At 49.6% G+C, this 57,671-nt stretch carries 42 protein-coding genes, 1 tRNA gene and 5 pseudogenes (2 of these 48 cut by a window edge); 20 read left to right on the plus strand and 28 right to left on the minus strand.

The features are described 5' to 3' along the window. Together OXH18_RS10700 and OXH18_RS10705 are read right to left on the minus strand one after the other, a co-directional pair. Positions 1-1,017 carry the 5' portion of an efflux RND transporter periplasmic adaptor subunit gene (locus tag OXH18_RS10700; protein ID WP_268612771.1) on the minus strand. Its footprint begins 309 nt before the window's first position, so the window shows 1,017 of its 1,326 coding nt (coding positions 1-1,017); its start codon is at positions 1,015-1,017; its stop codon lies off the left edge, out of view. 121 nt (positions 1,018-1,138) lie between these two features. Continuing rightward, positions 1,139-1,630, minus strand: a complete 492-nt coding sequence (locus tag OXH18_RS10705) for a GbsR/MarR family transcriptional regulator (RefSeq protein ID WP_268612772.1) — start codon at positions 1,628-1,630, stop codon at positions 1,139-1,141. Positions 1,631-1,932: 302 nt separating this feature from the next. Between OXH18_RS10705 and OXH18_RS10710 the strand changes: the two genes are divergently transcribed. Together OXH18_RS10710 and OXH18_RS10715 are read left to right on the plus strand one after the other, a co-directional pair. Further along, positions 1,933-2,685, plus strand: a complete 753-nt coding sequence (locus OXH18_RS10710) for a hypothetical protein (protein WP_268612773.1) — start codon at positions 1,933-1,935, stop codon at positions 2,683-2,685. Between the two features lie 75 nt (positions 2,686-2,760). After that, positions 2,761-3,012: a hypothetical protein gene (locus OXH18_RS10715; RefSeq protein ID WP_268612774.1), complete on the plus strand. Its 252-nt coding sequence runs from the start codon at positions 2,761-2,763 to the stop codon at positions 3,010-3,012. 87 nt (positions 3,013-3,099) lie between these two features. On the opposite strand, the gene OXH18_RS10720 is transcribed toward OXH18_RS10715, so the two are convergent. The 6 genes from OXH18_RS10720 to OXH18_RS10745 all read right to left on the minus strand — a co-directional run bounded on the left by OXH18_RS10720 (position 3,100) and on the right by OXH18_RS10745 (position 9,524). After that, positions 3,100-3,801: a cysteine hydrolase family protein gene (locus tag OXH18_RS10720; RefSeq protein WP_268612775.1), complete on the minus strand. Its 702-nt coding sequence runs from the start codon at positions 3,799-3,801 to the stop codon at positions 3,100-3,102. A gap of 30 nt (positions 3,802-3,831) precedes the next feature. Continuing rightward, on the minus strand, positions 3,832-5,379 hold the full coding sequence (locus tag OXH18_RS10725) for an ABC transporter ATP-binding protein (RefSeq protein ID WP_268612776.1): 1,548 nt from the start codon (positions 5,377-5,379) through the stop codon (positions 3,832-3,834). 102 nt (positions 5,380-5,481) lie between these two features. Then, positions 5,482-6,165 (minus strand): biuret amidohydrolase, encoded by a 684-nt coding sequence (gene biuH, locus OXH18_RS10730; protein ID WP_268612777.1) that lies wholly within the window; start codon positions 6,163-6,165, stop codon positions 5,482-5,484. Positions 6,166-6,275: 110 nt separating this feature from the next. Then, positions 6,276-7,217, minus strand: coding sequence for an ABC transporter permease (locus OXH18_RS10735; RefSeq protein ID WP_268612778.1), 942 nt, complete (start codon positions 7,215-7,217; stop codon positions 6,276-6,278). A 13-nt stretch (positions 7,218-7,230) separates the two neighbouring features. Beyond that, positions 7,231-8,340, minus strand: a complete 1,110-nt coding sequence (locus OXH18_RS10740) for an ABC transporter permease (RefSeq protein ID WP_268612779.1) — start codon at positions 8,338-8,340, stop codon at positions 7,231-7,233. 17 nt (positions 8,341-8,357) lie between these two features. After that, entirely contained in the window at positions 8,358-9,524 is a 1,167-nt protein-coding gene (locus tag OXH18_RS10745) for a BMP family ABC transporter substrate-binding protein (RefSeq protein WP_268612780.1), read from the minus strand. Between the two features lie 339 nt (positions 9,525-9,863). Between OXH18_RS10745 and OXH18_RS10750 the strand changes: the two genes are divergently transcribed. Continuing rightward, a complete protein-coding gene (locus tag OXH18_RS10750) occupies positions 9,864-13,748 on the plus strand; it encodes a WD40 domain-containing protein (protein ID WP_268612781.1) in 3,885 nt (1,294 codons plus the stop codon). A 119-nt stretch (positions 13,749-13,867) separates the two neighbouring features. Here the strand turns inward: OXH18_RS10750 and OXH18_RS10755 are convergent. The 4 genes and pseudogenes from OXH18_RS10755 to OXH18_RS10770 all read right to left on the minus strand — a co-directional run bounded on the left by OXH18_RS10755 (position 13,868) and on the right by OXH18_RS10770 (position 14,808). Then, positions 13,868-14,208, minus strand: a pseudogene (locus OXH18_RS10755) (DUF5615 family PIN-like protein). Next, on the minus strand, positions 14,205-14,429 hold the full coding sequence (locus tag OXH18_RS10760) for a DUF433 domain-containing protein (protein ID WP_268612783.1): 225 nt from the start codon (positions 14,427-14,429) through the stop codon (positions 14,205-14,207). Before OXH18_RS10760 ends, OXH18_RS10755 begins: the two are co-directional and overlap by 4 nt. 27 nt (positions 14,430-14,456) lie before the next feature. Further along, positions 14,457-14,675: a hypothetical protein gene (locus OXH18_RS10765; RefSeq protein WP_268612784.1), complete on the minus strand. Its 219-nt coding sequence runs from the start codon at positions 14,673-14,675 to the stop codon at positions 14,457-14,459. Positions 14,676-14,679: 4 nt separating this feature from the next. Then, a complete protein-coding gene (locus tag OXH18_RS10770; RefSeq protein ID WP_268612785.1) occupies positions 14,680-14,808 on the minus strand; it encodes a hypothetical protein in 129 nt (42 codons plus the stop codon). 349 nt (positions 14,809-15,157) lie between these two features. Here OXH18_RS10770 and OXH18_RS10775 point away from each other — a divergent pair, with 349 nt between their 5' ends. Together OXH18_RS10775 and OXH18_RS10780 are read left to right on the plus strand one after the other, a co-directional pair. Then, a complete protein-coding gene (locus OXH18_RS10775) occupies positions 15,158-16,312 on the plus strand; it encodes an XdhC family protein (RefSeq protein ID WP_268612786.1) in 1,155 nt (384 codons plus the stop codon). 82 nt (positions 16,313-16,394) lie between these two features. Beyond that, on the plus strand, positions 16,395-17,045 hold the full coding sequence (locus tag OXH18_RS10780) for a nucleotidyltransferase family protein (RefSeq protein WP_268612787.1): 651 nt from the start codon (positions 16,395-16,397) through the stop codon (positions 17,043-17,045). Here the strand turns inward: OXH18_RS10780 and OXH18_RS10785 are convergent. From OXH18_RS10785 to OXH18_RS10795, 3 genes are all read right to left on the minus strand, one after another. Continuing rightward, the gene (locus OXH18_RS10785; RefSeq protein ID WP_268612788.1) at positions 17,012-18,058 is read right to left on the minus strand and encodes a DUF3616 domain-containing protein; all 1,047 of its coding nucleotides are present in this window, start codon (positions 18,056-18,058) and stop codon (positions 17,012-17,014) included. The two genes, OXH18_RS10780 and OXH18_RS10785, sit on opposite strands and share 34 nt — an antisense overlap. Before the next feature lie 325 nt (positions 18,059-18,383). Next, positions 18,384-20,858: a phenylalanine--tRNA ligase subunit beta gene (gene pheT / locus OXH18_RS10790; RefSeq protein ID WP_268612789.1), complete on the minus strand. Its 2,475-nt coding sequence runs from the start codon at positions 20,856-20,858 to the stop codon at positions 18,384-18,386. Positions 20,859-21,016: 158 nt separating this feature from the next. Beyond that, the gene (locus tag OXH18_RS10795; protein WP_268612790.1) at positions 21,017-22,729 is read right to left on the minus strand and encodes a peptidase M15A; all 1,713 of its coding nucleotides are present in this window, start codon (positions 22,727-22,729) and stop codon (positions 21,017-21,019) included. 312 nt (positions 22,730-23,041) lie between these two features. Between OXH18_RS10795 and OXH18_RS10800 the strand changes: the two genes are divergently transcribed. Continuing rightward, entirely contained in the window at positions 23,042-23,278 is a 237-nt protein-coding gene (locus OXH18_RS10800; protein WP_268612791.1) for a hypothetical protein, read from the plus strand. 150 nt (positions 23,279-23,428) lie between these two features. Here the strand turns inward: OXH18_RS10800 and OXH18_RS10805 are convergent, their stop codons facing one another. Then, a complete protein-coding gene (locus OXH18_RS10805) occupies positions 23,429-24,319 on the minus strand; it encodes a phytanoyl-CoA dioxygenase family protein (protein ID WP_268612792.1) in 891 nt (296 codons plus the stop codon). A 485-nt stretch (positions 24,320-24,804) separates the two neighbouring features. Between OXH18_RS10805 and OXH18_RS10810 the strand changes: the two genes are divergently transcribed. The 4 genes from OXH18_RS10810 to OXH18_RS10825 all read left to right on the plus strand — a co-directional run bounded on the left by OXH18_RS10810 (position 24,805) and on the right by OXH18_RS10825 (position 28,382). Further along, positions 24,805-25,593, plus strand: coding sequence for an HAD family hydrolase (locus OXH18_RS10810; RefSeq protein WP_268612793.1), 789 nt, complete (start codon positions 24,805-24,807; stop codon positions 25,591-25,593). Positions 25,594-25,766: 173 nt separating this feature from the next. After that, positions 25,767-26,381, plus strand: a complete 615-nt coding sequence (locus tag OXH18_RS10815) for a hypothetical protein (protein ID WP_268612794.1) — start codon at positions 25,767-25,769, stop codon at positions 26,379-26,381. Between the two features lie 244 nt (positions 26,382-26,625). Beyond that, entirely contained in the window at positions 26,626-27,177 is a 552-nt protein-coding gene (locus tag OXH18_RS10820) for a peroxiredoxin family protein (protein ID WP_268612795.1), read from the plus strand. Next, on the plus strand, positions 27,177-28,382 hold the full coding sequence (locus OXH18_RS10825) for a glycosyltransferase family 4 protein (protein ID WP_268612796.1): 1,206 nt from the start codon (positions 27,177-27,179) through the stop codon (positions 28,380-28,382). The genes OXH18_RS10820 and OXH18_RS10825 overlap by 1 nt, the downstream gene beginning before the upstream one ends. 255 nt (positions 28,383-28,637) lie before the next feature. Here OXH18_RS10825 and drmB read toward each other — a convergent pair whose 3' ends face one another. Then, on the minus strand, positions 28,638-30,446 hold the full coding sequence (drmB, locus tag OXH18_RS10830; RefSeq protein WP_268612797.1) for a DUF1998 domain-containing protein: 1,809 nt from the start codon (positions 30,444-30,446) through the stop codon (positions 28,638-28,640). Further along, positions 30,447-33,866 (minus strand): annotated as a pseudogene (drmA, locus tag OXH18_RS10840) (DISARM system helicase DrmA). It abuts the gene before it with no gap. Positions 33,867-34,018: 152 nt separating this feature from the next. On the opposite strand from drmA, the pseudogene OXH18_RS10845 reads away from it, so the two are divergent. Next, a pseudogene (locus OXH18_RS10845) lies at positions 34,019-34,192 on the plus strand (element excision factor XisH family protein); the annotation flags it as partial. An 85-nt stretch (positions 34,193-34,277) separates the two neighbouring features. On the opposite strand, the gene OXH18_RS10850 reads toward OXH18_RS10845, so the two are convergent. The 5 genes from OXH18_RS10850 to drmD all read right to left on the minus strand — a co-directional run bounded on the left by OXH18_RS10850 (position 34,278) and on the right by drmD (position 43,518). Beyond that, entirely contained in the window at positions 34,278-34,865 is a 588-nt protein-coding gene (locus OXH18_RS10850) for a Uma2 family endonuclease (RefSeq protein ID WP_268612801.1), read from the minus strand. A 26-nt stretch (positions 34,866-34,891) separates the two neighbouring features. Beyond that, on the minus strand, positions 34,892-35,194 hold the full coding sequence (locus tag OXH18_RS10855) for a PDDEXK family nuclease (RefSeq protein WP_268612802.1): 303 nt from the start codon (positions 35,192-35,194) through the stop codon (positions 34,892-34,894). A gap of 63 nt (positions 35,195-35,257) precedes the next feature. After that, positions 35,258-39,691, minus strand: coding sequence for an Eco57I restriction-modification methylase domain-containing protein (locus OXH18_RS10860; protein WP_268612803.1), 4,434 nt, complete (start codon positions 39,689-39,691; stop codon positions 35,258-35,260). Between the two features lie 72 nt (positions 39,692-39,763). Next, entirely contained in the window at positions 39,764-40,132 is a 369-nt protein-coding gene (locus OXH18_RS10865) for a four helix bundle protein (RefSeq protein WP_268612804.1), read from the minus strand. A gap of 113 nt (positions 40,133-40,245) precedes the next feature. Continuing rightward, positions 40,246-43,518, minus strand: a complete 3,273-nt coding sequence (gene drmD, locus OXH18_RS10870) for a DISARM system SNF2-like helicase DrmD (protein WP_268612805.1) — start codon at positions 43,516-43,518, stop codon at positions 40,246-40,248. 247 nt (positions 43,519-43,765) lie between these two features. Between drmD and OXH18_RS10875 the strand changes: the two genes are divergently transcribed. Beyond that, positions 43,766-44,122, plus strand: coding sequence for a hypothetical protein (locus OXH18_RS10875; RefSeq protein WP_268612806.1), 357 nt, complete (start codon positions 43,766-43,768; stop codon positions 44,120-44,122). Positions 44,123-44,731: 609 nt separating this feature from the next. Here OXH18_RS10875 and OXH18_RS10880 read toward each other — a convergent pair. Next, positions 44,732-44,866 carry a hypothetical protein gene (locus tag OXH18_RS10880; RefSeq protein ID WP_268612807.1) on the minus strand — a complete coding sequence of 45 codons (135 nt, stop codon included), beginning with the start codon at positions 44,864-44,866 and terminating at the stop codon, positions 44,732-44,734. Between the two features lie 396 nt (positions 44,867-45,262). Beyond that, positions 45,263-45,676 (minus strand): annotated as a pseudogene (locus OXH18_RS10885) (AMP-binding protein); the annotation flags it as partial. Between the two features lie 834 nt (positions 45,677-46,510). On the opposite strand from OXH18_RS10885, the gene OXH18_RS10890 reads away from it, so the two are divergent. The 3 genes from OXH18_RS10890 (at position 46,511) to OXH18_RS10900 (ending at position 51,418) form a co-directional block, all read left to right on the plus strand. Beyond that, positions 46,511-47,530 carry a helix-turn-helix domain-containing protein gene (locus tag OXH18_RS10890; RefSeq protein WP_268612809.1) on the plus strand — a complete coding sequence of 340 codons (1,020 nt, stop codon included), beginning with the start codon at positions 46,511-46,513 and terminating at the stop codon, positions 47,528-47,530. 188 nt (positions 47,531-47,718) lie between these two features. Further along, complete coding sequence (locus tag OXH18_RS10895) at positions 47,719-50,433, plus strand: TonB-dependent receptor (protein WP_268612810.1); 2,715 nt, start codon at positions 47,719-47,721, stop codon at positions 50,431-50,433. 10 nt (positions 50,434-50,443) lie between these two features. Next, positions 50,444-51,418 carry an ABC transporter substrate-binding protein gene (locus OXH18_RS10900; protein ID WP_268612811.1) on the plus strand — a complete coding sequence of 325 codons (975 nt, stop codon included), beginning with the start codon at positions 50,444-50,446 and terminating at the stop codon, positions 51,416-51,418. Between the two features lie 305 nt (positions 51,419-51,723). On the opposite strand, the gene OXH18_RS10905 is transcribed toward OXH18_RS10900, so the two are convergent. Then, positions 51,724-52,185 carry an ABC transporter transmembrane domain-containing protein gene (locus OXH18_RS10905; protein WP_268612812.1) on the minus strand — a complete coding sequence of 154 codons (462 nt, stop codon included), beginning with the start codon at positions 52,183-52,185 and terminating at the stop codon, positions 51,724-51,726. A 920-nt stretch (positions 52,186-53,105) separates the two neighbouring features. Between OXH18_RS10905 and OXH18_RS25490 the strand changes: the two are divergent. Then, positions 53,106-53,615 (plus strand): annotated as a pseudogene (locus OXH18_RS25490) (penicillin acylase family protein); the annotation flags it as partial. Between the two features lie 228 nt (positions 53,616-53,843). Here the strand turns inward: OXH18_RS25490 and OXH18_RS10915 are convergent. Further along, positions 53,844-53,930 (minus strand) — tRNA-Ser (locus tag OXH18_RS10915). Positions 53,931-54,128: 198 nt separating this feature from the next. On the opposite strand from OXH18_RS10915, the gene OXH18_RS10920 reads away from it, so the two are divergent. After that, entirely contained in the window at positions 54,129-54,497 is a 369-nt protein-coding gene (locus OXH18_RS10920) for a 2Fe-2S iron-sulfur cluster-binding protein (RefSeq protein ID WP_268612813.1), read from the plus strand. A 91-nt stretch (positions 54,498-54,588) separates the two neighbouring features. Continuing rightward, positions 54,589-55,134: a thermonuclease family protein gene (locus tag OXH18_RS10925; RefSeq protein WP_268612814.1), complete on the plus strand. Its 546-nt coding sequence runs from the start codon at positions 54,589-54,591 to the stop codon at positions 55,132-55,134. Between the two features lie 7 nt (positions 55,135-55,141). On the opposite strand, the gene OXH18_RS10930 is transcribed toward OXH18_RS10925, so the two are convergent. After that, positions 55,142-55,966: an SDR family oxidoreductase gene (locus tag OXH18_RS10930; protein WP_268612815.1), complete on the minus strand. Its 825-nt coding sequence runs from the start codon at positions 55,964-55,966 to the stop codon at positions 55,142-55,144. A gap of 290 nt (positions 55,967-56,256) precedes the next feature. Between OXH18_RS10930 and OXH18_RS10935 the strand changes: the two genes are divergently transcribed. Beyond that, on the plus strand, positions 56,257-56,748 hold the full coding sequence (locus OXH18_RS10935) for a thiol-disulfide oxidoreductase DCC family protein (protein ID WP_268612816.1): 492 nt from the start codon (positions 56,257-56,259) through the stop codon (positions 56,746-56,748). 489 nt (positions 56,749-57,237) lie between these two features. Next, a protein-coding gene (locus tag OXH18_RS10940; RefSeq protein ID WP_268612817.1) for a cation:proton antiporter domain-containing protein crosses the window boundary here: on the plus strand, positions 57,238-57,671 show its beginning. 1,567 nt of this gene lie beyond the right edge of the window; the window shows 434 of its 2,001 coding nt (coding positions 1-434); the start codon lies at positions 57,238-57,240; its stop codon lies beyond the right edge, outside the window.

Below are 57,671 nucleotides of genomic sequence, written 5' to 3' on the forward strand. Positions count from 1 at the left end.
GACATTTTGATCAACTACGGCTTCTGGAGCAATCAACAACACCTCGCCGCGAAATACCTGACCTGGATAAGCATCGGCCACAATTTCAACGGGTTGCCCCACTCGAAGCTGTTGAATATCGACTTCCGGCACTTCCGCTAGCACTTCTAACCCTTCTGCCAAGGCAACAATCGCCGTAGAAGTAGCAGAGGATGCTTCTGATGCAGAGGTGGTAGGAGTGACAAACGCCCCTTCACTGGCATATTTCTGGGTGATGATGCCATCAAATGGAGCACGAATGAAGGTATCGTCATACTCCACCTGTACCGATCGTAAATCGGCTTGGGCTTCAGCGAGTTGGGCTTGAGCTTCGGCAATGTCTTCCGATCGAGCGCCGCGTTGCACTAATTCCAAACTACGTTGAGACTCTCGCAGGGCCGCTTCCGATTGGGCGAGGTTGGCTCTGGCGGTTTCAGCTTGATTGAGCACATCATCCAAGTCATCGGTAGAAATGGCCCCCTCACTGGCCAGTGATTGATTACGGCGTACCCGTTCATCGGCTCGGTTGACTTGGGCTTGGGCTTCAGCCACCCTAGCTTCGGCTTGGGCCACTTGGGCTTCGGCTCGGGCAATTTCCTCGGGACGATTTCCCGATCGCAAAGCTGACAATCGAGCCTCGGCTTGAGCCACCCGCGCACGGGATTGAGCTAACCGAGCCTCCACCGATTCATATTCCATGCGAGCCACGACCTGCCCCTGAGAAACCCGATCGCCCTGCTCTACAAGTAATTCCACCAAAATTCCTGAGGTTTTAGGACTCAGATTCACCGTTTGAATAGGCTGCACCCGACCACTGGCACCAATCCGCACCTGTAGCGGTTGCGAGTCCACTGTGACTGTCATGGTTGACACATCAGGAACGGCGGATTGATTGCGCACCGTCCAATAGGTTAAGCCGCCAACGCCAAGTAATCCGGCTGTCACCAGCCCTAAGATCCAGGGGTTTGGGTAACGTTTACCAAGAAAAGAAAGTTGCATAGTCGTTCGCATAGAAAGGAGAGTTGAGCAAGGAGGTCGCTCGAAACCGGCACAGAACCAGCACGACCCACGATGAACAGACATCAAAACGAGACATCAAAACAAGTTAACCAACGGCATCTCAAGCTGGAGCATCAGGCTGAATCTGTTGCTGTTCAAGTTCCCAGCGCTGATCTAACAGCGGTAGTTCTCGTTCCCAAAAGGCATGAATGTCTCGCATTTCTTGCAAGCGCTCTTGCAGAGGCGGTGGACTGTCTTCTAGAAGACTCAGCCCCTTTTCAGCAAGCTGCCGAAATGAGGTGATTTGAGCAATACGCTGTTTGGTGAGTTGAGACCAAGCATGGGGTTTGATTTGAAAATAATCTCGTCGTTCTCCAGGAATACTGACTCGTTCAATCAAACCAATCTGAATCAACAACCGGGTCATGGTGCTGATCGACCCCTTGCTTGCTTGCAAGCCCGCGGCCAACTCTCCGGTCGATTGCTGTGGTGGATCAGAGATCAGCAGCCAGCCAAAAATTCGACCTGACATGCGGGGAAACCCCACTAATTCAAACATCAGACCAACTTCTTCAACAAAGTGGGTACGTTCAAACGATTGCTCTTTGTTCAACTGTCCACTGGTCGTTACACTCCTTAACTAAGATTATATCTTTTAAATGTTTAGTAGATACTGAACAAACTAAACAACCGTTATTTACAGCTTACTGACTGTTCCATAGCTAGCCATCCTCCAGGTGGGCAATCTCTTGGGGAAATAACCCGCCCGATCGGTCAAGCTTGGGAAAAGTGTTCGGATGCAGCGATCGAAGGAGTGGAGGAGTAAATGGGTGGAGGAGAAGCATGGTAGAGGTTTTTCAGTTAAGCGCTAGCATAGTAGTCCGATAACCAGTAGTCTGATTACCAGTTGAAGGTATGACACAATTGCTACAACACGCGACTAAACAACATCAACGCTTGCGAAGGCAGGGGTTGATTCTTGCAGGGCTGATTATATTGGCAAGTGGTTGTGGTCGGACAAGCGAGTCATCTTCTCTTGAAACTCCATCTGCTAGCGCGCCCGGTACTCCCTCAGTGGTGGCTGAGGCTGACGCCACTCCCTCGCCTGTGCCGCCCTCTCCGGTGGCTACGGATAGCACGGTGATTTCATCCGAAGGCATTGGTTCTGCACAACTGGGCATGACCTTGGGCGAACTCAAAGGGGTTTTAGGGTCTGAGACGGAGTTTGTGGTAGAGTCGCCGTTTATTGTCGATTTTGACGCGATCGCCGTGCGCCGTAATGGTGAAACGCTATACCACATTCTGTATTTGGCGGGTGAAACCTTTGGCGATGACGATGTGATTCAGGGGTTATACACCGACAACACCCGGTTTCGCACCGCCGAGGGGGTTGGGCCTGGGACACCGTTGACGGAAGCGGAACAAGCCTATGGAGAAGCCACCCTAGCTTATAATACGCAAAATGAATCGAGAGAATATGCTCGGTTTGAGCGCCAGCCCGCCAGTAATGTTTCGTTTGCGACTGGCAACGGCAATGAAAATCCGGCTGGGGTTTACGCTGCCTCGAACGAAGACTATAACGAAACCACCGAGTTTCGCAGCGATGCAACGATTCAGTCAGTATTAGTCATTTGTCTAACAGACGGGTGTGCTCCTGCGGCTAACTAATTTGCCAAAGCTTTGATTCAAGCCTTTGCTCCAACCTCTATTTTGCTATCATCCCCTGCTCCCCAATCTACCATTATGATCAGTATGATCAAGCTGCTTCTATCACTAATTCTGGCTCTTTGGGTTTGCACAATCGCCCTCGTCGCCGCCCAAAACGGTACACGGGTTGCCATCCAGTTTTTGGGAATACAGTCGATTCAAATTCCCTTTGGCATAATGCTGGCTTTTAGTGCAGCTGTGGGAATGGTGGCAATGGCTATATTATTGCCACTGCTGCGATCGACCGGTCGTCCTTCCACTCGATACGATCGTGAAGATTTTGAGTAGAGCCGTTATCTCCGCAATATTGAGTGATGCATCCAATTGGGGTGGGCTGGGTAAAGTAGAAGACGTTTATGAAGGCTGTTTATGCGGTCACAGCTTCCACTGATCTAGAACACTACCCCAGGTTTCTAAAGTGCAAATAATCTGTGCCGAGGTTGTCGTCCAACCGACAATCCCGCCTTGGGCCCGCACCATTTCTAGTGTCGCTTGTTTGAAATCTGGAAAATAGCTTTCGGTACAGTCTTCAACCATCAAGCACTCATAACCGCGATCGTTCGCTTCACGCATTGTGGTTTGCACACAGACTTCGGTAGTGACACCGGTTAGTAGCAAATGGGTGATGCCTCGTTCTTGCAGTTGCAATTGCAAGGGTGTAGCGTAGAACGCACCTTTACCAGGTTTGGTGATAACTATTTCGCCGGGTAGTGGAGCTAGTTCAGGAATGATAGCATTACCGGGTTCACCCAAAATTAAGATTCGTCCCATTGGACCTTCATCACCAATTTTGAGTTTTCCGTTACCACGATCGCGTTTAGACATAGGACAATCTGATAAATCGGGTTGATGACATTCCAGGGTATGCACGATCGGCAATCGCAGCGCTCGAAACAGCGTCAGTAACCGTTTTAATGGTGGTACGATTGCCTGTAATCGTGAGACATCATTGCCTAGTGCATCACCAAACCCACCTGGCTCCAAAAAATCTCGCTGCATGTCAATGATGACGAGAGCAAGTTGATGAAGGTCAGCCGGAAGCGAATAGTCGTAGGGTTGAGCAGAAAAAGAGAGCATGAGAAGGAATGAAGAATGAGAGACGAGGGATTAATGTCCTGCCATACTCTGCCCAATCGCAGCAAAGTCGGCTTCGGTGGTAGGGCTATCATAGACAAACTGACCGCCGCTGATGACCAAAATGCGATCGGAGAGTTTCAGCAACTCGTCGAGATCTTCGCTAACCAGCAGCACCGCTACTCCGCGATTGCGAGCGGCTACGATTTGGGTATGAATAAAATCAACGGCAGCAAAATCCAAACCGAAGCAGGGGTTTGCCGCAATCAGCAGGTTAATTTGATCGGAGGACAATTCGCGAGCAAGAACAGTCCGCTGAACATTGCCGCCAGAAAGGTTGCCAACCGGCGTATCAGGCGAGGGGGTCTTCACCGAGAATTGTTGAATCAGTCCTTGGGCCATCTGTCGGATGGCATTGAGAATCAACATCACTCCTTTCGCTTGGGGAGGACGATCGAAGGTACGCAGAGCCATATTTTCAGCTACGCTCATGTGGGGAACACAGGCATTGCGCAGCGGTTCTTCGGGTAGGGCAAAGACACGATGTCGAGTCATTTCGGCGCGAGTGGCTCGATACGGTTCGCCATTGACATGGATTTCGCCTGCTGTGGCATCTCGCTGTCCGGCTAGCACTTCCACCAATTCTCGCTGTCCGTTGCCCGAAATGCCGGCAATGCCCACAATTTCGCCGCTATGAACCGTGAGGTTGACATCAGAAACCGCTTCGACCCCGTTGTCTTTGTTAGCGTGAAGATGGTGTACTTCCAGGACTGGATACGATTCTGTATGAACCGTTTTGTTGACAGGTGTTGGGTCTTTTTTCTCGCCCATCATCATTTCTGCCATGTCAGAAATTGCCAGATCTTTCACAAAGCCATGGCCCGCAAATCTGCCTTTTCGTAACACAGTGACTTCGTCTACAAATGCGGTAACCTCTCGAAATTTGTGAGAAATCATTAGCACACTTAAGTCGCCTGCCGTCACCTGTTCTCGCAGTAAACCCAGCACCTCATCGGCTTCGGCTGGTGTTAAAACGGATGTTGGCTCATCCAAAATCAGAATACGGCTGTGTAGATACAGTTGCTTAAGAATTTCTAGTTTTTGCTTTTGTCCGGCTGCTAGTTGGGCGATCGGAGTGTCTAGGGGGACTTGAAACGGCGAGCTTGCCATGAACGATCGCAACTGTTCAAGTTCCGATTTCCAATGAATAAGGTTGGTACTGTTATAGCGCGACAAGACTAAATTCTCTGCCACCGTCATAGCGGGAACCGAAGTAAAATGCTGATATACCATACCAATGCCGTACCGATGAGCATCGCGAGGATTGGTAATTTGTACGGGTCGATCGTCAATTCGCACTTCACCCGCCGTAGGGCTATAAAACCCCATAATGCACTTCACCAGCGTACTTTTGCCAGCTCCATTTTCCCCTAACAGGGCATGGAAGGTTCCGGGTTTTAGGTGCAGCGATACGTTCTCAAGTGCTACTAACCGACCAAATTGCTTGGTCATACCCACCACTTGCAAATCGGGCGGACGATTGAGCTTAATTGGAGATTCGATCGATGTTGCAGTGTTCATGGCAAGAAAGGCTATAGGGATGAAGGATGAAGTAAATTTCTTGTTTCTAGCCTCTGGCTAGACATGCGCAACAAAAGGTTCTACCGTCTTTTACTGACTTCTCTATTGACTGATCGCTTCAATGAAGGCTTTAGAATCGGCAACGGCTCCAAAAACACCTCCTTGCATCTTCACCATCTTTAGAGCGGCTAAGTGATTGCCATAATCGGTTGCGCCTGTGCAATCAGAAAGTAGTAAACATTCATACCCCCGATCGTTGGCATCGCGCATTGTAGTATGGACACAAACGTCTGTGGTGATTCCAGTCAGCACAATATTTTGAATACCTTTGCGTTTCAACACCAAATCTAAATCAGTTGCATAAAACGAACCTTTACCAGGTTTGTCAATAATGACTTCTCCTGGTATCGGAGCAAGTTCAGGAATGATCTCCCAACCGGGTTCACCACGTACCAGAATTTTGCCACAAGGTCCCGAATCGCCAATACCGGCGCCAATTTGCTGCGATCGCCATCGTTTGTTTTCAGGTAAATCAGATAGGTCAGGGCGATGGCCTTCCCGCGTGTGCATGACGTGATAGCCTTCTGCCCGGGCCATGGCTAATACGCGCATAATGGATTCGATCGGGGCCCGAGTCAGAGATAGATCGTAGCCCATTTTGTCTACATATCCACCCTTGCCACAGAAGTCAGTTTGCATGTCGATAATCAGCAATACCGTATTCTCTGGACGGAGATCGCCATTGTAGGGATAGGGATAGGGGTCAGCCTCAACAAAACGTCCCATGTTTATACTCCGTGTGATAAAGGCTATACAGGAAGGTTAAAAGCTAAAGGTTTTATCGATCGATTCGGTTGCTCTGACTTCTACCTTTTATGCTTCTCCTTCAGACTTCTCTAGCCTTGGCTATCGGTTCCCAACGCGCCCGGCACGCCAGTTAGTGTACGTTTAGGGGAACAGGTGAAAATCATAATTAACAGCGTTAGCACGTAGGGAGCGGCATTGAACAGGTAGTAACCTTCCCTAATTCCAACAGACTGCAACGCTGGCCCCAGCGCTTGTGCTCCGCCAAATAACAGTGATGCCCACAGGCACAAGATGGGATTCCAACGCGCAAAGATCACCAATGCAACGGCCATCAAACCTTGCCCACTAGAGATGCGTTCTGTCCAAACGCCGGGATAGTAGAGCGAGAGGGCGGCTCCCCCGATGCCTGCCAGAAAACTGCCTGCCATGATGCTAAGCATTCGCACGTTGAAAATCGAGACCCCCATTGCTCTAGCTGCTTCAGGGCTATCGCCTACTGCACGAACAAATAGCCCCCAGCGGGTCGATTGAAAGAACCACTTCATTAACGGAGCGATCGCCAACCCCAACAAGAACAGCGGACTAATTTGTAGGGCCGCTTGCAGAGCGGGAGGCATGGCTGCATTTCCTAAATTTAAAGTCGGTAATTGGGGGGCTGAAGGTTGAATGAATGGCTTGCCCAAGAAAAAAGCAATGCCGCTGCCAAACACAATCATGGCAATACCGACTGCCACATCATTAACGCGATATTGTTGCGACAGCCACCCGTGAATTGCACCCAATGCCAAGCCGGATAAACCGGCGACTAAAACCCCCAACCAAGGCGAGCCAGTCAGATAAGAGATGGCATAGGCGCTCATCGCTCCCATTAAGACTGTACCTTCCAGCCCTAAATTGATCTTGCCGCTTTTCTCGGTCAAGCATTCTCCCAAGCTGACAAACAAGAATGGAGTACCGCCGCGCATAGTTCCGGCCGCGATCGCCAGAAGAACGCCCCACCAACCTAATGCTTGTGATGCTTCTGCTGCCATAGCTTTAAGTCTCCTAAGAAACAACCACTGATTCCTGCCCAGGGCTGGGAGGAGGGGAGGGAGGAGGAACAAGAGTGGGCTTTTCCTTAAAGAAGGGGAATTTGCCGTAGAGGGAATCGCCATAGAGCACCACCAGGAAAACTAACCCCTGAAAGACCAAGACCGTGGCATCGGGGAGACCGTGTGATCGCTGGAGAATTCCACCACTGGCCAGAATGCCGCCCACAAGTAAGGAAAGGAAAATAGCTGCGATCGGATTATGTCGCGCAGCAAAGGCCACCAAAATGCCGCCATAGCCATAGCCAACATTCAGGGATTCGTTGGCGGCTCCCTGCACAGCAGCCACTTCCACCATGCCGGCCAGCCCTGCACATGATCCGGCTAAAAAACAAATGATTACCGTCAGTTTGCCCACCGGTAGCCCAGCAATACGAGCGGCTCGGATATTACCGCCAGCCGTGCGGGCGGCAAAGCCAAAGGTGGTACGCTGCATCAGAAAATAGGCGATGACACAAGCAACCAGCCCATACAGCAAGCCCCAATGCACCCGTGTGCCGGGAATATTGCTAAGCATATTCATATCTGCTAAGGGATACGTGGAAGGCTTGTTCAATGAACTTGGGTCTTTCATCGGCCCACCCACTAAATGGTTGAGTAGGGCGATCGCCACGTAATTCAGCAATAAACTACTGATTGTTTCATTCACGGCTCGGTAGTGTCGGAGTGCACCTGCGAACCCAATCCAGACACCGCCTGCAATCATGCCCGCCAGCGCCATCGCTATCTGTACCACCAACGGCGAGACCGCCGTGCCCAACGTTAGCCCTATGGAAACTGCCGCCAAACCACCGACGACAAGCGCTCCTTCATTACCAATGATCACTAGACCCAATCGCGCTGGTAAGGCAGTACATAATGCACTGAGCATCAACGGAGCCGCCCGAATTAATGTATTTTGGAACGTACTCCATTTGCCAAATGCCGCCTTCCAAATAGACGCATAGACTGCAAAGGGATTAGCTCCAGCGATCGCACAGAACACGCCAAACAACACTAATCCAAACAGAATTGACCCAAAGGGAATCACAATAGATTCCAGGTTTCTACGCCAAGTTTGATTCATTCTGTATTCTTTCCACGCTAGCTTCCAACCGAACCCAACACGCCTTCAACTAAGTAATTCATTTCTTCTAACTTTGGATCTTGCTGTTTCAATTCTTCGTTCCCAGCAATAATCACTTTGCCCTGATTGTCTTTAATCTCTCCTTTGTAAATTGTCATGCTACCGTCCAAGAACTGTGCTTTTGCCGTTTCGGCTGCTTGCTTGGTCTCCTCACTGACAGCCGGGCCATACTCAGACAATTTACAAAACCCTTCTTTTAATCCACCGCGTAAAATGTGGGGAATGCTGCCATCCATGAGAGTTTTGCCCGCTTGTACGTCTTCAATTATTTTGGAGTAGACGTTTGTCCAATCCCACTCTGCCCCTGTGAGATAGCCCTTAGGAGCTAACGCCGCTTGATTGGCATGATAGCCCGAGCAGAAAATACTCCGCTTTTCAGCCGTTTCCATGACAACTTTAGGGCTGTCTACATGACACGTAACAACATCAATCCCCTGATCGACCATGCTATTCGTTGCTTCGGCTTCTTTAATGGGTTCCGCCCAGTTACCTGTGAATACTACTTGAGTCGTAATTTCAGGTTTGACGCTGCGAGCACCTAGGGTGAAGCTGTTGACGTTGCGCAATACTTGGGGAATTGGTTTGGCTGCAATAAACCCTAGCTTGCCCGTTTGAGACGTGAGCGCTGCAACAATTCCGGCAATGTATTGAGCTTCATCAATGTAGCCAAAGTAGCTGCCGACGTTATTAGGTGTTACACCTTCTTGATAAAGTCCACCCGCATGAAAGAATTGCACTTCTGGATATTCTTCAGCCAGTTTGAGAATGTGCGGGTCAAAGTAACCGAATGAAGTAGGAAACAGAACGGTTGCACCGTCAATGTCAATCATGCTGCGCATGGATTCTGCTACGGCGGTGGTTTCAGGAACATTAGCTTCTTCCACCAGCTTCACAGAAGCATGTTTTTGAACCATACCAGCTGCACCTTCTGCATGAGCTTGGTTGTAACCGTAGTCATCTTTGGGACCCACATAGATAAAACCGACGGTGAGATCTTCGCCGCCAGCAGCTTCACCTTGCGATGTACATCCGCTCAGTTTGGTCGTGATTCCAAAGGCGGCCGTCGCTAACAGACCACGAATCACCTGACGACGGGAGAAGTGAGGGAACCGAATAGTGCTCACAGTGGCGACTCCTTATCAAAAGGATGATGGACTACACAGAACTTAGATTGAATTGTTGAGCAAAGCTTATCAGAACCGATCGCCCCATAAGGTTCGAAAAGGTGCGAGAAAGGTGCGCTAACAGGTTCGAGAAACGTAACGTCTGGACTACACGAAATGTTACGTAGATAACAAAGTGGACGAGAGTGAGTTTGTAGGATACACAGTTAGCACCATTTCCCATCCTCCAAAAGCTGGATTTTGCAGGAGTTGCATTCGATCGGTACTTTGATTAATCTTGTTGCTCTTTAATGCTTTGGTTGCTTTTGCCTTACTCAATTCGTTGCAAGCTGTTTCAATATGAATGCCAATGAAGCCTTAGCGCTGCTTGAGGCAATCCTATCCAACAATCGGTTGAGCCAACTGCAAAAGACGGTTTTTTTTCACACCTGGGAAGATCAATCGTATGGAGAAATTGCGCGACGGTCTGGCTATGAGTTGGGCTATATCAAGCAAACGGGATCACAGCTTTGGCAATTGCTATCGCAAGCGTTGAACGAAAAAGTCACCAAGCATAACGTTCAGCAAGTGGTGCAGCGCAAAATGACGGCAACGCATCCGTCCGCGTCCCGTTCTGTGTCTGGGTATGCTCAAACTGCACAAACCCCTGAAACTATCGCTTATAGGACTGCTTCAGGCAAGCAAACACTCGGCGATCGATTCGTTGGCGATCAGCCTTCAGATGCCTTTGTCCAACAGCAAACAACTCATCTGCCTCCGATCATGCCCAAGTGTGATTGGGGTGATGCTGTGGATGTCTCCACCTTTTATGGACGCGCCGACGAACTAGCCACTTTGGAACGATGGATCTTGAACGATCGCTGTCGCTTGGTAGGCATCTTCGGCATGGGCGGCATTGGCAAAACGTCGCTGTCGGTGAAGTTGGCCAGACGGTTGGCTGGCGATCGGGAGTGGGAAGCGGGGAGTGGGGAGTGGGGGACAATCGACCGGTTTGAATTTGTGATCTGGCGATCGTTGCGCAATGCTCCCCCGTTGATGGATCTGCTGGCTGATCTGATTCAATGTATTGCCAATCAACAGCATTCATTACTGCCAGAAACGTTAGATGGACGGCTGCGCTGCTTGTTGAACTATTTGAGGCAACACCGGTGTTTGATCGTTTTGGACAATGGCGAGACGGTCATGGGGCAACCTCAACCTAGCGATCGCTCCACCGATCGCTATCTCTCTGGCTATGAGGGTTATGCTCAACTGTGGCAGTGGATTGGTGATCTGGAGCATCAAAGTACGCTAGTGTTGACCAGTCGCGAGAAGCCGAAGGAGATAGCTGCCAGAGAAGGCAAATTCCTGCCCCTTCGATCGCTGCGATTAACCGGATTGCCAATTGAAGCAGGACAGGCGTTACTGGGCATCAAAGGCGATTTTACGGGTTCAAAGCAAGACTGGCAGATGCTGGTGAATCACTATGCTGGCAATCCCTTAGCGCTGAAAATGGTAGCTCCGGTCATTCAGGATGTGTTTGATGGGCAAATCTCTAGCTTCCTGGAGTGTTTGCAAGAAGGCACGCTGGTGTTTAGCGACATTCAAGATCTGTTAGGACAACAAATTAACCGCCTGTCGCCCCTCGAACAACAGGTTCTGTACTGGCTTGCCATCAATCGTCAACCTATTACTTTGTCGCAGTTGCGATCAAACTTTACTCCGCCGATGCCCTTGGGACAATTACTAGATGCCTTGACTGCCCTAGAACGCCATTACTTGATCGATCGCGCGACCTCAACCTTGCCAGACAAAACTCAGACACGCTTTACTTTGCAGCCCGTCGTGATGGAATACATGACTGAACAGTTGATCGAGCGGGTGTGTGCAGAAATTTGGCGATGGGGAGAAGAGAGAAGAGGGAACGGGAAACAGGAAACGGGGAGCTATTCTGCGTCCTCTGGTTTCTGGACTTCTCTATCTCCTCTCTTCTACTCTCATACGCTGCTGCAAGCTCAAGCCAAAGATTATATTCGCGAAACGCAAACTCGATTAATTGTGAAACCGATCGCCGATCGGCTGTTGCATTGCTGTTCGCTCGCCGAGCTAGTTCAGCATTTTCAGCACATTCTGACTAAGGTACGCCAACACCCCCCCCAGCAAAGGGGTTATGCGGCGGGCAATATCATTAACCTACTCTGTCAATTCGGTGTAGATTTAACAGGCTGGGATTTTTCAGACCTAACCGTTTGGAATGCCTATTTGCGGGGTGTGGCGCTGCACCGAGTCAACTTTACTGGAGCCGATTTGGCTAGGTCTGTGTTTACAGAAACCTTTAGCCAAATTTTGACGGTGGCCTTTAGTCCGGATGGTAAGTGGCTGGCTACTGGGGATGTAAATCATGAAATTCGCTTGTGGCAAGTATCTGACGGAAAGCAACTATTGAGTTGCAGGGTGGATGAGGGCTGGGTGTGGTCGGTGGCGTTTAGCCCAGATGGACGCTTTTTGGCTAGCACCGCCAACCGCACGGTGAAACTGTGGGATGTGCAAACAGGAGTCTGTGTACAAACCTTTGGGGGCTACACGGATCGCGTTTTTTCAGTCGCATTTAGTCCCGATGGACGGCTGCTGGCAACGGGCAGTGAAGATCATCTGGTGCGTGTGTGGGAGGTGCGATCGGGGACATTGCTTCATGTTTTAGACGGACACACCAACGAAGTACGATCGGTGGCCTTCGCGCCGATTGAGGTACGGTTGCCCAATCAACCTACTAAATCACTGGTCTTGGCTAGCGGCAGTTTCGATGGAACCGTGCGGCTTTGGGATACGCGGACGGGCCAGTGTGTTCAGTGTTGGCATGGCCATCAAGGGTGGGTGTGGTCGGTGGCGTTCAGCCCGGATGGAGAATGGTTGGCCAGCAGTGGCAGCGATCGACTGGTGCACCTTTGGCAGGTTGATACGGGCACTCAAGTTCGATCGTTCGTTGGACATACCCAACAGGTTCGGGCCTTGGCTTTTAGTGGAGACGGCAGAACTTTGGCTAGTGGCAGTGACGATCGCAGTGTTCGGTTGTGGGATTATCGCAGTGGCGACTGTTTCGCTACGTTAGTGGGACATCGTAGTTGGATCGCGGCGATCGCCTTTAGCCCAGATAATCCCCTGTTGGCCAGTGGCAGTGAAGATCAGTCGGTGCGGCTTTGGCACAGTCGCACTCGCCTCTGCTTGAAAACCTTGCAAGGATACAGCAACGGGGTATGGTCGGTGGCGTTTAGTCCAACCGGGCAGATGCTGGCCAGCGGCAGTCAAGATCGAGTGATTCGGTTATGGGACTGGCAACAGCAACGGCGATTAGGCAATCTCACAGGTCACAGCAGTTGGGTGTGGTCGGTCGCCTTTAGCCCAGATGGAACCGTCTTGGCCAGTGGCAGTGAAGATCGAACCGTGAAACTGTGGGATGTGCGCTCCCAAACGTTGCTGCAAACCTTGGAAGGACATCAGGATGCGGTTTTAAGTGTGGTGTTTGATTGTACGGGTGATTTGCTTAGCGGTAGTCTAGATGGCACCATTAAACGCTGGAATCGACAAACGGGATGTCAGCAAACGTTAGTGGGGCACGGCGGTGGTGTTTGGTGTTTGGCGCTGAGTGCGGATGGGTCGCTGCTGGCTAGCGGCAGTCAAGATCAAACAATTAAGCTGTGGGAAGTCGATCACCACCGTTGCCGACAAACACTGGTGGGGCATGAAAGCTGGGTGCGCAGTGTTGCCATTGCCCCCGATCGCCAAACCATCCTCAGCGGCAGTGCCGATGGCATGATTAAAGTTTGGTCGCTGCACGGCGCTTGCATCCACACGTTAGTGGCCCATCGAGGCCCCGTTTTATCGATCGGGTTTCATCCGAATGGACATACCTTTGCCAGTTGCGGCACCGATGGCGTGATTAAACTCTGGGATGCCGCTACTTATCAATGTTTGCAAACCCTAGAAGCACACGATCGGTGGGTACGATTTCTTTGCTATAGCCCCGATGGACAAACCCTAGCCAGTTGTAGTCAAGACGAAACCATTAAGCTCTGGAATCACGCTACCAATATCCCATCCTGCCCTTCTAACCCTCAACCCCTAATTACCCTACGCATTCCCCGTCCCTACGAAGGCATGGCAATCGGGCGAGTCCAGAATCTAACTGCTGCCCAACTTGCGACCCTTTGTGCCTTGGGAGCCAGTGCGGCGATCGAGCCAAGCTAAAGTTACACATCATGCTAACGTTAACGGAGATCGTTCCCAATCACCCGCTGCAAATATCCTCGAACGCTCACAGACAATTTCTCATCGGTCGGGTGCATTGGGGTTGTTATGCCGCCGTGCTAATCCCCACTGATCTCTACTAGTTTTCACCAGAACGCAGTAACTTTAATGTTTCTGGTAGAACTGCACTCAATATCTCCCTTAGCCTCGCATTTGAGGTATTGCCGCAAGTCAACCAGATAATTTGCGGTGGTGATCCCAAGCGCTCAACTAAATCTACAAAATCACTATCTTTCGTCATAAAAATTATTCCTTGAGCCTTTGCAGCCTCAAAGATTTCAGGGTCTTCTGCATCTCGTAGACTAAGATCCCGTAACGCCAACGCTGTAATCCCAAAGGTATCTGTGATCCAGGTTGCTATCGCCGGAGACAGATGTGCATCGATCCAAATGGTTGTCATGCCACCAATATAGGATGGTTCAATTTACGTGCTGCGTATGTTAAGGAAGCTCGTATATCATCCATTTCTAAATCTGGCAAGTCTTCTAAAATCTCTTCAGCACTTAGACCTGCTGCGAACAAATCTAAAACATCAGACACTCGAATTCTCATCCCACGAATACAAGGACGACCACCACATTGCCTGGGATTTACTGTAATTCGTTCAAGTAGCTTTGACATTTGAAGAAACCTCCATAAAATCAGCACCTATCGAAAAGCCCGTTCATTCATTTCCTCAAAAAATAACTCTTCGCTTTGAGTTGCCATTCGCAATGCTATGCGGTCTTGCAGAATTTTTGAATTAAAGTTTCTGCGAACCTCCTCGTCAATACGATTAGGCAAGGCTCCTGCATCAGCCTCAGACCGTGTAAAATCTTGTGTCAAGCCTGTTGCGGCTGACAATTGAAATGTTGCGGTTTGGCTCAAGGATTTAACCAATCCATGCCATTTCACCCTGATCAATCCGGACGTAATCAAACAGTGCAAACCCTTCCTCTATGCTTGCCATTGCTTGAACGTGGGACAAGTCCCCACCAGTTCCATCATGTAGGATGATCATTCAGCGTGCCTCTTGCGTAGTCAGCGGTCTTATATCCAGTCTGTCCACAACTCACTAGGATTGTCAGCACTTGCCTGTCCAATCGCCCATCTAGATACAAAATATTTCCTTATAAGCACTGGCTATTGGGCTTCTTGGAATGCTGACCATCTTGCTTGCAGCATCAAAGGACATTGAGCCTTAGCGACTGACAGATAGGCGGGAAGCTACCGCCTTACCGATAACTGAAGGCGGCATAACAATCAATTGGAGTATCAAGACACCCTCTTGCTGACCCAGCTTCAGTAGACTGTCCTAAGTTGGAAGCGATCGTCAGTTTGAATCTTTTTTGAATATCCTTACAATATCCATGTCTAGGACTTTCTATCGACAACTGCATCAACTGCTGCAACAACAAGCCGTGGTGGTGGCAACCGTGGTACGCACCCGCGGATCGACCCCCAGAGAAGTGGGAGCAAAGATGCTAATTCCAGAAACAGGGAACCCGATTGATACCATTGGCGGTGGCGCAGGAGAAGCAAAAGTCTGTCAACAAGCGCGATCGGTGCTGCAAACTGGAAAAAACCAATTCGTGGAGATTGATTTGTCGGGTGCATCTCAGCGTCCTGTCGAGGGCGTGTGTGGCGGTTGGATGCAGGTTTGGTTGGAACGGTGGTCGGGTGAGGCTGCCATCGATCTCGCTCAGCAAATTGTGCAGCAGTTGCAGGTGGGGCAACCGGGGATATTGGTGACGCCATTGACGGCAGAGCGATCGTCCTATTTGGTTTCGTCGCTGCCAGAGGTGACAACACCTGTGATCCGATCAGCCCCTTCCAGCCCCTGCAAGCCTCTGGATACCTCTGCTAAGGGCGCGGATGCATCTCACCTGGCGCTGTTGGCACCGTTGCCCCTGCCTCCTGTTCTCTTAATTGGAGGAGCAGGTCACGTAGCAGTACCACTTGCCCAAATAGCTCACCTCTTGGGATTTCAAGTAATCGTGCAGGACGATCGCCCGGATTTTGCCTGTGCCGATCGCTTTCCTGGCGGAACTGTGCTCTGGGCGCAACCCATCGAGTCGATTGTTGAACTTCCGCCTCCTGCCCGTTTGTATATTGCCTTGGTGACACGGGGATACCAATACGATTTAGCCGCCCTACAGCACCTACGCCAATTACTCGACCCATCCTTTCCTCGTTACATCGGCATGATTGGCAGCAAAAGACGAGTGCAGTGTGTGTGGCAAGCGCTTCAGCGATCCACTGGTTCATCCAGTTGGTTCAACCAACTTCGTGCTCCGATCGGTCTGGATATTGGAGCATTGACCCCGGAAGAAATTGCCGTCAGCATTTGCGCCGAACTCATTCAGGTGCGACGTGGCGGAACAGGTCAGCCGTTGTCACTGGGGTTCAACCCCACCGAATGGTCGATTGTTCACCCCCCGCGATCGATTCCCCAATCCATTCAAGTATCATGCTTCTATGAAGACTCCACATGGCAGCACCACCAACAGCAGCAACAGTCCTAGCGCAGGCAAGATGAGTTCAACTCCAACCTGCAACTCCCGACTTCCAACTTCTGCTTCTGATGGCACCTCTAGGTGTGATGCGGTGGCTGACTCTACATCTGACAGCAATGGCAGTGAATATGCGATCGTCTTGGCGGCCGGAGCATCCACTCGTATGGGAACGTGCAAAGCGTCTCTACCCTGGCATGATAGTCAAACCCTATTGACCTATCAACTGTCTCAGTTGCTTCTGGCAACTATTACCCCTGTGGTCGTTGTGGGAACACACAATGCTTACCTACAGGAAACTTGTCCGGCATATGTGCAAGTCGTTGTCAACCCGGATACCACTCGCGGCAAAATTAGTTCGATCTTAACGGGTCTGGCAGTCCTGCCAACTCAGCTACAAACCTTAATTATTTCAGCCGTTGATCAACCCCGATCGACCACTATTTATACCCAGTTGCTTCAAGCCCATCGACAATCAACAGCTCCCATCACCTTGCCGGTCTACGGCGATCGCCGAGGACACCCGCTGCTACTTTCTGGTGAGTTGCGATCGGAATTACTCGCTCTGTCAGAGCAAACCTTGGGACTACGACAGCTTGTGCAACAATATTCGGCTCAGCTTCAGTTGGTTGAGTTTCAAACGCCGGAGGTACTGCTGGACTTGAATACTCCTGAAGAGTATCACCACTCAATCGTCAAACAGGCTGTGGTCTACTCCAAAGCAAACACATCAGCCACAACATGACTACCATCAATCACCCGATCGGGGTTAGGCGAGTCATATACAATCAAGACGCCTTTGGGCTGTCCCGATCGCTGCCACAGTGCCACTCCTTCGGCTTTGTCAGTTCCGCGACCGTGAGGAATGTCAAACACAGTTGTAAGTCGCGTAGCTTGGTCAGAAAAGCTGTCGTTGGGCAGCATCCAAACATCGCTGAGTCGAAATAGCCGCAACGTCCCATCCAAATCCATCGTGGGGCCAGCCAAGATTAGCAAGTCCTCTCCATCAAGGCAAAGCTCTCGAATTCCTAATCCATCCAGATCTAAGAAATGCCGACGATATAGACTGCCATCACGATTAGGTTTCAGGGCTAAGCGTCCGGGTTCAGGCTCGTCAAGCTCTAGCTCTAACATCATGGCAATGCCACGCAAAACCGGCCCCCGCAAGCCAAGCAGGATTCGATTTTGTTGCGTCACCAATCCTTCAATATCAAATCCGTTGTCCTTGCCCGGCAGAGGACGAACCTGCGGCAGCGGTTCAGCTAAAAAGGGTGCGAGGTACTCGTCTTGCTTCAGCACCGTTATCAATTCATTGCCGTCTGGCGTTTTTTGTAAATAGGCGGCTTTCTGGGTGGCGGTAGCAACTAACTGATTATCAACCAGCGGAATTCGGGCTAACAGATAGCGGTTTGGGTCAGTGTTAATGACTTTTAGGTTCTCGACTTTTCCTTTTTTGACCTTTTTGCGTTTGGTTCCATGAGACCCGACTAGCCATAGCGCATCTGCCGTGCAGTCCAATCCTTCAATGTCTACCTCACCCACTGCATCATCAAAATCAGCCAGCAGGGTACTTAGTTCAAAACTGACAGAATTGCCAACTGTCCAATCGTCGATCGTCGCCAACCGCACAATCGCATTTTCCTCGTCGGAAGCTGTCCAGAGATATCCATTGGCAAAAGCAGCCGTTGACAAATCTTGGTGAAACCGATCGCGGTCAAAGCGTAAAATAACCTGATGCAATAGTGCTCCTACCGACATGCCACCCCTCCTGAACACAATGAGCCGAATACTGAACTGAACACTGAGCCGACAAAAAACCCGGCAGACGTATAACCTACCGGGTGGACAAACTGCTTAGGTATATCAGGTAAGCTCTACTTTACTAAAGCCCCTTGGTAATCACATCACCCTTTTGGGTGATTACATTGAATCGGTCTATCCTCTCTAGCAACTGCCTCGTTGCAGAAGCAATCCCTAAAGCTTGCTTTTAAAGAAACAGTCAAGAGGATGAAAGTAGATCACTTTTGCAGTAAAAGTAGGTGATTTCATTTTTACCGACAAAGGGAATCAAAAAGCGAACAGTTTAGCTGCGCAATTCTGCCTGGAATTTTTCTTCCAATGCTTCTCGCACTTTTTGATGCACGGGTTCCACATCGTCATCGGTAAGCGTTCGATCGACTGCTCGATAGACTAACCGGAAGGCAAGGCTGCGCTTTCCAGCAGGCACATTGGCTCCGCGATATTCATCAAATAGTTCCACCGATTCCAAGAGCGTTCCTGCTACTTGTCGAATTGATCGCTCAATTTCTGCTACTGAGAATTTCACTGGTGCGAAGAAAGCAATATCGCGATCGGAAGCAGGATAGGCAGAGAAGGGTTGGAAGAGGGACGCCAAGCTATCCTCTTGAATCATTGACTCCAGCATGACATCTAGATTGAATTCAAATACATAGACTTCATCGGGTAAGCCACGCTGTTGCCGAAACTGAGGATGTAATTGTCCGAACGTGCCCAATCGATCGCCATTGATCCACAGCGACGCTGTACGACCTGGATGCAGGATGGGGTTACGGCGATCGGGCTGATATTCCACCGTCAGGCCCAGCCGTTGAAACACACTTTCTAACCTCCCCTTCGCTTCAAACCAGGATAGGGGTTGTTCTCGACCACCCCGCACCCAACGCCCCCGCGTAGCATCGCCGCCCATGATACCAGCCGCTACATCGCTTTCATAAAAACCATTTTCTTCGCGCCAGAATACCCGTCCTATCTCAAACGCATTCAGGGGTCCGTTGCCCTGCTCTAGGTTGTACTGGAACGCATCAATTAACCCTGTCAACATCTCGGTGCGCAACGCTGAATATTCTACGAACAGCGGATTGGCCAACGACACTTGATTTTCTTCGGTTGGCTTCACCAGTGAATAGTGAATCACTTCGGTTAATCCGATCGCCCGGAATGCCGCATGAATTTGACGCAACGCTAATTGATCATCCGGCAAATAGCCTGCCTCGGTTTTGCCTGGCAATGTATCGCAGAAGTTGTCATAGCCATAGAGCCGTGCCACTTCTTCAATTAGATCAATTTCTCGTTCTAAATCTCGATAGCGATAGGGGGGAATGGTGACGCTCCAATCACCGGGCTGTTCAGCGGGCAGCAACTCACAGCCGAGGGCCGTCAACACCCGTTCCACATCGCCCGCTTGCAGTTCGCCAATGTCTTCTTCGGAAGGAGTAGACCCATTAGCTTGAGGATTGCCATGTAGATAGATGGGCCCCAGGATCTGATTGATTCGCTCTAGGCGCAGTTCGATCGTGCGGCTGGTCAAAGCTTGATCAGGGCGATGGTCAGCGATGACTTGCGTTTCTATCGTTCCTCCGGCCAGTTCCGTAATCAATTGCAGGGCCCGGCGACAAGCAATCTCCAACTCTGCTTGATTAACCCCCCGTTCATAGCGGGTCGAGGCTTCCGTACGCAAAGCCTGCGATCGAGCCGAACGTCGGGTGGTGACAGAATCGAAAATAGCCGCCTCCAGCACCAAATTTTTTGTATCAGCACCGACTTCTGTGTCCTCACCGCCCATTTGCCCCGCCAAGGCCACGGGTCGGTCGTTGGCCGTAATCAGCACGGCTTGCTCTTGCAATGTGCGTTCCTGACCATCTAACGTGGTTAAGGTTTCTCCTGATCGAGCAAAGCGAACGCCGATTGTCAGAGTTTTGCCACCTGCAACGGCTTGCAACCGATCGCGATCAAAGGCATGAAGCGGCTGTCCCCATTCCAGCAGCACATAGTTGGTGACATCAACAACGTTATTGATGGGGCGAATCCCGGCTGCCTGCAATCGCTGCTGAAGCCATAGAGGAGACGGCGCGATCGTGACTCCGGTGATGCTAGTGCCAATGTAAATGGGACACGCTTGCGGCTCGGTAATTTTAATTGCTAGATTCTTCCCTGCGGATTTGACCAGAACGTCAGGCACGATCGGCAATTTCAATTGGGCACCCGTCAAGGCTGCTACTTCCCGGGCAATTCCCACCATACTAAGAGCATCGGCTCGGTTGGCCGTAGAGGTCAGATCGAGCACCACATCGTCTAAACCCAGATATGGACGCGCATCACTACCCACGGGTAAATCTGCGTGGGGAAAAATGTGAATGCCTTCCGATTCTTTAGCTAAGCCGACTTCAGCCAGCGAACAAATCATCCCTTCTGAGGGGACATCCCGCAGTTTACGCGGCTTGATCTTCAAGTCAATGTTGGGCAGGTAGGTGCCGATTGTTGCCACTGGAACAAAAACATCGGCACGCACGTTGGCCGCACCGCACACGATCGTGGAGGGCGTTTCGGCTCCAATATCCACGGTGCACACACTTAGCTTATCCGCATTGGGATGAGGTTCCCGTTTCAGTACCTTTCCAATGACCACCCCGTCGGCCCAAGCGCGGCGATCTTCAATCTCTTCGACTTCAAAGCCAGCCATCGTCAGTCGATCGGCTAATTCTTCTGGGGCGATCGTAATATCTACCAGTTCTCGGAGCCAGTTCAAAGAGATGCGCATTGCCCGCTTTTCTTTCCTCAGTCAAAGTAGAAGGTTTTAACGTAACGTTTCGTCAACTTCACCATTCTATCCTTATCAGGAAGGATGACGGATCAAGCAAGGAATGAAGTTTTAGCTGAATCGTGAAGCAAGGAGGGCTGTGCCATCAAGCGGCTCTGTTACCACGTCCAACGCACCCGATCGTGGCGACAGTCAAGATAACAAAGCAGCGGGTACTGGGTATAGCGGCCGAGTCCACCCGGCCACCAAGGGTCGAGGGCATAATAAATCTGGTTGCCAGTTAAACCATCACAGTAGAATTCAATGGCATCGCCAAGCTCATGACGTCGATCGAGTGCTCCAACCATTCGTTGATTTACATCAGGACTCACTTTCGAGGCATCATACCATCGCAGAATCTGAAAGGGACGGTGGATTCGATCGCACGCGTGTTGAGCCGCTTTAGCCATGCGCTCGATCGCCTCGACCGTTGCCAAGTTAGGAGGAGCGTGTTTTCCGCCTTGGGTAGCCTCTGCCCACGTGAAACTGCCATTGGGTACAATTGCTGCATGCAGTTGAATGGTCTCTGGCGTCCAAGTCATAGGCCGGGGAGGGAGGGCGATCGGCTGTGGAGCGAAGGGAGCATCCGGGGAAGTGCGATGAGCCGTTTCCATGCGGCGTACCTGCTCAAGCAGTTCCTGAATCGCACCGCTGCGATCGTCTAGCCCCTGCCAAAGCTGCACCAAGCGAATCAGGGCTTCCCGCTGCGATTGTGTCGCTGCAAACTCCACTGGTGTTCGTCGAATGAACTCCAGCAACGCCCGATCGATCTGCGCAGCCGCATCAATTAATGCCGCTTGATCGGGATTGCTGGCAGTCAAGACCTGCGCATCAATTCCCAATTCTTTCAGCACCAAGGTTCGACTCTCTAGTTCGTGCCAAACCCGGTAGGTTTCCGTGAGGGCATAGCGCTGTTCTCCTTGACCTCGATAGCGACGAGAAACAGACTGGGCAAACGCTATCAAGGCCGAATCGATCGCACAGATCTCGACTTCGGCAGCGGTGTTTGTGGACAGAGACAAAATCGTGGCCCGGCGAGAAGGCAGTTGTCGCCATCGTTGCACCAGCCGAATCAATGCCTCTCGCTGGTGAGGATAGCCCGCAAATGATGACGACAGTGGTTGCACAGCCTGGATCAGCCGATCATCCAGGGTTCTGTCCTCTCCATTGCCCTCACGGGAATCGGATTGATTGGATTGACTCTCTGATTGACTCGATGACAGCAGCGATGCCACGATCGCCGGACGCGAGTCGAGTTTACGCCAAATCCGCAGAGCTTCCAATAAGGCTTCTCGTTGATAGGACAAGCCCACATAATGACGAGTGATGTGTTCAACAAACTGCTGTAGGGCCCCATCCAAATAGGCAACCGTAGATGGAGCGTGCTCGGTGTCTGAGCTTGCAGACTGTTCAATCACCAAACTGTCTAGATAGGCTTGAATGAGGGTGGGGCGATCGCAAGCTTCCAGACGAGCTGCCACCAAATCATTGGCAGGTGGATTGTAGCCATTGGCAATGACTCCTAGAAAGCGATCGCTATAGCGTCCTTGCGTTGGTTCCCAAAACTCTTCTCCTTTCCATCCTTGCGCCACCAGCTTATCTGTCAGGCTGCGAATGGTGTTAGCGGCAAATTGTACTTGCTCTGGAAACGTACTAACTTGCTCCAAAGCGATACGATTGGCAGGCGCAATTCCTAACCCAACCTCGCCATCATTGAGTTGAGGCTGTTGATGCACCCGGTATAGGGCTGCCAGAATTGGCTGATGAATTCCAGTTCGCTCTGCTTCTTGCAAAAAATAGTGGTTGCGATGAGCAGCATTGAGTCCTGCCATAACCATCCAGAAATTGGTGAACGTGGGTGTCCTGATCCTTTCATCATGAACCTGCTAAATACTAGATGAATTTGCAGAGAACGCATCACCTTCTTGCAAAGTTGTGCAAACCTTGATTGCTGCAATTATTCTGGCGTACTTGCCAAGAGCGCTCTTAATAGAGTTGAATCGTGATCTATGTGGCACAATCTAGCCAAAAGCCTGGCTAACTCTGTATTTCAAAATTAGTGGAATTTGCGTGATACATTTTTCCTGAAGTGACCTACACTATGGCATCATTCATCCACAATCGATCGAACTGTACGGGAGTTTATGGACACTGTTGTGACAATTGAAGAAATCTTAAATTTAGCAGGACAATTATCCCTACCGGATAAGGTGCGGTTGATTGAAGAAATCGCTCCTCAGATCACCCGCGATTTGGTGTCTTCTCCGGTAACACCTCGCAAATCTCTGCTGGGTGTGTGGCGAGGGCTTGATACGATCGAAGCAGAATTGGCAGAAGCGCGACGAGAGATGTGGACAAATTTTCCCAGACGCGGAAGCTAAGAAGGAAGGCACGGCTTTCAATAGGTACTGGCAAGAAAGTCCTAAAACTGTTCGCCCCTCCTGATCTAAGAGGAACGAACGCGTGGCTATCAATTCAAGCAAAATCAAGATGAGCAGACAGGTTAAATCGGTATCAACTAATTCTCTTTTTTATCTTACTCGCAATCGTTCTCGAACTCGTTGAAATACGGTTCGTTCTGTTACGGATTCAACAGGCATTGTTTCTTGGATAGAATCCATATGCGCTCTTTCCGGCGAGCCAGGAAACTTGTATTCATTGTATTCCATGAGGTTCTCAAGATATTCAACAGCAAAGTTATTTTCTCCAGGAACAGTCTGATATCGTGTAATAACTTTCTGTATCAACTCTTTGTTAAGACTGTAATTCCCCAATACGAGGCGCACAGCAAACACCTCACGATGTATACGACACTTCTCTGCTTGGTGTGGGAGCATTTCATCAAAGAGCAAGACATCACCAACAGACATGTTCTCTGCTTTGTGATTTGCCTCTAGTTCGTGATTGAGAAATTGTAGAATAGAATGCTTATTAGAGATGCTGTTACCGGCATGGCGTACCTGACAGTCTAGGAGGTCATCCATCTGACTAATGTACCGACCGTTATAGAGCTTGAGACGCCCCCCTGTCTCTTCATTCAGATCTTGAAGGGGAATCCACAAGGTCATGGCAGTTCCTCCCTCTACACCAAAGTAGAGGCTATGCCCTGTATGCCACTCACCATGAGATTCTTGTTTGGGGTCAGTAGGCTCACTACAAAAAAAGTTGCTGCCGATGATGTGGAGATCATCAAAAAGCTGAGGAAGCAGCGCAACCAACGACGGCATTTTATCTAGATAAACATACATTTTGTTGAGGCCGCTTCGACTGTACAACCCCTCCTGCCGAGGTAATAATTGAGCGACAGATCGAATCTCCTGGATGATTGCCTCATCTAGAATGCCACGTAAAACATAGTAGTTGTAGGACACTGGCCCACGACCAATATTTACAAGCGCCATATCAGATTCATCTCCTAACAACCTATTCTGTAAATATGGCAGGTAATATAGCAAACACCTGTGTCTATATCCTGTCAGTGAAGCTTCGCTTTACGGGCTTTTTATAATTACATGCGCTGTATGGAATGAACCAAAAGCCAGTTTGAGGAGGAAGATAATATCGCAAAAAACCAAAAATTCTCTTGTTTTTGAAGGATGTAAGGTCTTATGGAGCTTCTTCTAGGTAAATCTTTGAGATAAGAAATAATACTAAGGTGAGTAAAGTTTCGGTAGAGATCAACAATCTTAATATTCTTTTTGTAGAGATCAACAATTTTCCTTTTGTATTCTTGTTTACGCCTTGTCAATGTACTGCGGCTGTACGATTATTTTCCGGACTCAGATTTAATGAGTGTCTACAGCTTCACTAGTCTTCGTTCCGTTACAAAATCAAAATTACAGAGATACATCACAGAGATACATTACACAAATACTGGATAATAGAGTGTCTCATATCAACACCTTCAATGCCACTACAACCGTTGAATGTAGACCTCCGTGCCGTTCGTCTGATTGCCACCGACATGGATGGAACACTGACACAGGCTGGTAAATTTACTCCGGCGTTGCTGCAAGCGCTACTAGATCTGGCGCTTGTTGACATTCCAGTTGTGATTGTGACCGGACGGTCGGCGGGTTGGGTTCAAGGCGTAGCCCATTATTTACCCATTGCAGGAGCAATTGCTGAAAACGGCGGCTTGTTTTATTCAAGACATTCGGAAGCCAGCGAGTTGTTGACTCCGATCGCCGATATTGCCGTGCATCGGCAGAAATTAGCCGCCATGTTTCGCGAGCTACAGGTAGCGTTCCCGTCGATTCAAGCCTCGCACGATAACCCGTTTCGCCTCACCGACTGGACGTTTGATGTAGAGGGACTGCGCCCAGAAGATCTACGGCAAATGTCCAATCACTGTCATGATCAAGGCTGGGGCTTTACCTACAGCACAGTGCAGTGTCACATCAAACCAGCCCAACAAAACAAGGCCATCGGGCTACTAGAGGTGCTCAGTCGCTATTTTCCTCAGTACACAGCCGAGCATATTGTCACCGTCGGTGATAGTCCCAATGACGAAAGCCTGTTCAATCGCCATCATTTTCCGATGTCTGTAGGGGTTGCTAATGTACTAGCCTATGTTGATCAATTGACCCATCGCCCCACGTTCATCACTCAATCTCCTGAAGCCGCGGGGTTTTGTGAACTAGCGAACTACCTGATGCAATTCAAAAAAGAGAAAAACATTCTGAAAGATTGCTGATTCGGTTCTGATGCACTCAGTGCTTGAATTAAGCGTAGTTGTGGCCCACTTCTCTCCTAGCGACCGCGCCGAAACATTTGGAGGAGCATAACCGACTAACGGGATAGCAACTTTGCTCAACAAGGGCTGTTATTCACAAGCCTATCTCTTACCTAACAGTCGGAGGTTTCCCTATGATGCTCGCTCAACGAATGTTCATCTGTCCTTGGTTCCGTCTGTTAATTGGCGTCGTGCTTGGACTGCCGACGATCGCCCTCATTCCTGAAGCCGCTGCACAAACTCGCAATCCTTGTCCCCACATCTACTACGAAGAACCATTTAATAGCACGCGGGCTGTGCCAGCCGGGTGTCCGCCCAATGCTGCTACTCATCGTTCACGTCGCTTTTCTCCTCCAGCGTCGCCACCGCTTAGCCCGTCTGTTCAAAGAAATGTTGGACCCGTTCCTCCCTTGCCAGAAGCGGTACAAGAGACGATCGCCGTAGTTACCCCAATCAATGGAACGGTGGACATTCGCCTGCAAAATGACACCACCACCTCCATCACCTATCAAGTAATTGGGAATACCGAGCCGCGCACCTTGGGCGGTGGACAAGCGGTTGTGTTACGAGCGATTCCGGTGCCAGCTACGCTAACGCTCGTGCGGCCCGATGGTGGCTTTGTGCGAGTTATCCCTCTGGCTACGGAAGCTTCCAGCACATTATCACTCTCGCTGGTGGGCACAGGAGATCTGGGCGAGAATATTCGCACACTTAGCGTTCAACCCAACGGTCAAGTTCTAGCTTATTGAGAGCTTGAGATGGTGCACAGTTCAACCGTGCAGGAGTTGCGCAACCCAGTCCCTGATTCTTCAAATTCTTCAAAGAGACTTCAAGCCTCGATTCCTTCTGAAAAAGGCGATCGATATCAACGGCGAACCTGTGCAAATCCACTACACTAGAAACCAGACTGGAACAGCTAACGGAATACAACAATACAACAACAGTACAACCAACAACAGTACAACAAGGAGACTTGAGGGGAGCGATCGAACTATGGCCAATGCGGTGGATCTGACTGGACTATTTAGCGAGCGGTTTTTCAAGAACTTCTTACCCATTCCCGCCACCAACCAGTTTCCCCTTGGGATTTTTGCTCCCCCGTTTGAACTTTGCCACATTCAGACGCGGCAGTGGGTCAGGCTATCCGACTACACGGCTGTCCATCCTGTCGTTTTAGCGTTCACGCGCATCTTCACCGAGCGCCACTATTGTCCGCTGTGCTATCCCCATATTAAAGCGATGAATCAAGCCTACGAGCAGTTTAGGCAGCGCGGAGTCGAGGTGTTGATGATCAGCAGTACGGATGCATTACAAAGCCAAATCGTCATTCAAGACTTAGGAATCACAATGCCATTCCTCAGTGACCCAACCTGTCAGGTATTTCGGCTCTATGAGGTGGGACAAGCACTGGGTGCTCCTTTGCCAGCCCAGTTCATTGTGGATCGATCGGGTCGGCTGCGCTTCCGCCATTTGTTTTCTTTTCTAGAGCCAAATGCTAGCGTAGAACGGCTGCTGTCTGCTCTTGATACGATCGACTCTCTCTAATGCGCATTCTGTTTTTACACCCCAACTTTCCGGCTCAATTTCGTCACTTGGCTACAGCTTTGGCCCAACTGCCAAATCATCAGGTGGTGTTTGGTACGTCTCGGCAGCAGGGTAGTTTGAACGGGGTCACTAAGGTGTTGTTTGCTCCTAGCCGGCAGCCCTCTCCCCAAATTCATCACTATGTTCGATCGCTGGAAACGGCTGTGCTCAATGGTCAGGCGGTGTATCGCGTTGCGCAAAAGCTGAAAGATGAGGGATTTGAACCCGATATTGTTTATGGTCACTCTGGTTGGGGACCTACGCTGTTTATCAAAGATATTTTTCCACAAGCGAAGCTATTGTGCTATTTCGAGTGGTTTTATCATGCCGCTGGCTCCGATTGCGATTTTGATCCAGATATGGAGTTTACCATTGACGATCAACTGCGGGTGCGGGTGCGCAATGCTCCAATTCTGCTTGATCTCTATAGTTGCGATCGGGGGCTGTCTCCAACCCGGTGGCAGCGACAGCAATTTCCGCCAGAGTTTCAACCCAAGCTGAACGTGTTGCACGATGGCATTGATACTAGCTTTTTTCAACCCTGTCCCGGTGCCAAGTTGGTGTTGCCTTCGATCGGGTTGGATTTATCTCAGGTTGATGAACTGATTACCTATGTTGCCAGAGGTATGGAACCTTATCGCGGGTTTCCGCAATTCATGCGATCGGTGGCGATTATTCAACAACGTCGTCCCAATTGCCATGTGGTGGTGGTGGGTGAAGAAGGAGTGTTTTATGGGCGCACACTACCAGACAATAAAACCTACAAGCAACTGATGCTGGAAGCACTGCCGCAGTTAGACTTGACTCGATTGCACTTCACTGGGCGGCTTCCCTATGATCAATACCTGCAAGTGTTGCAAGCGTCGTCGGTGCACATTTATCTCACCTATCCGTTTGTGCTGTCGTGGTCAATGCTGGAAGCGTTATCAACGGGTTGCTTGATTTTGGGGTCTAGTACGCCACCTGTGATGGAAGTAATCCGCGATGGCGAGAATGGATTACTGGTAGATTTCTTTTCGCCGGATGCCATTGCCGATCGAGTGGATGAAGTACTGGAACACCCCGATCGAATGGCCGCTCTGCGCCACAATGCTAGAACTACAATCCTAGAGCATTATGATTTGGCCAAATTACTGCCAGAGCATTTGCAGTGGATGCGCCTTTAAAACCAAGGACTCACGATAAACCCCTAGCTACGCCAATTCAGATCTGATTTAGAAAATCCAATTCGCCACCCCCTGATCTATTGAGGAGACGAGCCTATTGTACTGAGGTAATTCAGTTCATCCACAATTTCCCAGCAGAGTCCTTTAGGGACATAGCTTTCTATAGTAGGCACCGAATAGGGTGCGTGTAGCCTTCCGGTTTTGAGCGCAGCCGCAAGTCCGACTAAAGCCGGTTGGCTTAGCTTCAGGGGGACATCACAGCCCTCCCACATCAAAAAACTCTGCTCCCAGACCTTCGACTATATCTATCACCAGTGCCCGATCGAGAAACTCATTGCGGCGTTCACAGGACGGTTCTGCAATCAGCAAGCAGCCATGACAGGCCGCACCATGTAGGAACCGATCCTCCTGGGGATTGTTAGGTTGATGTTGAGCGCACACCGGATCATTGGAACAGAGTTTGCCCATCTCCAAGGCGTTGATCAGATGGTATTCAATTCGCTGCCCAACTTGAACCAAGCCACCGAGCGTCCCTTCAGATCCAGAAGTGCCCGTATAGAGTAAAATGCCATAGCCTGATTCCCCTGTGTAAATGCGCTCTCGAATGGCACTAGCCGCGTAACCACACTCCAAAGAAACTGCCGTGATCAACAGGTGCGACAGCGAGTGCAGCATGATGTAGGGCAAGCCGGGAAACTTGGCTTTGTCTGGGTCAAGTCCCCGTTGGCTGCGCCACTCGTCAAAGCCTTGATACAGAATGCGACCCCGTTTTTGTACCGCATCTTGTTTGAGCCAGTGTTCGATCGCTGCTTTCTTGAACGAAATGAAGATGCCTTCCCCCTTGTTCTCGATCGCAGGCACCCAGGTAGGTTCAATATCCAGGGCAGCACGGCGCACATCCAGCGACAATTCCCCATCAATATCGGGCATGGCTGCCTCAAAGCGAGTGAAGCCAACTTGAGCAATGACCTCCCGCAACCGATGAACCAAAACAATGCGATCGATCCGGGCGGATAGGAGTGGGGTGAGTCCGTCTAAGTGTCGAGTTCGAGCGTAGAAGTCACCCTCCGGTACATCTTCCCCGACCTCATCTGGTTGGGACAGTAGGGTTTCAATTTCAACCTGTTTAATGCTTTTTGGCTTATCAACTGAGCCACTTTGACGGCGCTTTATTTCTGTCCAGACTGCTTCATCGCTAAAGGCTTCGATCGCCGTTGCTACTTTCTGTTTTTTGCGATCGCGTTTAATATCGCCAATGTCTTCCGCAAATTGCAGAAAATCTTCGTAGACCAGATCGACTGCCTTCCGCAGTGCTTCATCCGAGTCTGGCAAGGAGATAACACTGAGGACTTGAGCAAAGTAGGCATTACTGGCAGAACGTACCAGCAAACGGTTATATTCTGGTTTACCCGTGGTTTGAGAGACACAAAATTCCTTCGCCGCAGGACCAAGCCAGGGACGATGCCCATCACACGATCCTAAAACTCTGCCATTGGGAACGGTTGCATCGGAGAGGGGACGACGGGCTTTACAGGCTTCGCAGCGAACGAAAATATCCACGAAGTCATTTCCAGATCCCCCTTCATCTAACCAAAGTTGCCCTCGACAGTTACGATTTGGGCTATCACCATGCACAAAGCGTACCGGAACTACAGGAACCTTCTTCCTCTCTGGGGTCAGATACTTTCCTTTCACTAGGCTGCCCCAAGGCAGGAGAGGACGGGTTCGGTAGCTGCGACCGTTGGGTGCATTCCAAAACTCTTCGATCTGCGCCAGAAACCAGGTTGGGAAAACGAAAGATGTAATGCCGCTACGAGTTGCTTTGGGGTCTTGTTCGTCTACTGGTGGGGCATACATAGCAATCTGCTTAACTTCCAGTAGTTCACAGACTCGTTCTGCTAACCGATCCTCGTAAATACGACGGCGATCGCCCTTCCAGTGGTTCAGTCCCCCAATCAATATTGAATGGTTGGGCAGATCAACCATCGCTCCAGGTCCAAAGGTGGAAATAATTTGGCTTTGCCGAATTTCTCCAGAAGGAGGTCGCTTATTCTTCGCTTTCATCTATTCATCCTCCTCAATCTCAAAACCATCGGGATTGCGTACCCACAGGTTCACTGTTTGTTCCACATCCCGTAAACTGCGTTGTGCTTTGAATTTACGGACTTCTAAAGGCTGGCGTTCTAGCTCCGGATCAAGGGGGTCAAACAAGAGCGGTGGAGCTTGCCCCACCTCCTGCTGATACTGGAGCATGATTTTCTGGCTGGCGATATGCTCCCAAGTGTCCAAAAGGCTGATGACCCGTCCTTTTACCTTTTGGCGAAGATCATCGGCATCCTTGTCATTGAGTGCTTTGTCATGCATCTCGGCTCGATGAGCAATCACATCGGCAATTCCTTCTAAATCCTTGCGGTGTTGCAAAATATCAATTGCTCGAAGGGGAGCAGTCATACGACGATCGCCTAATCTCGCGAGGGCAACCGTAATAGCTGCAATCCCTCGATCAATGGCGCGGGGGGAAAAGGGGGTGACACTGGTGGCTTCCACTGCCCGGTAGAAGGTGATGTGTCATGCCTGAAAGCGTTCATAGTGAGAGCGATCGCGGGGACGGTGAACATTGAGGAGCGTGATCACTAAGCCGGGGCGCTTTTCGTCTCGACCCACCCGACTAGTTGCCTGGATGTATTCAGCCGCCGTTTTGGGTTGCCCTAACACGACCATCAGACCCAAGCGGGTAATATCTAGACCCACCGAAATCATGTTGGTTGCCAGGGTGACATCAACGTGTTCCTTATCCTGGAACGGCAAAGCCAGACGACGTTTCGTATCAGCAACCTGGTTGGTGCTAACACGAGAGGTTAATTCCAGAGGCAGATCGTTAATTTTGCGATCGGCAAAGGAACCTTCTGCTTCTCCAAGTCGCTTGCGCTGACTGTATTGGGTTAATCGGGCATTTACTTCATCTTCCACAATGCGGCGGCTCCCACCCAGTTCCCGTAGAGAGTTGAAGTAGCCCAGTAGCGTCATATAGGGGTCAGCAGGATTATTGGGATTTTCGCTCCCACCGGCCAGTTCCCAATCTTTTTGGGCAGCCCCCAGCAATGCCAGATAGGTTCGCAGCAGCACAACTTTCAAACTGCGTCCCTGAGCAGCAATGCCAATGTAAGTGCGGGCATTTTTCTCAGTAGCAGGAACCGTTTTGGCAAAAAAGGAATCGCGGCGATCGGGTCCAGGAGGCGGAAACACATCCACAGCCTCTCGCCCAAATAAAGCACGAATTTGATTCGTTGCCCGGCGAACTGTTGCGGTGGATGCCACAATTTTGGGACGAATCTGTTTTTGCTTTCCCTCCTGGGTAGACAGGGCATCAATGGCGGTTTCGTAAAGTCCAACCATTGTCCCAAGTGGCCCGGAAATCAGGTGTAATTCGTCTTGGATAATCAGGTCTGGCGGAGGGAGGGGGTGGTTGAGGGGGTGTCCGCGACCGGGACGGCAGGGTCCATAAAAACCGTCTTTGTCGTAGCGTTCGACTTTACCAAACAGTCCACCCGTTTCACCGACCCAGGGCAGACTGGCGAATTTATCCACTGTGGCGATGATGAAACAGGGCAACCGTCGATAAATTTGATCATCGACCGTCAGAATGGGTAGCGGCTGATTGCCGATAAACGCGCATTGCGGCTTGCCATCCGATCGTTTTTTGCGGTTGACGCAGGCAACTCGAAGGTCATCTGGTTCGTTAGGGTCGGGCAGTAATTGGAAGGAATTTTTGGTGAAACGGGTCCCACACCAGGGACAGTTTTCTAAGGGAATGGGAGAAGGCTTCTGTCTGTCGTTGTTTTGGTAGGCGATCGTTCTTGCCCGTGCGCTGTTTTCGTCTCCATCTCCTTTCTTTCCCATCTTGTTGGGAGTTGCGGCTTGGCCTACCCACAGACCAATCTCAAAAGGATGCTTGCCTAATTTTTCCACGTCGTTCTGTCGTTCCAGTTCCAGGGCACAGATCAGGGTTGCTGCCCGTCCGAGTTGGTCGAGCGTCAGCAGCCGCAGTGTGTAGCGCATCAGCACACTTAAACCTGCCGAGTGAATACCAGGCTGACGCAACCGTCGTAGCACCAGCGTAAACGCGGCCAATCCTAGGTATGCCTCGGTTTTACCGCCGCCTGTGGGAAAAAAGAGGAGATCGACGAGTTCTCTGTCGTCCTGTTCTGGGTTAGCAATGCCGACAATGTTCATCAGCAGAAATGCCAACTGGAAGGGTCGCCACTTTGGAGCAGACAGAGACTCTGGCATAACTCCTTCTTTGTCATGGGTCAGCCGCTGACGAATGGCGGTGGCAATGGCACGGTTGGCGATGCGGAATGCTTCAAACACCTGCGGGTCGTTCATCGCTTGCAGTCCGGCTGCAATTCGCTGGTTAGCAATCACGGCTCGGTTGAGCAAATCGCTTGCCGTTTCCGATCGATGTTTGGGACTGCTGGGTGCTTTGGCTCGTTGTTCTGCGATCCATTCGGCATAAGCATCGACCATTGGCTGCAAAAAGTCGCGTAATGCAGCAGGTGTTGGGGCAGCGGCAAGGCGTTCCATCTCCAACTCAACGTCGGGCACTGTAGCTGGAATCACCTTCTCGACATCTGCGGTCGGTATCCAGGCAGTCCAGGCTTTTTGGCAAATGCCACCAGGCTCTACCATCGCAATTGCCGAAACGTTGTGCCCAACTGCAAATTCATAATCATCTCGATATTGCAGGTCTGCGACTCGCTCATCCCAGTCTTCACCGTTACCACCGCGTAAATCAGGACGGGGAACAAAGGCATCTTCCGTCTGAATGATCAATTTAGTTTGAAAGGCATGGGCAGCATCGGAGGCTTTATTGGGAGCCGGACGGCGTTGATTCACCAGGAAGATGGAGACGGAGCGTGTGCCGGGGGGCACTAAATCTTCGGAAGTTACGGAGCGGGCAGAAACCATTAACTTCAGCCCTTTGCTCTCTGGAATGTCGAATTCCAATGGCGTTTCGCTGATTTGAATGGGTACTGTGAGGTTGGCGTGGCGAGGAGTGCGCTGCCAGGTTCCGACTCTCAGTGTGCTTTTGGATTCTGCTTCGATTTGATCAGTGAGGAGTGGCTTGTAGTCGCCCCAGCAGACGGTGATATGCAGAGAGGAGGTCTGTTTAGGGACTAAAAGGCTCATTCCCATTGATGAGGGAAAAAAGCCTTTGCGGGCAGAGGATTTATCAGGAGTTGCTTCATCGTCACCTGCCCCGGAACGACTGACGGCATCCAGTTCATCGTCACCTGTGTCATCCGATCGCACGTCTATTGGAGCATTGCAGGGTACCAGGAACCCGGTGAGATACCACTTGGAAGGCGGTTGGGGAATAATTTCTTCGGCGTGAGCCAAATCATCGGGAGTGGGGCCAACTAAATCCAGTTGTAGAGCATCGAGCAGGTGAGTGCGAACCTCAGCAGGGGTAGTAGACGACATAGATAGCCTATTAGGAGCAGGGCATTAATACCAGAATGCCCACAAATTGCTGAGAATTCCGGATGGGTACTCACAGCTTCATGAAGGCTTGAGGTAGGCATCTATTCATTGAGGTTCGATGGCAAAGGTGTGGTAGCCTGACCACCTTCGCCATGGCTGCACGAGATCTCTACCATGATGCGGTGAAATCAGCCTTGATTAAAGATGGTTGGGTGATTACGGCTGATCTATATTTCATCAAATATGAAAATACGGAGCTATATGCCGATCTTTGCGTCGTTGACGATTTGTTGGCGGCAGGAGTGCCTAAACAAGATATTGTGCTGGGATTTCAGCATCCGAGTAAGCGCCCATTGACAGAATTTGCCATTACCTGATCAGGTAGGATTCTTTGTTTTGAGTAGTTGCTTGCTACAGTTTGCCTGCCAGAATTTGAGTGGCTGTGAGGTTGAGGTCTGGAAAGGTGGGAGACTGGATTAAGTCATCGCCTCGAAATTCTGTGGAGTCATAAAACTGATGCTCCAGGATACAGAGAGTAATTTTTTCTTCCAACGGGTCAACGATCCAATATTCGGAGATTTCTAGCAGCCCATATTCAGAGCGTTTTGAGCGATAGTCGTCGGTTTTGGTGGAGGGGCTAACGACTTCGACGACCAGAATCGGGGGTGGCTCATTGAGATTGATCACGGCTTCACGATCGCTCATGGCTTCCCATTGAGCCGCTGCCAAAACAGTGACATCGGGAATGCGAGAAGTATCCCAATTTCGCCCACGTGGAGAGCGAACGCCGACAGTCATTTGTTTGGAAGTCCAGGGAAGTTCTCGACGTTTGATCTGCTCACGAAACTGATCGTTGAGAAATTCGGCAATCCCACCATGTTTACCAGTTCCTAGACTCATGGGTACGAGTTCTCCATCGACTAATTCGTAGCGGGTGTCTGTGCCATCGTCGTAGGCAAGATACTCTTCAAAGGTGAGTTTCTGGGTGGCGATCGTCATAGCACTGGCTCCTGAGAAGGTAGAATTTATCCTTTAGACCGCAGCCGCTTGCCTTCGGCAACAGCGAAGCTTTCGCGGAACTCCATGACTGCATCAAACTGGGCAGCAGGTTTGACGTAGCGGGTCAACAGCGAAAAATCTAAATTGGGCAGCAGTTCACTGCTGGCAATCACTTCGTAACCTGTTGAGCGCAGGTGATAAATCTGAAACTGTCCATTCTGCCACTGCCAGACTTCCGTAACGCCCAGGCCCTGGTAAATGTCTAGCTTGTTAACGAGCCGCTGTTCGGTAGCGGGAATGGCTGATTGGGTCAACATGGGAGAACTCATGGGAATTCTGCTCTAAGGAGGTGATTTTAGTATAGGTTTCGACCATGAGCTTCGACTAAACGGTTACGCTTCCAATCCAGGTAGGGGTGGAGTATTCGATCGTCCACTCTTCCCGGTTTTTGTGCCTTTCGATCTACCTTTCTTCTCGGCTTGCTTGCCGCCCAGGAGTTCTTGCTCGTAGCGTTGCTGATTCAGGTCGAGCAGTCGTGCCAGCACTTCATCATGAGTAGCTTCGTTCCAACGGTAGCGATAGGGCTTTTTGCGGCGTGAGGAGTGGTTAGTAGTTAGTGAGGAGTGGTTAGTCTGTCTACTATTCACTGCCCACTGATCACTATTCACTGCCCACTGATCACTATTCACTGCCCACTGATCACTATCCACCTCATCCTCATCCTCATAATCCAGCAGGAATTCGCATTGGGGTTGAATGTCATCCCAGCCGTAGGCAGCAAGAACCGCACGATCCATTTCGTCATGCAGTTGGCGCAGTTTGAGGATGTCGGGATCGAATTCGTTGGGGTCGTGGAAGCGGTTGTAGGTTTGGGTCAAGCCTTCGTTGTTGCGAACCATCAGATCGGCGCGGAAGTCGTAGTATTGTTTGCCAATGGCTTCTAGAGTGGATAGTGGGTGAGTGGATAGTGGTGAGTGTTCTTTACTATTCACTATCCCCTGATCACTATTTCCCTCTTCACTATTCACTATCCCCTGATCACTATTTCCCTCTTTACTATTCACTATCCCCTGATCACTGATGACTCTGGGGAAGGGGAAGGTTTCAAAACAATCAGAAGGTGTGTATTGCAAATCGTCCTTCAGAGTAGAACTAAAAAATCGTGTCCAAATTTCATGAATACGAGATTGAAGAATTGCAAATGGCGGATATGTATCGAAGGGAAAAACGACAGTTTTCTCGTTGTAAACCATACCTTTTGGTAGAAATGTAAACGCACATGATTTGCTGATACGAGAAATAACTAACACCCGATCGCATTCTGCAATTGCTTTTCTTAACTCAACTCTATCAGCACCGAAAAGCCACCATTTTGCAGCAACAGTTTTATTCCAAGAATTCTTAGGAGGCAAAGCAATCCTTGTAGGTTTAACTTTCTCTTCAACAATCGCCATCAAGTCAGGATGCTTTCGCGCTTCAGCTTCGCTCATTTCTCCAAAATTAATCACATAGCGATGGTGAGAATGAGTTGGGCTACTGTTCACTTCTTCGCCACCAATATAAGGGAAAATACATTCCTGATTGCGTCGATCTTTCTCAATCAAACGATGCATTTCAGCGATCGGTGTTGCATCTTCATTTGTGTCATCAAAAGTGAATCCCATACCCAAAACAATGCTGCCCTGAAAACTCTTATTAGCATTCGCCAGCAATGTATTGGGATTATTATTTCCACCTTTGGGGAACAGAAACGCGGAGATCAACGGAACTTCTTTCCCATCTAAGAATTTTGCTTCTTTATACAGTCCTTTGTAGATGTGAATCACGCTCACCACAACCGCCGCTTGCCCCACCCATTTCACCCGTTTGCGAGCGTTGTAGATTGTGCCGCCATGCTCACAGATCCAGCGTAACCCTGTGCTGCGCGTATCGCCTTGAGCGATCGTATTTGTCGCAATCAATCCAAAACTGCCGCCTTCTCGCAGTAGCTCATGCGATTTGCGGAAGAAATAAGCCACCAAATCAGAATTACCATGTGACTCTGGATAGTATTCCTTGAGCCAAAGCAAGTAGTTCTCGGCATTACCGCTGATAATGGTATTTTTGCCCGCAAAAGGTGGATTGCCAATGATGCAATCAAACCCCGGATTTTCCCGCTCAAATACCTCTAGAAATTCATCTTCCCAGTTGAATGGGACGACTGCATGTTTACCCATTCTCAGCCGCTCTGAAATTTGCCACAACTCTGAAGCATTCACCCAACCCGCTTCATAGCCGATCAGCTTACTGCTATATTCCTGCTGTTTTTGCTGCCGCTGTTTGCGCGTTCTGCCCTCCAACTCAGCCTGAATCATGGCATCCGCAACTAAGCCTTCCCGCGCCGGGTTCACGTCCAGCCCTTCAGCATCGTAAATTTTCAGCTTTGCCAAAAATTGCTCTAGTTTCGCCGCTCGCTGTTTCGCGTTTGTGCCCTCAAAAAATGCCGACACCATCAAATCTGCGGCAAGGCGCGATCGACGCAGTAAATCTTCCGACTCCTGTAGATAACGCCGTTTCGCATCCTCATCTGCATCTGTTTGGGTATCTGCATTCTGAATCTTCTGGCGAGTTTTTAAAATTCGTGAGGTTGTCTCTGCCTCTGCCTCTGCTTTTAACCGTCGCTGATACTCATCCAGCGTTGGCTCATAAAACGCCTTTTGGCTAAACTGCAAAATTTCCCTGCGCTTTACCCCCACCAAAGAATCGCCACACTTCAACGAGTGATCCAGAAACGTAAACGGCATACTCTTTGAAAGCGTAAACAGCCACAGTGATAGCTTTGCCAAATTCACAGCAAAGGGGTTTTTATCCACACCATACAAGCACCGCTGCGCCACCAACCGCCGCGCATACAGCAACGGTTCCTCTCCCTCCGGCAAATCCTCCGGTAAACCATCCCGGTTCCATGCCGTTTCTACCTGGTCTGCCAATTGGCGACAGGCTTCCACCAAAAATGCTCCGCTCCCCATCGCAATATCCGCTACTTTCAGCGATAGGATTTGTTCTGCGGTGGGCTTGTCACCCAATGCCGCTAAAACTGGGCGCAATGCCGTTTCTACAATTGGTTCTGTGAGCGATCGCGGTGTGTAGTGTGAGCCAGTTCGTCGTCGTTCCTCACCGGGCTGCAAATACAGTGACCCCGCAGGTAATAAATTGGGTGTGCGTGGTGACACCTTGCGACCCAATGCGGCTACCACGTCCGTCGCCGTTTTCGCCGCCTTTAACTCATTCAGTGCCTTGCCTGCGACCTTACACGCCGCCCAGTTTTGCAACAGTTTAGCGCGATCGCCTGGTTTCGCTGCCAGTAGCGTTTCCACATTCACCACCACATCCTGGGGACGTACTGCGATCGATGTTCCCTCTGCCCGTTCAATGGCAAAACCCATGATCGCGGTGTACACAGACCCAATTTCAGAGACTCCGAGTGACCTGTACGACAACCGTTCGCCATTCAACATCAGTAGGCGATCGAGCATCCGATACACCACACCATCGGGAATGCGCGGAACGTTTGGGCAGAGGGGAGTGGGGAGTCGGGAGTGAGGAGTCGGGAGTGAGGAGTGGTTAGTGAGGAGTGGGGAGTGGTTAGTCTGTCCACTATTCCCTCCACTATTCACTGCCCACTGATCACTATCCCCTATCCCCTGCTCACTATTCCCTCTCCCCTCCAAAAACGCATACTCATCCGGATCAAACAATTGTCCATGCCGCGCCGGAAGATACTCTGGAGTTTCTCCACCCCCGTCATAGACCAGTCGAAACAGGCTCAACAGCCACGCCCAGGCTCCATACCGTTGATCCATCGTGTCGGGATAGTTGCCTGCATCCGATCGCAGCCGCTCAAATAAACCTGATACCGCATAGTTACGCTGATATAGGTCATCTCCCGGCATCAGCCCCTCATCCTCTGCATATAGCAGAAACACCAGCCGCATCAGCGTTGTGATCAGCCCACCATAAATGTGCTGCGGATTTTGGCTTGCCAGTTCGCCCAATAGTCTGCCGTTGACTGCTGCATCTGCCATCTGAAAACCACGCAGGAGTTCCCATAGGGCATCTACCACCTGATTTGCCAGCGCAGTCGAAACCTCTGCCTGATACTTACGGCTCTCTTCCAACAAATCCTTCAGCCGTCGCCCCGTTGGAGCCGTAAATACCCGATAGGCAGAGAGCAACATTTCCATTGCCCCCAAGATCAGCCGCCCTGATACTTCACACATTGCCTGCACCGGAAACGTCAGGTGTCCCGACGATTCCCCTTTCGGTGCATAAACTAATCGGATGTCTGTCCCGTTGCACAAAATCCCGATCGGAACCCCTGCCTCCCGCAGCAACCGCTCAAACTTTGCCTGGGGACTGGCTGCCCATTTACCTGTCTTTTCGTCTGCTGAATTCACCTCATCCAGATTTGCTCCCGGAGCAATCACCTGAATCAGCATCAGCCAGCCATCGCTGTCCTGTACTCCATAACTAGGTGCAAGAATTTCGCCATAATCCGGCAACGCAACTTCCAATTCCCTTAAAGCATCACTGCTAATCAGATCGCTTGACTCCCAACCCAGTACATCCACCACAAACATCTGAAAATCGAAAATCCAGGCGCGGCTGTCATCTACTAGTTGAAGATCGCGACTGATTGCCGACAACAGCGATTGCTGTAAACCCACTACATTGCGATTGACGATCGCTTGTGCTTTCACCAATGCTGGAGGCGAAACGACCAGCCCCACAGGTTGCAGGAAGCCGAGCCACTCTTTATGTCGAAGCAATTCTGGATCAGTTGCCATTTTAAGTAGATAGTAGTTAGTAGATGGTGGTTGGTAGATAGTGGTTGGTAGATAGTGGTTAGTAGATAGTGGTTAGTGGCTGAGTTTTTTGCGAAGTGTAGATAGCATCTTTCGCAGTTCAGTGATGAGTACAAAAGAGTCGTTGCTTTCGGCTTTTGTGCAATAACCTAGTTCAACCGCAACGATAAGTTGAGTGTCTAATTCAGCAATTGAACCTTCTGCGATCGATAAAAATTGGATGAACTGCTGTGTTGTATGACGGGCTTGTCCTTCGGCAATGTTGGAAGGAATTGACACAGCCGCTCGTCTCATTTGAGAAATAAGACCAAATTTCTCTTCAGCAGGAAAGTTTTGAGTTAGCTGATAAATCCGCTTAACTAAAACAATTCCCCGTTGCCAAACAATCAAGTCCTTGTAGTCCTTAACGCTATTTCCACTCATCTGTTTCCTCCCCTTTCACTTCCCACTTCCCACTTTTCACTCCCCACTAACTACTAACCACTCCCCACTAACCACTTCCCACTCCCCACTAACCACTTCCCACTCACTTCCCACTAACCACTAACGGGTTGCAAGTACACCAAACCAACAGGCTCTATTCGCACCGCTTTGACTTGATAGGCAGCTTTAATTCGAGCAGGTTCGCTAATGAGTTCGACCTCTAGCGACTGCAATCGCCTTTCCCAGTGGCGACGATCGGCTTCTAGCTGCTGTGCTTCGGCTTCAGCAAATAGCGATAGCTGGAGATTACCTGCGGTTTCTTTTTGGCGTTTGAGGATGCGATCGCGCTGCTCCTCTAAAATTGCCTGCATCTCTTCAGCTTCCTTCTGTCCCCGTGCTTGCAGCTTTTTCTGGGCACGTTCAATCAAAACAGCCGCACGGCGATCCAAATGCGGTCTCAGTTCCTCCACATCTTGTGCTGCCGCTTGTCTGAGGCGTTGTTGTACCGATTCAGGCACCTGATGCAGTCGGGGACTTGCTAGCGAGGTTTCTAGAACTTGCAACACATTGTCTTTTTCACCTTCGCCCAGCGGACGCAGTTTCGATCGCCCCCGTGCCTCCGGTGCAATCCACTCGGCAGCCACAGCAATCACTTCATCGTGCAACCGAGAAGCGCGATCGCCATACAGCGACAGCCGTCCCAACACAACTACACTGAGAATCGGGCGATCGGTCAGGCAGACACAGGCACGAGTCAACTCATCGTGCAGAAAGCCTTGCGCCAAAAATCGCGACAACAACCGCTGCACAATCCGGTGTTCTAGGTGCAAATGCACCACTTCACCATCCAGTGAACCTGGATCACGGAAAACGACTGGACGAATAGGAGATTCCCGCCGCCAGTCCCAAAGCTTCTGCCCCCGTTTTCGAGGTGCTCTTAAGGTATCCAGTGTTGTTGCCCAGGTCGGATCAGCGCCAAACCGCTGATCGAGGGCAGGAATGTCCCATTTCGCAGTAGCAGGCTCGTAAGCTGCTTCGTTCGGATCAACGGGTTGAAGGGAATTGGCTCCTAAAATTTCCAATGAAGCAGAGATGGCATCGCGAAAATGGCGATCGTCCAACCCTAACCACTTCTGCGACTCGCTCAGCATTCCCTGAAGCAGCGCGTTTTGCTGTTCTAACTCCTGTCGCCGTAACCGTACTTGCTCCAGTTCTTCGCTGATCATTTCAGCATTGAACGATGATTCATCCGTCTGATCTGCTTTAGCAATCGCCGCTTCCAACCGCGCCGCTTCCCCATGCTGAATGCCATCTGCTAATAACTGGTTGACATTCCGCTCCAACACCAGCGATAGGCTGCCCAACTCCCGTTGGATAATATCGGTTTTTCTGAGCAGCGTATCGAGTACCCGATCTTCAGTGCGCTGAGAAAATACGAAATAGTGACAGTAGACAACAGGCGATCGCTGGAGTTTGCGGTCAATTCTGCCATTTCGCTGCTCTAGGCGTGAGGGGTTCCAGGGCAAATCAAAATGGAACAAGTCGGCACAATGATTTTGCAGGTTTACCCCTTCTCTTGCCGCATCAGTGGCGATTAGAATTCGCAGTGGATGTTTGGCAGGATCACTGTTAAAGGCGAGCTTAATCTCTTCCCGTCGATCGTCTCCCATGCCGCCATGAAACACAGCAATCCGCTGACGTTCCTGATCAGAACCCGCAATGATTGCCTGTAACTGCTGCTGGAGGTAACGTTTGGTGTCGGTGTATTCCGTAAAGATGATGACGCGGCGATCGTTCCAGGTTGCTCCATCCGTCCCTAACTCAGGGCATTGATTGTCCTGAATCCATTGCGCTAACTTTTGAATGCGAGGATCGGGCAAATGACGAGCAGCATTGGCAATCTGCGTCATCTCATCCAGCAGTTCCAATTCCCGTGCAGATGGAATAGAAGCGTCTTGCTCGGTTGCCACCCGCATCTGAGCGTTCTCTTCCGCCTCTACCTCGTCTTCAGTTAACTCAGCGCGATCGTCATCTGCTCCTGCTGATTCTTGCAGTAAAGGAAATGACAGGCTATTCCTATTTTTAGTTTCTGCCAGAGGAGATGATGCTTGTTTCGCTTGTTTGGCGATCAGCACTTCACCACTATGTTTGGCGATTGCCGTCTGATGAACTTTCAACGTTCGGGCAAATGCTTCAATGGATGAGAGCAACCGCTTTTGCAGCGACAGCAGTACCAATGCCGCTGCCCTTTGGGTTGATTTGGGCGCAACCTTAAGCCGCTCCTCTCGCAGTTGTCGATACGCTTGCAGCAACCGAGACAACTGAAGTTCCGGAGCATCACTGGGTAGTCCATCAATGCTCATGCGAACCACAATTCGCTCTGGAAAATCATCCCCAATCTCACGCAGATCGCTTTTGAGCCGTCGTACCATCACTGCATCCAGCAGTTTACGATTTCGTACAGGTACACCTCGACAAAACCGTTGTGGATCAAGGATTTCGAGCAGTGCTGCAAAACTATTTGAGTGACCGTTGTGGGGAGTCGCAGACAGAAACAGCTTATGCTCAAACCGAGGAGCTAAATCACGCACCGTGCGGGTTAATTGAGAGTCGATCGCGTACTTGGCTCCACTGGCAGGTGCCGCATTATGCGCTTCATCCAAAATCAACATTGCCCCTGCCGAGAATTCTCCCAACCAGTCTCGTAACGGTGCTGCATAAGTTTCGTCACGCAGCAGCGCATGGGAAATGATAAAGCGGGTATGGGTTGTCCAGGGATTAATGCTATAACCGCGCTCTCGCCGCCGACTGGCAACAAATTCGCGATCGACAATCAAAAACGTCAGCCCAAAGCGGCTTTCCATTTCTTCCTGCCACTGTCGCACCACAGAAGGAGGACAAGAGATGACCACCCGCCGCACCTTTTGGCGCATCAGCATCTCGCGCAGAATTAGCCCTGCCTCGATCGTCTTGCCCAAACCCACATCATCGGCAATGAATAGCCCAACTCTAGGCATCAGCAATGCCTTCCGCAACGGTTCAAGCTGATAGGCTTTTACCTCAATTCCTGCCCGGTAGGGAGCCTGAAACAGTTTTGGGTCTGTAGAGGTAACGCAACTCCAGCGTAGGGTATGCAAGTAAGCCGAAAATAGTTTGGGATTATCAAAGCCTCTTGCAGCAACGGATTCCCACGAGGCTGTTCCAATGTAGCGAGCATCAACTTCCCGTTCCCAAAGTATCTCTAACGTCTCGCCTAGTGCATCATCATCTAAACAAGCAAGACGCACTCGTGTATCTTCTTGAGGTGTGTGCGTCTCTAAAACGTCTTCGACCAAATATTGCCGAGAGCGAACTCGGACAATACTTCCAACCTCAACAGCCGTCATTTGTATTCACCCCAAAAAACGCGCAGCAAAATTTCCCGCGTTTATGGCACGTCATCAGCGACGAATCACCATATCGACGGATCAACAGCAATAGACGTAGAAATACGTAGGTTAACCTGACACTTTGGTCACTCTCAAAAAAGACAAACGTCAGGTGTAACTCTTCTCAGAATGCCCTGCATCTACAAATCTCTAACTTCTCTGAGGTCTCCAGGATTAAAACAATGTACTTAATCAAAAATTCACTTTGAATACGCAAGTGCAAAGCAATGTCATTTTTTCTATTAGTAAAATCAAACTGACAGAAACTGAGCAACTGAAACAGATTGGAGAATTTATGAACCCATCTGATAAAATTTCGCTGCAACACCACGAGCAAGTTCGTTTTGTTAAGAAACGAGAGATCTCAAGGTTGTCAGGACTCTCTGGAGTCACCCTCAACAAATATCGCCTCTCCGGTACCTTAAGCGAAGATATTCACTGGGTTCGAGTTAATGTATTCACTGGGTTCGAGTTAATGCAAAACTTGTTCTTTTTATTCTTGATTGGCTTCATCATATTAATGATCCGATTGCTCATCAACGAGGTATCGAATCTTATCTAGAAACCCTACTTTCTAACCAAAAGAAACAGCAGCGATCGCGATAGTTTGCTGATTGAAGCGGCTACAGATTGAGGATAAATATCACTCAAGGTTAGAACATCGTCTGTGTAAAAACTGAAGTACCTTAACTGTCGATGGGAAGCTGCTGTAATCTACCGATTGCAATCCCTCCTTTAGTTCACGAGCAAATGCCTCGTCATCCCCTTCCCCGTGCTCCACATTACCCGCAACACTGGATGCATTTATGCGCTGTGCGACGAGGTGTCCAAAGTTATCCTTGAGTGTCAATCAAAAATGCAATGACGACTCGAAAGTTGGGCAAGCCTTGCGGATACATTTCCGATCGCCACTGTTACCCACAACCTAGTCATTTTCATCGACAGTATCGAGCTACCCGTCCTGTATTTTCCTTTACTCCTGGAAGCTTCAGTTCTTTTTATTTTACTTTGCCTCACTCTAATTCCATCCCAGGACTCCGCTGGACTGATCGCCCCTGAGTCTTCTGCGCTCCCTGAGAACCTTCTCCAATCGCTGCACCGCCTTCATCACCGTCGATCGCACATACTGGCTCATCGGGGGCAACGGTACTTTGTTAACATGCACCTGATGCTATAAATAGGGACTTTGATGCAGGATACCCACCACTTCTTTCGGTGAGTACCCTACTTTCAGTGCTGCCAGTGCGACGGTATCATCCAGCTTAATGGCCGCCCAATTATTCTGAGCAAAGCGTTGATAGAGCATGGTGTAGTCGAGATAGCTTCACCGATGACTCGTCTTGCCTACTCCAGATATTGCTGTCGCGCCTGCTTGCCTGCTTCGTTTTCCGGTTCTTTCGGTTTTGCTGCCATAGGAAGTGCGTTTAACAGGAATAATTAAGAGGAATCAGTTAGAGAACGAAGTTAAGCGGCGATCGTGGCATCATTCAACAACGTTCCCAGCAGAGCATCCTCATCAAAATCCACCCCTTCGGATTCCTCAAACGCATCGTGAGAAGGGCGTTGCGTACTGTTTTTTTGTGGGGGGGGGAGGGAGTGGAAGATTACTAGCCACCATTGGTATTCCTCCTGTGGCAACCATCTGCTGAAACGCTTCTGCTACTGCTTGTTGGATCTCTTGCTTCAAATCCACTGTTGAGGTCAAGGCTTGAACCCTGGCTTGAATTGTTGTGGTTGTTAGGGCGATCGCCGGTTTTGCATCATTGACGACAGCCAGGATTCGAGGCGTATTGCGATGATTCCGGGGGGGATAAGCCGGTACAGCCACCACTCCAGCATAGAGACAGCCAAAAAAGGCGGCTAAGTAATCTAAGCTAGGCGGGTAGAGGAGCAGTGCCCGTTCCCCTGTTAAGCCTTGCGCCTGGAGTTGAGCTGCGATCGCTCGACTTCGGCAATCCAACTCACGATAAGTCCAGCGTGCTGCCTCAGTTTCTCCATCTTGCAGGAATACGAACGCGACTTGTTCTGGTTGGTGCAGCGATCGATAACTTAAAAGATCCACCAATGTGAAACATTCCTTGGCAAGCACCAAGAAATCATCATTACAACGAATCATTATTGGAATTCTCTCTTACTACTCTCTAATGACTCAAAATGATAAAAAATGACTCAAAAAAGTATTAACACGAACAATAAGATGTTCCGTAACAGGGATTCCTCGAACAAACAAGAAGCGAAAACCAAAAGCTCATGCTCTGCACTGCGTAAGATAACCAATTAGAAGGGATGGACAAAAGTCCTCCCCTGACTCACTCACCAAATATTCATCTATAGAAACCTAAAAACGAAGCAGTTATAAAACGACTGCTTATCCTAACTCCATCAGACGCTTATGAAGATTTTTCACATCTCAACACGACCGTCGAGCTTGGGGCAAACCAAAATGCAACAAATTCACTCTAAAAACGGATCTCACTTTGATGTTGGGAAATATCCACCCATCCTAAGCGAGAAAGCTTAACCTGGAACATACGCCGATGAGCCAAATTTGCTCCCAACTGCAAGCGGGTGAATAGAGTTATCAACTAGCCACGTTTTGGATGGTAGCCCTAAAGTAAATTTTTGCAAGTAGTTTGCTAGCTTATGGGTATTCCTCTACCTAGATAGAACGGTTAAAACCCTGAATTAGCAATAGAAGCGCATGATAAAACGCTTGGAGAACCCATGAACATTTACTTTCTCTTAATAGGAAAACTTTCATTAAATTTGAATACTTGCTTGTTAGAATCCCTACCCTTGAACCAATTCTTGATTGACACGGTTGCTTCAGTGATGGCTAGGCAACTCCAAGCTGAACGACACAAACGATAAGCGATCTATTCTTGACAAGGATTCTTAATAAGCTTAGGCTTGACGACAAACGCCATTGATTGGCTTGGGGTATGGGGGTATGACAGTATTGCCTACGTCCTATGAGTTGGAGCAAGGATGGCAGGAAAGTAGACATCGTAGTAAAGCTGTCTGGCATGGGGATGAGATTGAACAAATCGAATCCTGCCCTTCTTGGTTGGGAAACGGACAGCGACGATCGTTCTGTTTAAGCAACTCATTGTGGATTGAAATTAGGGATGAAAGTTATCAATCTGATTGGTCGTTGCAACGCCATCATGACGACCAGTTTCCGCTAACGGCTAAGTTCTATTTGGCAGGTTGTTCACGTGTACAGACACGCGGCATTGGCGATGAATATGTCGAGCAAGCGGGGCAAAATTATCTGTATTGCTTACCCGATACGGAAGAAGTTGAAACCTACTGTGGTTATGAACAATTACATTTTGTGATGATTTGGTTGTCGCCCAGCCGCTTGAGGTCACTTGGCACTCAATACCGTGCGTCTTTTGCACCTGAATTGCAGCAGTTTTTAGAAGATGAAACGCGACCCTTTTTTCACCATTCGTTGGGGCAAAATACTCCTGAAATGCAGCAGGTGTTGCAGCAATTGTTGCACTGCCCATATCAAGGCGTTACCCGATCGCTCTATCTGGAAAGTCAAGCCTTAGAGCTACTCTCGCTGCAATTTGCCCAGTGGCTAGAACAAGACCAAGCTGATGCTCCCATGCTCGTACTGCGATCGGATGATGTGGAACGCATTCACCATGCCAGAGCCATTTTGACCGAGAACTTAACCCATCCACCGTCGATCGTAGAACTGGCGCGGCGGGTGGGGGTGAATGACTATAAGCTCAAGCAAGGGTTTCGGCAGGTCTTTCAGACAACGCCCTTTGGCTATCTACGAGAGCAACGCTTAGAGTTGGCGCGGCAATTGTTAAGGGAAACCGATCGATCGGTGGAGGAAGTGGCAAGTGCAGTGGGGTATCAAAGCCGGAGTAGCTTTACTGCTGCATTTCGTCGCCAGTTTGGTACTAGCCCCAAGGGATGGCAACGGCAGATGAACCGCAGAATTATTTAAATCCTTCAAAAAAATCCATCTCGAAGACAAAAAAATCCGCATCGAAGACAAAAATGCTATCGATAGCTACCCTCTTTGTCGTAGTGTTTATTGAGAATATTTACCATCTGAGTGTCGTGAGTGACTGATATGCCACAGGGAAAGATGGTGACAACCGTTGCAGCTGATAAGTGTTATGTGAGGAACGTATGAACAATAGGCGATCGCTCAGTTGGTTGATCAGTGGGGTGTTGCCGTTGCTGATGTTGGCTCTTCCTGCTGGGGCAGAAACTGCGGTGCGGGCAGATCAGGAGGAAGAAGCGGGGATGTCCTTGGTTCCTCGTCCTTTGTCTTTGGGAGCAGAAAATGCAGTATCGACGGAGCAAGCGCAAGAGGTTGGAACGTCCTGGGTCTTCAGTCCTGGGTCTTTGGAAGAACCCCAAGTCCAAGCGACGAATGCTCACTCCTCAATGACCCATGCTCCAGAACAACTGCCCAACGCCCCCATTCCTCAACTCAGTGACCTCGACCACCCTGCAACAACGGTAGACGAGTGGATGCAGCAAATCGCTCAGGCGATCGTGCAGGTTACAGGAGTGCAGGTCAACCCCACTGATACCGGAGTCGAAGTAATTCTGGAAACCGCAGAGGGGCAACTGGCGGCTCCGGTCACTTCAGTGGTGGGCAATGCGCTGATTGCTGATATTCCCAATGCGGTGTTGGCACTGCCAGAGGGTGAGGAGTTTCAGGCGGCAAGTCCAGCCGAGGGGATTGCGCTGGTTTCGGTGACACCCAGGGCAGATGGAATTCGAGTCGCGATTACGGGCAGTGATGCGCCGCCTGTCGCAGAGTTAAGAACGGAAACACAAGGCTTGGTGTTGAGTGTGACTCCGGGAACAGAGATTATTGGAACAGAGGATGATGCGATTCAGGTGATCGTGACCGGAGAACAGGATGAGGGATACAATCCGTCGAGGGCAACTACTGCAACCCGGACGGACATTCCCCTACGCGATATTCCACAATCGATCCAAGTTGTGCCTCGGCAGGTGATTGAAGATCAGCAGGCGCAAGATATTGATGAAATTGTGCGAAATGTCAGTGGAGTGAACCTGTCAAATTCGGCGGGAGGGATTGCCGAAATCTTTAATATCCGGGGATTTGAAGGCACCGTCCTGAGAGATAGTTTTAGAAGAGGTGTGCCTTTTGAACTGTTAGACACCACCAATATTGAGCGGGTTGAAGTGCTCAAAGGTCCCTCATCGGTTTTATTTGGACAACTTGAACCGGGTGGAATCATCAACGTCATCACACTGGAACCTCTGGCAGATCCCTTTTATTCGGTTCAATTTCAGGTTGGTAACTACGAATTTTATCGTCCCTCACTCGATTTCTCTGGTCCTTTAAATGACGATCGCAGTCTACGCTATCGTTTGAGTGCTTCTTATCTCAGTTCAGGTAGCTTTAGAGACTTTACCGATAGTGAACGGTACTTCGTTGCGCCGGTATTGGCTTGGGATATTAGTGACAACACCCGAATCTTGCTCAATGCAGAGTTCTTAAATGATACTCGACCCCGCGATCGAGGGTTGGTTGCCATTGGCACGGGAGTAGCCGATATTCCGATTAACCGACGATTGGGAGAACCCTTTGATGAGGACAATGTTGAGCAGTGGCGAGCCGGACTGCGGTTTGAGCATGACTTCAACGAGGATTGGTCGATTCGGAGTGCTTTTCAATTCACTTCCCGAAATACAGACTCATTAAACACTGAAACCTATAGTCTGGATGAAGCAACAGGAGAGGGAAGCGATCGGTTTTTTAGACAGCAACTCGGTAGACTTGAAGAGTCCTACGCCTTGCAGACCGATTTGACAGGCAGTTTTACAACGTGGGGAATTTCACACGACGTTCTATTTGGAGTAGAGCTTTCTCGGATTACCTCCCGCATTCCCGATTTCTTTCAGCAGACTGCACCCATCAACATCTTCGATCCAGACTACGTAGAAGGTCCTAGACCTAGACTAACGGTTGCTGAATCAGATTTTGCCGATGATTTTCTTGATACTACAAACAACATCGGCATCTATCTACAAGATTTAATCAGCTTCACAGACAACCTCAAGTTGCTGATTGGAGGACGCTTTGATTTCATTGATTATGAATCGATCAACCTCCTAGCCGCAGAAACAACGAGCTTATATGATGATGCGTTCAGCCCCAGAGTTGGAATTGTTTATCAACCCATCGAAACGGTTTCCCTTTACGCGAGCTATACCCGTTCCTTTACCCCCAATCTTTTTTCCAGAACCGTTGATGACTCCCGACTTGATCCAGAACGGGGAACTCAATATGAAATTGGTGTCAGAAGCGAATTCTTGGATGGCAGGTTATCAGCAACGCTCGCTGCATACCAAATTACAAAATCTAATGTAGCCGTTGATGATCCAGACAATCCAAACTTTTCAATTCAAACCGGAGAACAAAGAAGTCGTGGTGTTGAATTGGACATCGCTGGAGAAATCCTCGATGGTTGGAATGTAATTGCTTCCTATGCCTACACGGATGCGATCATTAGCAGAGATACGAGTCCGCTAGAAGGAAATCAACTGAGGGGTGTTCCTGAACATAGTGCGAGTTTATGGACAACCTATGAAATTCAGGAGGGAGATTTACAGGGACTAGGATTTGGGATTGGAGCCTTCTTTTCTGATAGTCGTCAAGGCGATTTTGGTAATACTTTTCGATTGCCTGGCTTTGTCAGAACTGATGCTGCATTGTATTACCGTAGACCCAGTTTTCAGGTGGCTCTCAATATCAAAAATTTGTTTGATGTTCGATATTTTGAGGCAAGCAATTCTCGCGTTGCGATCGATCCGGGTTTGCCCTTGACAGTGATCGGAACCTTATCCATTAATTTTTGAGCTAGGGAGTATGACGGTTAAAAAAAATCGGTTGGGACAATGGTTGTTGATCACAGGACTCATCAGTCTGCTGACGATCGCTTGTGGCGAAAATCTCTCTTCAGATTCATCAACCAGAGAGATGCCTGCATCAAGTTCAACTCAGTTAGTGAGCCATGCCCTTGGCGAAACCAGAATTCCTACTGAGCCGCAGCGAATTGTCGTTCTCCATGACACTATCATTCTTGATCCTGTTATTGCTCTGGGTATTAAACCGATCGCTGCAACCACCTATGCATCTGAGGAAGGAATTGTATTTCGAGGATTAACATCTGAACAATCTGAAGGAATTGAAATCCTTGGAAGTATGGAGCAACCAAACCTAGAAAAAATGGCTGCACTTCATCCCGACTTAATTTTTGCTACCCATCATTTGCATCATCAAATTTACAGCCCACTCTCGTCCATTGCACCGACCGTAGTGATTGATCATAATCAGTTTGATTCTTTCAAAGATAGGTTTCGCTACATTGCGGAAGTTCTTGGAAAAAGCGATCAAGCTAATCAAGTTTTAACTCAGTATCAAACGAGAGTTGAGCAGCTCAGGCAAGCAATAGGGGATCAACTCAATGAAGTTCAAGTGTCCGTAATTCACGTCTATGGTGAACCCCTCTCAACGCCGGATGCAACTCATCATATTAGTCAAATTTTTTCGGATATTGGTTTGCAGCGACCCCCGAGCCAAGAAGGGCTGCTTCAAGAGAAGAACTTTAGTTTAGAGGTATTACCAGAACACGATGCGGATATTCTGTTTATTGTTAAATATCCCAGTTCTAAAGTTGAAACGATTCTTAGTAACCCCATTTGGCAGCAACTTAATGCGGTGCAAACTGGTCAGGTTTATGAAGTGTCACCTGAAAGATGGGGAGGTGCTGGAGGACCAATTGTTGCTAACCTAATTCTTGATGACCTATTTCAATATTTGGTAGACAATTCTGATGGCTAAAAGCAGTGAATCAATACGCACAGACTTTTCTCGAATTGTTATGAGAATGAGAAATATGGCGCAAACAGCTTTCACTGGTCTGACTATCCAAAACGAGAGGTATTTATGACAGCTAATACGCTGGAACGCGATTGTCGTTTTTGCTCCGTGATTTCCAAAACCAATGGCGAAGACCCGATCGGGTCTGCTGGAACTTATGAGCCTTGGCTTATCGCTGAGATTCCTCAACCTTGGGACGATACCATCTGGACAGACCATCCGATCGTCGCGCCTGCCAGTCAATTAGTAGAAACCCTTGAGGAAGATCAGGGGATGCAAATCAGATCATTGATGATCGCCCCCGATCGAGAATACTCCCAACCTGGAAAAACATTGAGCCGATCAGCATCCCCGTCAATTCGTTCGATCAATACGCCTGGTGGCTGCTGGTGATGAAAGGACGTGTCCAGCCGCAGGCAGTGGAGGGCAAGGTGCGATCGCAACTGATTGGTTGCTCGTAGCCCAATGTCCGCAGCCAGATAGCTTTCCGCAATAGAGAGGAGTTGAATCGCAACGGCAATGCCGAGAAAAAGTACCCAAAATTGAAGTAAGGTTGTGATTGATCCACCTGCGATCGCTGTATCAATGAACCTTGCCAATAGCCGAGGATTGAGCAACTGTAGCCCTGTCCCTCCTAGCAAGATCACCAGTAGCACAAGAACCCGCAACCACTGAGGTTTCAAGTACTGCATCAGAACAGTCTGATATTGATGCCAACGGATTTGCATAATTTTGCATGACTAATAGGCGAACGGAGCGGCGGGTAATGCTGGCAGCATCAGCAGGTTGACAAACTGTCTCACAATATCGGTTAATAATTAACGGTTAGGCTAAATAGCACTCTTCTCAACAAGCCTACTAGAAAATTAGAGTCCAATTTCTTGATATTTACCTTTCCATGCTGGTGCAATCGTAACAATCACCCGACTGAGAATAATGTGAGCGAATGACGGTAAGTGAATGCCATTGAGCGTGAGCTTTCAGTTGTCACTGAGTCTGAAAAATATGCAACATTTAATATTCATAGGACGATCGCTCGATCGATCAAATCGATCAAAGAAAGTTCGCTTGCGCCTGATTTCGATTTTCCTAAGCTTGCTTATTGTGCTGATGAGTGGAATCTTCAAACCCAGCATCAGCACAACGACAACTGAAATCCTCTGGGATACCTATAGAGTTCCCCATATTTTTGCCAACAATAATAAACAACTTTTTCATGCATTTGGATGAGCACAAGCGAAAAGTCATGGGAACCTCATCTTAAGGTTATACGGACAGTCACGAGGACGTGCTGCCGAATACTGAGGTGAAGATTATCTGGAATCCGAACCAGATATTTCGGATGGACACACACCATTAATACCCACGACGGCTGGGATGCTTATGAACTCACCTTAACGGCAGGCGGCTATCAGTTTGATGAATCAGTGCGAGCATTAGCAGACTGAACAAATGCTCAAAGTGCGGCAGGCGGATGGCACTCTGCGCTCAGAGACTTTACCAGTAAGACGATCGGTTCATGGCCCAGTCGTCGCAGAGCACAATGGCAAAGCTCTGGCATTTCGCAGAGTAGCAAGGTGAAGAATTCGCCCAGCGTGCTGCTGAGGTTTTAGCAACATGGGATTGTCAAACTAATGCTGATAGTCGGGGAGCCATACTGTTTGCTGCCTGGGCTGAAGCAATGGACTTCTCCAACCTATTTGCCATTCCCTGGGATGAAACGGCACCCTTCACCACTCCCGATGGTTTAGCTAATCCCGCTCAGGCAATCGCGGTACTAGAAACAGTGGCAGCCGAGGTTGAAGCTCAGTATGACTCATTCAATGTTTCCTGGGGCGACGTTTTTCGGCTGCGGATGGGTGAGGTTGATTTCCCTGCGAATGGTGGACCTGGTTATCTAGGAATTTTCCAGGTGCTGAGTTTTGCTCCCGATGCAGACGATCGCTTTCGAGCCGTTCATGGAGACAGCCACATTGCGGCGATCGAATTTGCTGATCCGGTACGAGCAATGGTTTTGACCAGTTACGGCAATGCGACTCAACCCCATTCCCCTCATAGTGGCGATCAGCTAGAACTGTCTGCCCGCAAAGAACTACGCCCCGTATGGCGATCGCGTCCAGAAATCAAGGCTCACCTTGCAGCACGGGAAACCGTTTGAGGACTGAAGGGTTAGGAATCTGCAATAAAAGGGCATCCCAGTCTTGGAAGAAATCTGCTGTAAGGGCGCATAGCCATGCGTACCCCATCGGGTACGTTAGTTTTCCGCATATCCCTTACCCTTCAATTTCTGCACCGTGAGATGTTTCCTGGCAACTTGACTGACACATCATCAAAGCTCTAGAACAGAGCTTCCCTGGCTGGACCTTGATTTATCTGGGTTTAAGAACGGAGAGAGAGGGATTCGAACCCTCGTTACCCTTACGAGTAAACAGCATTTCCAGTGCTGCGCCTTCAACCACTCGGCCATCTCTCCCTAAGCTTTGAGCCAATGTCTACCACTAGTCACAGAATTATTACTCTAGCAGAATTTGCATCACTTCGGAAGTCCTTGTAAAGTGTTTTTGTGCAAGGCTCCACCTCCTACTATCATAGGCGTTAAGGAGTTCAATCTGTAACAATTGTCATTTTGCTATTCGTGGCTTTTCTAACCATTTAACCCGTGACCAGATCCATGCCCCAGGTTTACACTGTTCAAATTCACGATCGCCAGCACAATACCCACTACACTGTTCGAGTGCCAGATGATCGCTACATCTTAATGTCGGCCGAAAGCCAAGGGGTTGATCTGCCATTTGCGTGTCGCAATGGAGCCTGTACTACTTGCGCAGTGCGCGTGATTGCGGGTGAGTTACGTCAACCAGAAGCAGTGGGCTTATCTCCTAAGTTGCGAGAACAGGGCTATGCATTGTTATGTGTTAGCTATGCTTGTTCTGATCTAGTTGTGGAGACTCAGGATGAAGATGAAGTTTATGAACTGCAATTTGGTCAATATTTTGGCAAAGGCAAGGTCAGGCGCGGTTTGCCACTGGACGAGGAGTAACGAATAGAGGATGAAAACAAGGATTGAAGAGATGAAGACTAACGGATAAAACCGGGAATTTTAGTGTTTAGTTTTTCCTGTTTTTACCGTTATGAAACTTAATTTTTTCAGATTGTTTGCGCTTTGTGGGTTAGTGGGTTGCTGTTTGTGCATTGTGGGTTGTCAACGGACTATTATGCCAACCGGAGACTGGGTACAGGTGACGCGGGTTGTTAGCGGTCAAACGATCGAAGTGTTGGATTCTACTGGAGGTGATCCGTTACAGAAAACTGTGCGGCTTTTGGGAATTGATGCTCCCGATTGGTTACAGCAACAGCCATGGAGTCGGGTGGCCCGGCAGCGGTTAGAGACTTTAATTAAGCCAGACAACCGCGTGTTGCTGGAATTTGATGTTGAGACCGATCGCGTCACTTCCAATGGACAATCTTTGCGTCTGGCCTATCTTTGGCATCATCGTACCCTGCTGAATGAGGTACTGGTGGAGGAAGGGTTGGTATTGGCGCGATCGCGAGCGCCCAACCTCAAATATGAGCAGCGGCTGAGATATGCCCAAGAAAAAGCTCGGCTTCTAGGGCTAGGGATTTGGAATCCTAAACACCCCATGCGACAGGACCCCAGAGAGCTTGAAAAACTCTGAAGATTAATTATTGCAACGATTGCAACGGTGCAAACACGTCTGCCCAATCGATTGTGTCTGGTCTAGTGCCTTGATTGATAATTTCAAAGGTTTTGTTTGCGGTGATGGGATGGTTCAAACATTCGACACAAGCCGTTGCAACATCAATTCGACTGGTTTGTCCGTTCAGCCTGTCACCAGTTCCAAGCACTACACCTGTTTTGCCGCCCGTTGTGGCTTTCAGCAGGGTGTTGAGGTCATAGGATGTGAATGGCCCGTCAATCAACCGTCCTGGCCGCACGATCGTGTAGGGCAACCCCGACTGCACAATCGCCGTTTCGCCCTGTTGTTTGGCATCTAGCACTCCAAAGGCATTGAGTAGATTATAGGGTGGTTGATCTTTGCGCTCTACACCACAGGACGAGACAAAGACGAACCGTTTTAGGTCACGGGGGGCAGCAGCAACTAGATGGCGAACCCCTTCCGCATCTACTTGTTCTGGGCTGTTTCTGGCAACTCGACGACGGTAATCGGCATCGACATATATGCGACCCCATTCAAGAGCTTGTTGTAAAGGATTGTCAGCCTCGATCGCAAAATCCCATTTAGCCGAGGGAAAGGCTGTGGTTCCGGTGCAGCAGATTAGGTGGGTAATGCCTGGCATGGCGCTGGGCAGTGTCTCAGGTTTGCGAATGTCGCCGATCGCCACTTCTACTTGACTGTTGAACATCTGTTGCGCTTTCTGTGGATTTCGCGTTAGCACCCGCACCGCTCGCCCTGTTTCTAATAGCTTAGCAACTGTTAGTTGACCTACTCCTCCGGTTGCACCTGTCACCAAGACTCGATCGGACATCCCTATCACCTCTTCGTTTGAATGGTTAAATCCACAGCTATAGTAGCGGAAGGCAACCTGGGAACATATCTAACCTATCAAGCTTCATAACGGGCTTACCTTTTCCGCTGAGACGTAATTTGGTGTTGCTGATCGGATGGATCGCGTCAGGGTCTTTCGTGAAACGCTCTAACAGTTGGGGTCAAAGTTGGCAAATCACGCCCGAATTCAATCACACCCTTAATTTTTCGTTACAATCAATAAAAGATGCTTCAGTAACCCTTGCAATCTGCTCTTCATCCTGTTGCGTTATGTCTTCATTTCCCGCTCAGCCAACGTTGCCTCCGGAGATGACTCCATCTGAAACGAACCCATCTTGGAAGATTAAGCTGCTCTATGACGGAGACTGCCCGCTGTGTTTGCGCGAGGTCAACTTTCTGCGGAAGCGGGATGCAGGGCGGGGATTGGTCGCTTTAGTGGATATTGCCGATGACAATTACAACCCAGATGAGAACGGTGGTGTAGACTTTGAAACGGCGATGGGTCGCATTCATGCAGTGTTGCCAGATGGTACGGTCATTCGGGATGTGGAAGTATTTCGGCAAGTCTACGAGGCGCTGGGTATGGGCTGGATTTATGCTGTCACCAAGTTACCGCTTGTGGGCGCGTTGGCTGATTGGCTGTATGGTCTTTGGGCAGGCTGGCGCTTGCGGTTAACTGGACGACCGGATTTAGCGACGATCGTGGCTGAGCGCAATCAGCGGCGTTGTCAATCGGAGGGGCGCTGTCGTAGCCATTCTTAGCGAGAAGAATTTAGCTCATATTTGGCTTTAGCTCATATTTGGCAGGATGCCTCGCTCTAGGACTGCTGTATCAGTACATTTTTCGGCGTTGCTGAATTTAGATATAGCTGAATTTAGATATAACTGATTATTTCGGTCCTCACCCTCAATCCGGTTCCCCTTCGCGCTTTTGGGGAGGGGTTGGGGATGAGGGTGGTTGGGCGCAAAAGTGTCCAGACTATAGGATCTGTGACATTTTCGTCGTCGCATCACCGCCAATGGTTGCGTTCACACCCTGGGGGATTGGCTCAACCGTCAACTTGACTTATCTACGCTGCAACTGGATGCATTGGTTGCATGATTCCAAGTTGCACATCGCGTTAATGAGTAATCGTGATCCTACTTATTGCGGAGCAATGCTTATTCTAGTGGGGCGAAGGGGCGTTTTGGTTGAGTTTTGGCATACAACAGAGATGAAGCCAATGACTTGTCGCAGAGGGATGCAGGTTAATGGAAGCTGAATTGGTGCTGGTGCTCGAAATGGTTGTGGTATTAACGGCTGCAACGGTTTTGGGATACTTGATGAATCGGTTAAGGCAACCAGTGCTGCTGGGTTATTTGTTGGGAGGGATGCTGGTGGGCCCAGTGTTGGGCTGGATTCATGCTGAAAGCGATGTGAGGTCGTTGGCGGAAGTAGGGGTGGCGCTGTTGCTATTTGCGTTGGGGGTGGAGTTTTCGATTAAGGATTTACTGAAGGTACGCACGATCGCGCTGGGCGGTGGGTTGCTGCAAATCGTTTTGACGGTTTTGATTGGGGGTGGCTTGGTTTATTTAGTTGTTCCGGAAAAGACGCTGTCACAAGCCGTGTTTTTGGGGGCTGTGCTTTCACTGTCTTCGACGGCGGTGGTGCTGAAGAGTTTGACGGAACGTAATGAGGTGCACAC

Source organism: Thermocoleostomius sinensis A174, assembly GCF_026802175.1.
GTDB classification, from domain to species: domain Bacteria; phylum Cyanobacteriota; class Cyanobacteriia; order Elainellales; family Elainellaceae; genus Thermocoleostomius; species Thermocoleostomius sinensis.

Coding starts and splice junctions, on each gene's coding strand:
- biuH (WP_268612777.1), bottom strand. CDS start 6,165: ATGGGACGTTTTGTTGAGGCTGACCCCTATCCCTATCCCTACAATGGC.
- OXH18_RS10735 (WP_268612778.1), bottom strand. CDS start 7,217: ATGGCAGCAGAAGCATCACAAGCATTAGGTTGGTGGGGCGTTCTTCTG.
- drmD (WP_268612805.1), bottom strand. CDS start 43,518: ATGACGGCTGTTGAGGTTGGAAGTATTGTCCGAGTTCGCTCTCGGCAA.
- OXH18_RS10855 (WP_268612802.1), bottom strand. CDS start 35,194: ATGAGTTCTCCCATGTTGACCCAATCAGCCATTCCCGCTACCGAACAG.
- OXH18_RS10775 (WP_268612786.1), top strand. CDS start 15,158: ATGTCTAGGACTTTCTATCGACAACTGCATCAACTGCTGCAACAACAA.
- drmB (WP_268612797.1), bottom strand. CDS start 30,446: ATGAAAGCGAAGAATAAGCGACCTCCTTCTGGAGAAATTCGGCAAAGC.
- OXH18_RS10785 (WP_268612788.1), bottom strand. CDS start 18,058: ATGTCGGTAGGAGCACTATTGCATCAGGTTATTTTACGCTTTGACCGC.
- OXH18_RS10725 (WP_268612776.1), bottom strand. CDS start 5,379: ATGAACACTGCAACATCGATCGAATCTCCAATTAAGCTCAATCGTCCG.
- OXH18_RS10920 (WP_268612813.1), top strand. CDS start 54,129: ATGCCCCAGGTTTACACTGTTCAAATTCACGATCGCCAGCACAATACC.
- OXH18_RS10925 (WP_268612814.1), top strand. CDS start 54,589: ATGAAACTTAATTTTTTCAGATTGTTTGCGCTTTGTGGGTTAGTGGGT.
- OXH18_RS10740 (WP_268612779.1), bottom strand. CDS start 8,340: ATGAATCAAACTTGGCGTAGAAACCTGGAATCTATTGTGATTCCCTTT.
- OXH18_RS10825 (WP_268612796.1), top strand. CDS start 27,177: ATGCGCATTCTGTTTTTACACCCCAACTTTCCGGCTCAATTTCGTCAC.
- OXH18_RS10760 (WP_268612783.1), bottom strand. CDS start 14,429: ATGTCAAAGCTACTTGAACGAATTACAGTAAATCCCAGGCAATGTGGT.
- OXH18_RS10820 (WP_268612795.1), top strand. CDS start 26,626: ATGGCCAATGCGGTGGATCTGACTGGACTATTTAGCGAGCGGTTTTTC.
- OXH18_RS10720 (WP_268612775.1), bottom strand. CDS start 3,801: ATGCTCTCTTTTTCTGCTCAACCCTACGACTATTCGCTTCCGGCTGAC.
- OXH18_RS10710 (WP_268612773.1), top strand. CDS start 1,933: ATGACACAATTGCTACAACACGCGACTAAACAACATCAACGCTTGCGA.
- pheT (WP_268612789.1), bottom strand. CDS start 20,858: ATGCGCATCTCTTTGAACTGGCTCCGAGAACTGGTAGATATTACGATC.
- OXH18_RS10795 (WP_268612790.1), bottom strand. CDS start 22,729: ATGGCAGGACTCAATGCTGCTCATCGCAACCACTATTTTTTGCAAGAA.
- OXH18_RS10865 (WP_268612804.1), bottom strand. CDS start 40,132: ATGAGTGGAAATAGCGTTAAGGACTACAAGGACTTGATTGTTTGGCAA.
- OXH18_RS10800 (WP_268612791.1), top strand. CDS start 23,042: ATGGACACTGTTGTGACAATTGAAGAAATCTTAAATTTAGCAGGACAA.
- OXH18_RS10900 (WP_268612811.1), top strand. CDS start 50,444: ATGACGGTTAAAAAAAATCGGTTGGGACAATGGTTGTTGATCACAGGA.
- OXH18_RS10750 (WP_268612781.1), top strand. CDS start 9,864: ATGAATGCCAATGAAGCCTTAGCGCTGCTTGAGGCAATCCTATCCAAC.
- OXH18_RS10935 (WP_268612816.1), top strand. CDS start 56,257: ATGTCTTCATTTCCCGCTCAGCCAACGTTGCCTCCGGAGATGACTCCA.
- OXH18_RS10895 (WP_268612810.1), top strand. CDS start 47,719: ATGAACAATAGGCGATCGCTCAGTTGGTTGATCAGTGGGGTGTTGCCG.
- OXH18_RS10880 (WP_268612807.1), bottom strand. CDS start 44,866: ATGCTCTATCAACGCTTTGCTCAGAATAATTGGGCGGCCATTAAGCTG.
- OXH18_RS10905 (WP_268612812.1), bottom strand. CDS start 52,185: ATGCAAATCCGTTGGCATCAATATCAGACTGTTCTGATGCAGTACTTG.
- OXH18_RS10715 (WP_268612774.1), top strand. CDS start 2,761: ATGATCAGTATGATCAAGCTGCTTCTATCACTAATTCTGGCTCTTTGG.
- OXH18_RS10850 (WP_268612801.1), bottom strand. CDS start 34,865: ATGACGATCGCCACCCAGAAACTCACCTTTGAAGAGTATCTTGCCTAC.
- OXH18_RS10890 (WP_268612809.1), top strand. CDS start 46,511: ATGACAGTATTGCCTACGTCCTATGAGTTGGAGCAAGGATGGCAGGAA.
- OXH18_RS10770 (WP_268612785.1), bottom strand. CDS start 14,808: ATGATCATCCTACATGATGGAACTGGTGGGGACTTGTCCCACGTTCAA.
- OXH18_RS10860 (WP_268612803.1), bottom strand. CDS start 39,691: ATGGCAACTGATCCAGAATTGCTTCGACATAAAGAGTGGCTCGGCTTC.
- OXH18_RS10810 (WP_268612793.1), top strand. CDS start 24,805: ATGCCACTACAACCGTTGAATGTAGACCTCCGTGCCGTTCGTCTGATT.
- OXH18_RS10815 (WP_268612794.1), top strand. CDS start 25,767: ATGATGCTCGCTCAACGAATGTTCATCTGTCCTTGGTTCCGTCTGTTA.
- OXH18_RS10930 (WP_268612815.1), bottom strand. CDS start 55,966: ATGTCCGATCGAGTCTTGGTGACAGGTGCAACCGGAGGAGTAGGTCAA.